Origin of the sequence: Rhizobium sp. BK591 (assembly GCF_014195045.1) — a bacterium.
Lineage (GTDB): Bacteria > Pseudomonadota > Alphaproteobacteria > Rhizobiales > Rhizobiaceae > Rhizobium > Rhizobium anhuiense.
In genome coordinates, this window is sequence record NZ_JACIAZ010000004.1 from 223,213 (window position 1) to 276,715 (window position 53,503).

Annotated in this window: 59 protein-coding genes (1 of these 59 cut by a window edge); 21 read left to right on the forward strand and 38 right to left on the reverse strand. The window is 62.5% G+C overall.

Translation table 11 applies throughout. The annotated features are described in order from the left end of the window. Nucleotides 1–219, reverse strand: the 5' portion of a protein-coding gene (locus tag FHX10_RS19225; RefSeq protein ID WP_063474828.1) for a 2'-5' RNA ligase family protein. It extends 399 nt beyond the left edge of the window; 219 of the gene's 618 nt are visible here — the first part of the coding sequence; its start codon is at nt 217–219; the stop codon falls past the left edge of the window. 249 nt (nt 220–468) lie between these two features. Here FHX10_RS19225 and FHX10_RS19230 point away from each other — a divergent pair, with 249 nt between their 5' ends. Beyond that, on the forward strand, nt 469–1,032 hold the full coding sequence (locus tag FHX10_RS19230) for a methylated-DNA--[protein]-cysteine S-methyltransferase (RefSeq protein ID WP_063474863.1): 564 nt from the start codon (nt 469–471) through the stop codon (nt 1,030–1,032). A gap of 87 nt (nt 1,033–1,119) precedes the next feature. Here FHX10_RS19230 and FHX10_RS19235 read toward each other — a convergent pair whose 3' ends face one another. The 3 genes from FHX10_RS19235 to FHX10_RS19245 are packed head-to-tail and all read right to left on the reverse strand — an operon-like array spanning nt 1,120 to nt 3,176. Beyond that, entirely contained in the window at nt 1,120–1,854 is a 735-nt protein-coding gene (locus tag FHX10_RS19235; protein ID WP_047617653.1) for an SDR family oxidoreductase, read from the reverse strand. A gap of 36 nt (nt 1,855–1,890) precedes the next feature. Continuing rightward, nucleotides 1,891–2,742 (reverse strand): oxidoreductase, encoded by an 852-nt coding sequence (locus FHX10_RS19240; protein ID WP_176707360.1) that lies wholly within the window; start codon nt 2,740–2,742, stop codon nt 1,891–1,893. 59 nt (nt 2,743–2,801) lie between these two features. Continuing rightward, the gene (locus FHX10_RS19245) at nt 2,802–3,176 is read right to left on the reverse strand and encodes an Atu4866 domain-containing protein (RefSeq protein WP_080759945.1); all 375 of its coding nucleotides are present in this window, start codon (nt 3,174–3,176) and stop codon (nt 2,802–2,804) included. Between the two features lie 106 nt (nt 3,177–3,282). Here FHX10_RS19245 and FHX10_RS19250 point away from each other — a divergent pair, with 106 nt between their 5' ends. After that, nucleotides 3,283–4,179 (forward strand): LysR family transcriptional regulator, encoded by an 897-nt coding sequence (locus FHX10_RS19250; protein WP_063474827.1) that lies wholly within the window; start codon nt 3,283–3,285, stop codon nt 4,177–4,179. 16 nt (nt 4,180–4,195) lie between these two features. On the opposite strand, the gene FHX10_RS19255 is transcribed toward FHX10_RS19250, so the two are convergent. Together FHX10_RS19255 and FHX10_RS19260 are read right to left on the reverse strand one after the other, a co-directional pair. Then, nucleotides 4,196–4,585 carry a type II toxin-antitoxin system VapC family toxin gene (locus FHX10_RS19255; protein ID WP_063474826.1) on the reverse strand — a complete coding sequence of 130 codons (390 nt, stop codon included), beginning with the start codon at nt 4,583–4,585 and terminating at the stop codon, nt 4,196–4,198. After that, nucleotides 4,572–4,847: an AbrB/MazE/SpoVT family DNA-binding domain-containing protein gene (locus FHX10_RS19260; protein ID WP_063474825.1), complete on the reverse strand. Its 276-nt coding sequence runs from the start codon at nt 4,845–4,847 to the stop codon at nt 4,572–4,574. The genes FHX10_RS19255 and FHX10_RS19260 overlap by 14 nt, the downstream gene beginning before the upstream one ends. Before the next feature lie 235 nt (nt 4,848–5,082). On the opposite strand from FHX10_RS19260, the gene FHX10_RS19265 reads away from it, so the two are divergent. Then, the gene (locus tag FHX10_RS19265) at nt 5,083–5,937 is read left to right on the forward strand and encodes a helix-turn-helix domain-containing protein (RefSeq protein ID WP_063474824.1); all 855 of its coding nucleotides are present in this window, start codon (nt 5,083–5,085) and stop codon (nt 5,935–5,937) included. Nucleotides 5,938–5,975: 38 nt separating this feature from the next. Next, complete coding sequence (locus tag FHX10_RS19270; protein ID WP_063474823.1) at nt 5,976–6,521, forward strand: YbhB/YbcL family Raf kinase inhibitor-like protein; 546 nt, start codon at nt 5,976–5,978, stop codon at nt 6,519–6,521. A 73-nt stretch (nt 6,522–6,594) separates the two neighbouring features. Here FHX10_RS19270 and FHX10_RS19275 read toward each other — a convergent pair whose 3' ends face one another. Then, the gene (locus tag FHX10_RS19275; protein WP_047617562.1) at nt 6,595–7,086 is read right to left on the reverse strand and encodes a GNAT family N-acetyltransferase; all 492 of its coding nucleotides are present in this window, start codon (nt 7,084–7,086) and stop codon (nt 6,595–6,597) included. 438 nt (nt 7,087–7,524) lie between these two features. On the opposite strand from FHX10_RS19275, the gene FHX10_RS19280 reads away from it, so the two are divergent. Next, nucleotides 7,525–8,406: a GyrI-like domain-containing protein gene (locus FHX10_RS19280; RefSeq protein ID WP_063474822.1), complete on the forward strand. Its 882-nt coding sequence runs from the start codon at nt 7,525–7,527 to the stop codon at nt 8,404–8,406. A gap of 58 nt (nt 8,407–8,464) precedes the next feature. Here the strand turns inward: FHX10_RS19280 and rpiB are convergent, their stop codons facing one another. The 4 genes from rpiB to FHX10_RS19300 form a co-directional block, all read right to left on the reverse strand. Further along, nucleotides 8,465–8,914 carry a ribose 5-phosphate isomerase B gene (gene rpiB, locus FHX10_RS19285; protein WP_063474821.1) on the reverse strand — a complete coding sequence of 150 codons (450 nt, stop codon included), beginning with the start codon at nt 8,912–8,914 and terminating at the stop codon, nt 8,465–8,467. A gap of 55 nt (nt 8,915–8,969) precedes the next feature. Continuing rightward, a complete protein-coding gene (gene guaA / locus FHX10_RS19290; protein ID WP_063474820.1) occupies nt 8,970–10,532 on the reverse strand; it encodes a glutamine-hydrolyzing GMP synthase in 1,563 nt (520 codons plus the stop codon). A gap of 113 nt (nt 10,533–10,645) precedes the next feature. Beyond that, a complete protein-coding gene (locus tag FHX10_RS19295; RefSeq protein ID WP_183844884.1) occupies nt 10,646–11,284 on the reverse strand; it encodes a 5'-methylthioadenosine/S-adenosylhomocysteine nucleosidase in 639 nt (212 codons plus the stop codon). Further along, nucleotides 11,281–11,730 carry a PaaI family thioesterase gene (locus FHX10_RS19300; protein WP_003544704.1) on the reverse strand — a complete coding sequence of 150 codons (450 nt, stop codon included), beginning with the start codon at nt 11,728–11,730 and terminating at the stop codon, nt 11,281–11,283. The genes FHX10_RS19295 and FHX10_RS19300 overlap by 4 nt, the downstream gene beginning before the upstream one ends. Nucleotides 11,731–11,997: 267 nt before the next feature. Between FHX10_RS19300 and FHX10_RS19305 the strand changes: the two genes are divergently transcribed. Then, nucleotides 11,998–13,074: a DUF2252 family protein gene (locus tag FHX10_RS19305; RefSeq protein WP_063474819.1), complete on the forward strand. Its 1,077-nt coding sequence runs from the start codon at nt 11,998–12,000 to the stop codon at nt 13,072–13,074. Nucleotides 13,075–13,130: 56 nt separating this feature from the next. Here FHX10_RS19305 and FHX10_RS19310 read toward each other — a convergent pair whose 3' ends face one another. The 6 genes from FHX10_RS19310 to FHX10_RS19335 form a co-directional block, all read right to left on the reverse strand. Then, complete coding sequence (locus FHX10_RS19310; protein WP_063474818.1) at nt 13,131–14,210, reverse strand: DUF1513 domain-containing protein; 1,080 nt, start codon at nt 14,208–14,210, stop codon at nt 13,131–13,133. A 4-nt stretch (nt 14,211–14,214) separates the two neighbouring features. Next, nucleotides 14,215–15,315: an imelysin family protein gene (locus FHX10_RS19315; RefSeq protein ID WP_063474817.1), complete on the reverse strand. Its 1,101-nt coding sequence runs from the start codon at nt 15,313–15,315 to the stop codon at nt 14,215–14,217. Beyond that, complete coding sequence (locus FHX10_RS19320) at nt 15,315–16,853, reverse strand: di-heme oxidoredictase family protein (protein ID WP_063474816.1); 1,539 nt, start codon at nt 16,851–16,853, stop codon at nt 15,315–15,317. The genes FHX10_RS19315 and FHX10_RS19320 overlap by 1 nt, the downstream gene beginning before the upstream one ends. A gap of 46 nt (nt 16,854–16,899) precedes the next feature. Continuing rightward, entirely contained in the window at nt 16,900–18,180 is a 1,281-nt protein-coding gene (locus tag FHX10_RS19325; RefSeq protein ID WP_184390044.1) for an imelysin family protein, read from the reverse strand. A gap of 238 nt (nt 18,181–18,418) precedes the next feature. Continuing rightward, complete coding sequence (locus tag FHX10_RS19330; protein ID WP_184390047.1) at nt 18,419–19,708, reverse strand: RsmB/NOP family class I SAM-dependent RNA methyltransferase; 1,290 nt, start codon at nt 19,706–19,708, stop codon at nt 18,419–18,421. Between the two features lie 122 nt (nt 19,709–19,830). Continuing rightward, the gene (locus tag FHX10_RS19335) at nt 19,831–20,136 is read right to left on the reverse strand and encodes a septal ring lytic transglycosylase RlpA family protein (protein WP_244604868.1); all 306 of its coding nucleotides are present in this window, start codon (nt 20,134–20,136) and stop codon (nt 19,831–19,833) included. Here FHX10_RS19335 and FHX10_RS35200 point away from each other — a divergent pair. Then, nucleotides 20,036–20,335 (forward strand): hypothetical protein, encoded by a 300-nt coding sequence (locus FHX10_RS35200; protein WP_244604869.1) that lies wholly within the window; start codon nt 20,036–20,038, stop codon nt 20,333–20,335. The two genes, FHX10_RS19335 and FHX10_RS35200, sit on opposite strands and share 101 nt — an antisense overlap. 536 nt (nt 20,336–20,871) lie before the next feature. Here the strand turns inward: FHX10_RS35200 and FHX10_RS19345 are convergent. From FHX10_RS19345 to FHX10_RS19355, 3 genes are read right to left on the reverse strand one after another with little or no spacing between them, the layout of a single operon-like run. Next, a complete protein-coding gene (locus FHX10_RS19345) occupies nt 20,872–21,741 on the reverse strand; it encodes an SDR family oxidoreductase (RefSeq protein ID WP_184390049.1) in 870 nt (289 codons plus the stop codon). After that, nucleotides 21,741–22,898, reverse strand: a complete 1,158-nt coding sequence (gene queG / locus FHX10_RS19350) for a tRNA epoxyqueuosine(34) reductase QueG (protein ID WP_184390052.1) — start codon at nt 22,896–22,898, stop codon at nt 21,741–21,743. Before queG ends, FHX10_RS19345 begins: the two co-directional genes overlap by 1 nt. 12 nt (nt 22,899–22,910) lie before the next feature. After that, complete coding sequence (locus tag FHX10_RS19355; protein ID WP_028758378.1) at nt 22,911–23,603, reverse strand: glutathione S-transferase family protein; 693 nt, start codon at nt 23,601–23,603, stop codon at nt 22,911–22,913. Nucleotides 23,604–23,833: 230 nt separating this feature from the next. Here FHX10_RS19355 and FHX10_RS19360 point away from each other — a divergent pair, with 230 nt between their 5' ends. After that, on the forward strand, nt 23,834–24,631 hold the full coding sequence (locus FHX10_RS19360) for an undecaprenyl-diphosphate phosphatase (RefSeq protein ID WP_028758379.1): 798 nt from the start codon (nt 23,834–23,836) through the stop codon (nt 24,629–24,631). Between the two features lie 675 nt (nt 24,632–25,306). On the opposite strand, the gene FHX10_RS19365 is transcribed toward FHX10_RS19360, so the two are convergent. From FHX10_RS19365 to dnaN, 7 genes are all read right to left on the reverse strand, one after another. Next, on the reverse strand, nt 25,307–26,287 hold the full coding sequence (locus FHX10_RS19365) for a complex I NDUFA9 subunit family protein (protein WP_028758381.1): 981 nt from the start codon (nt 26,285–26,287) through the stop codon (nt 25,307–25,309). Nucleotides 26,288–26,400: 113 nt separating this feature from the next. Then, the gene (locus tag FHX10_RS19370) at nt 26,401–26,688 is read right to left on the reverse strand and encodes a DUF1330 domain-containing protein (RefSeq protein ID WP_028758382.1); all 288 of its coding nucleotides are present in this window, start codon (nt 26,686–26,688) and stop codon (nt 26,401–26,403) included. A 28-nt stretch (nt 26,689–26,716) separates the two neighbouring features. Further along, a complete protein-coding gene (pyrF, locus tag FHX10_RS19375) occupies nt 26,717–27,424 on the reverse strand; it encodes an orotidine-5'-phosphate decarboxylase (RefSeq protein ID WP_028758383.1) in 708 nt (235 codons plus the stop codon). 6 nt (nt 27,425–27,430) lie between these two features. Further along, on the reverse strand, nt 27,431–28,012 hold the full coding sequence (locus FHX10_RS19380) for a histidine phosphatase family protein (protein WP_184390055.1): 582 nt from the start codon (nt 28,010–28,012) through the stop codon (nt 27,431–27,433). 1 nt (nt 28,013) lies between these two features. Continuing rightward, complete coding sequence (gene pmtA, locus FHX10_RS19385) at nt 28,014–28,613, reverse strand: phospholipid N-methyltransferase PmtA (RefSeq protein WP_028758385.1); 600 nt, start codon at nt 28,611–28,613, stop codon at nt 28,014–28,016. A gap of 96 nt (nt 28,614–28,709) precedes the next feature. After that, complete coding sequence (locus FHX10_RS19390) at nt 28,710–29,621, reverse strand: DUF72 domain-containing protein (protein ID WP_184390057.1); 912 nt, start codon at nt 29,619–29,621, stop codon at nt 28,710–28,712. A 54-nt stretch (nt 29,622–29,675) separates the two neighbouring features. Further along, the gene (gene dnaN / locus FHX10_RS19395; protein ID WP_184390060.1) at nt 29,676–30,794 is read right to left on the reverse strand and encodes a DNA polymerase III subunit beta; all 1,119 of its coding nucleotides are present in this window, start codon (nt 30,792–30,794) and stop codon (nt 29,676–29,678) included. 93 nt (nt 30,795–30,887) lie between these two features. Here dnaN and FHX10_RS19400 point away from each other — a divergent pair, with 93 nt between their 5' ends. The 4 genes from FHX10_RS19400 (at nt 30,888) to FHX10_RS19415 (ending at nt 32,939) form a co-directional block, all read left to right on the forward strand. Further along, nucleotides 30,888–31,046 (forward strand): hypothetical protein, encoded by a 159-nt coding sequence (locus FHX10_RS19400; RefSeq protein WP_184390063.1) that lies wholly within the window; start codon nt 30,888–30,890, stop codon nt 31,044–31,046. Then, the gene (gene rsmI / locus FHX10_RS19405) at nt 31,043–31,960 is read left to right on the forward strand and encodes a 16S rRNA (cytidine(1402)-2'-O)-methyltransferase (RefSeq protein WP_184390065.1); all 918 of its coding nucleotides are present in this window, start codon (nt 31,043–31,045) and stop codon (nt 31,958–31,960) included. Before FHX10_RS19400 ends, rsmI begins: the two co-directional genes overlap by 4 nt. After that, nucleotides 31,950–32,318 (forward strand): YraN family protein, encoded by a 369-nt coding sequence (locus FHX10_RS19410; RefSeq protein ID WP_028758388.1) that lies wholly within the window; start codon nt 31,950–31,952, stop codon nt 32,316–32,318. The genes rsmI and FHX10_RS19410 overlap by 11 nt, the downstream gene beginning before the upstream one ends. Before the next feature lie 117 nt (nt 32,319–32,435). Further along, nucleotides 32,436–32,939, forward strand: a complete 504-nt coding sequence (locus FHX10_RS19415; protein WP_028757730.1) for a cupin domain-containing protein — start codon at nt 32,436–32,438, stop codon at nt 32,937–32,939. A gap of 22 nt (nt 32,940–32,961) precedes the next feature. Here the strand turns inward: FHX10_RS19415 and FHX10_RS19420 are convergent, their stop codons facing one another. Further along, nucleotides 32,962–34,002 (reverse strand): LacI family DNA-binding transcriptional regulator, encoded by a 1,041-nt coding sequence (locus tag FHX10_RS19420; RefSeq protein WP_097543191.1) that lies wholly within the window; start codon nt 34,000–34,002, stop codon nt 32,962–32,964. A gap of 334 nt (nt 34,003–34,336) precedes the next feature. Between FHX10_RS19420 and FHX10_RS19425 the strand changes: the two genes are divergently transcribed. The 5 genes from FHX10_RS19425 to FHX10_RS19445 all read left to right on the forward strand — a co-directional run bounded on the left by FHX10_RS19425 (nt 34,337) and on the right by FHX10_RS19445 (nt 40,757). Further along, nucleotides 34,337–35,323: a sugar ABC transporter substrate-binding protein gene (locus FHX10_RS19425; RefSeq protein ID WP_028757440.1), complete on the forward strand. Its 987-nt coding sequence runs from the start codon at nt 34,337–34,339 to the stop codon at nt 35,321–35,323. A gap of 141 nt (nt 35,324–35,464) precedes the next feature. Further along, the gene (locus FHX10_RS19430; protein ID WP_183903652.1) at nt 35,465–37,000 is read left to right on the forward strand and encodes a sugar ABC transporter ATP-binding protein; all 1,536 of its coding nucleotides are present in this window, start codon (nt 35,465–35,467) and stop codon (nt 36,998–37,000) included. Beyond that, on the forward strand, nt 36,984–38,018 hold the full coding sequence (locus FHX10_RS19435) for an ABC transporter permease (protein ID WP_047617598.1): 1,035 nt from the start codon (nt 36,984–36,986) through the stop codon (nt 38,016–38,018). Before FHX10_RS19430 ends, FHX10_RS19435 begins: the two co-directional genes overlap by 17 nt. A gap of 86 nt (nt 38,019–38,104) precedes the next feature. Continuing rightward, a complete protein-coding gene (gene gshB / locus FHX10_RS19440) occupies nt 38,105–39,052 on the forward strand; it encodes a glutathione synthase (RefSeq protein WP_028758391.1) in 948 nt (315 codons plus the stop codon). 172 nt (nt 39,053–39,224) lie between these two features. Beyond that, nucleotides 39,225–40,757, forward strand: coding sequence for a YifB family Mg chelatase-like AAA ATPase (locus FHX10_RS19445; protein ID WP_184390068.1), 1,533 nt, complete (start codon nt 39,225–39,227; stop codon nt 40,755–40,757). 110 nt (nt 40,758–40,867) lie between these two features. Here the strand turns inward: FHX10_RS19445 and cysK are convergent, their stop codons facing one another. Together cysK and FHX10_RS19455 are read right to left on the reverse strand one after the other, a co-directional pair. Beyond that, complete coding sequence (gene cysK, locus FHX10_RS19450; protein WP_184390070.1) at nt 40,868–41,830, reverse strand: cysteine synthase A; 963 nt, start codon at nt 41,828–41,830, stop codon at nt 40,868–40,870. 144 nt (nt 41,831–41,974) lie between these two features. Then, nucleotides 41,975–42,592, reverse strand: a complete 618-nt coding sequence (locus tag FHX10_RS19455; RefSeq protein ID WP_063474804.1) for a LysE family translocator — start codon at nt 42,590–42,592, stop codon at nt 41,975–41,977. A 234-nt stretch (nt 42,593–42,826) separates the two neighbouring features. On the opposite strand from FHX10_RS19455, the gene FHX10_RS19460 reads away from it, so the two are divergent. Next, complete coding sequence (locus FHX10_RS19460; protein ID WP_028757396.1) at nt 42,827–43,345, forward strand: Dps family protein; 519 nt, start codon at nt 42,827–42,829, stop codon at nt 43,343–43,345. Nucleotides 43,346–43,392: 47 nt separating this feature from the next. Here the strand turns inward: FHX10_RS19460 and FHX10_RS19465 are convergent, their stop codons facing one another. After that, nucleotides 43,393–44,295 carry a DMT family transporter gene (locus FHX10_RS19465; protein ID WP_028757397.1) on the reverse strand — a complete coding sequence of 301 codons (903 nt, stop codon included), beginning with the start codon at nt 44,293–44,295 and terminating at the stop codon, nt 43,393–43,395. Between the two features lie 112 nt (nt 44,296–44,407). On the opposite strand from FHX10_RS19465, the gene FHX10_RS19470 reads away from it, so the two are divergent. Beyond that, nucleotides 44,408–44,872: an Lrp/AsnC family transcriptional regulator gene (locus FHX10_RS19470; protein WP_028757687.1), complete on the forward strand. Its 465-nt coding sequence runs from the start codon at nt 44,408–44,410 to the stop codon at nt 44,870–44,872. A gap of 35 nt (nt 44,873–44,907) precedes the next feature. Here the strand turns inward: FHX10_RS19470 and FHX10_RS19475 are convergent, their stop codons facing one another. Continuing rightward, nucleotides 44,908–45,807 carry a GNAT family N-acetyltransferase gene (locus tag FHX10_RS19475; protein WP_097594976.1) on the reverse strand — a complete coding sequence of 300 codons (900 nt, stop codon included), beginning with the start codon at nt 45,805–45,807 and terminating at the stop codon, nt 44,908–44,910. Then, entirely contained in the window at nt 45,807–46,277 is a 471-nt protein-coding gene (dut, locus tag FHX10_RS19480; protein WP_184390073.1) for a dUTP diphosphatase, read from the reverse strand. Before dut ends, FHX10_RS19475 begins: the two co-directional genes overlap by 1 nt. Nucleotides 46,278–46,368: 91 nt before the next feature. On the opposite strand from dut, the gene FHX10_RS19485 reads away from it, so the two are divergent. Continuing rightward, entirely contained in the window at nt 46,369–47,952 is a 1,584-nt protein-coding gene (locus tag FHX10_RS19485) for a peptide chain release factor 3 (protein ID WP_132573759.1), read from the forward strand. A gap of 87 nt (nt 47,953–48,039) precedes the next feature. Here FHX10_RS19485 and FHX10_RS19490 read toward each other — a convergent pair whose 3' ends face one another. Further along, on the reverse strand, nt 48,040–48,426 hold the full coding sequence (locus FHX10_RS19490; protein ID WP_184390077.1) for a RidA family protein: 387 nt from the start codon (nt 48,424–48,426) through the stop codon (nt 48,040–48,042). 25 nt (nt 48,427–48,451) lie between these two features. Between FHX10_RS19490 and FHX10_RS19495 the strand changes: the two genes are divergently transcribed. Beyond that, nucleotides 48,452–49,033 carry an Lrp/AsnC family transcriptional regulator gene (locus FHX10_RS19495; RefSeq protein WP_184390080.1) on the forward strand — a complete coding sequence of 194 codons (582 nt, stop codon included), beginning with the start codon at nt 48,452–48,454 and terminating at the stop codon, nt 49,031–49,033. 38 nt (nt 49,034–49,071) lie between these two features. Here FHX10_RS19495 and FHX10_RS19500 read toward each other — a convergent pair whose 3' ends face one another. The 4 genes from FHX10_RS19500 to FHX10_RS19515 all read right to left on the reverse strand — a co-directional run bounded on the left by FHX10_RS19500 (nt 49,072) and on the right by FHX10_RS19515 (nt 53,212). Continuing rightward, nucleotides 49,072–49,473 (reverse strand): GFA family protein, encoded by a 402-nt coding sequence (locus FHX10_RS19500; RefSeq protein WP_028757635.1) that lies wholly within the window; start codon nt 49,471–49,473, stop codon nt 49,072–49,074. 114 nt (nt 49,474–49,587) lie between these two features. Beyond that, on the reverse strand, nt 49,588–51,120 hold the full coding sequence (locus FHX10_RS19505; protein WP_184390083.1) for a S10 family peptidase: 1,533 nt from the start codon (nt 51,118–51,120) through the stop codon (nt 49,588–49,590). Between the two features lie 125 nt (nt 51,121–51,245). Further along, the gene (locus FHX10_RS19510) at nt 51,246–52,538 is read right to left on the reverse strand and encodes an MFS transporter (RefSeq protein ID WP_184390087.1); all 1,293 of its coding nucleotides are present in this window, start codon (nt 52,536–52,538) and stop codon (nt 51,246–51,248) included. Then, nucleotides 52,535–53,212 (reverse strand): FadR/GntR family transcriptional regulator, encoded by a 678-nt coding sequence (locus FHX10_RS19515; protein WP_184390226.1) that lies wholly within the window; start codon nt 53,210–53,212, stop codon nt 52,535–52,537. Before FHX10_RS19515 ends, FHX10_RS19510 begins: the two co-directional genes overlap by 4 nt. Nucleotides 53,213–53,503 lie beyond the last annotated feature (291 nt).

The following is a 53,503-nucleotide window of genomic DNA, read 5'->3' on the forward strand; positions in this document are numbered from 1 at the left end:
GTCATCGATGCCGATGATCGTCACGTGCAGCGTCGTCAGGCGTGGTCTTGCGGAAAGAGAGAAAGCTTTGCCATGGTCATCGGCGATCGCGGCCGCCTGCCGTTCGACGGCATCGGGAGGGCAGAGAGCGAAGAAAAGCCGGTGTCTGCCGGTGTAACTTTCGTTCGGCCGCTCGCGACGATTCTTGTCACACTCGAAATCGAGGGAAATCTGGTTCATAGGCCCTCACGGTCGTCATGACCTGACGCGTCGTTTCCAAAACGCGACGGAGGATATTCTCAACAGGACCGCACCTCAAGAACAAAAAGAGAACACAATGTCCCGATATGCTTGGCGTTAAATTCATCCGAACCCTTGCCCGGCGCCGGATGAAGTGGACTTTCGAAAAGCCCGGTACGCGCAAGAAACGGGTTGAAACAGCGGCCGTCTCATACGATTTTGAAGGCAATCGAACATGCGGAGGCTGTCATGGCTGAGACAACGCACCACTATCTCATCTTCGAAACCGCGGGCGGTTTCTGCGGCATCGCCTGGAGCGATGCCGGCATCACCCGTTTCCAACTGCCGACCAAATCAGCGGAAGCGACCGAACGGCTGCTGCTGCGCCGCCTACCGGATGCCGAACCCGGCGCGCCGACGCCAGCTGTGCTAGAGACGGTTGCCGCCGTGAAGCGCTATTTCCAGGGCGAGGAGACGGATTTTTCCGGAGTCGAACTCGATCTTGCCGGCCAGGATGCCTTCTTCCGGGATATTTATGCGGCGGCACGGCGTGTCGGCTGGGGCCGCACGACCACTTACGGCGCGCTGGCGAAGGAGCTTGGCGCCGGGCCCGAGGCCGCCCGCGACGTCGGCCAGGCGATGGCGAAAAACCCGGTCGCTCTGATCATCCCCTGTCACCGGGTGCTTGCGGCCGGCGGCAAGATCGGCGGCTTCTCCGCGCCCGGCGGTTCGACATCGAAGGCCCGCATGCTGGAACTCGAAGGCGTCAATCTCGCACCGCCGCCGCCCGCCCAGCAGTCCCTGGGTTTTTAGGCGGCGGAGGCTTTTCGTTTCCGCAATTCCGGACGCGAAACCGCGCTACACTTTTGCGGGAATTGCTTTGGCAGCAATCTCAGCCGCTCAATGCGGGCTGGCTGTCGGCCGGATGATGATCTCGCTGACATCGACGTCATCAGGCTGGCTGACGGCGTAGAGGATCGAATTGGCGATCGCCTCGGGGCTGATCGTGATCGCCCTGAAAGCCTTCATCGCATCCCGCGCGGTCGGATCGGTGATCGTCTCGGCCAGTTCCGATGTCGTTGTGCCGGGAGAGATGACGGTCACCCGGATGCGGTCGGTCTCCTGTCGCAATCCGTCCGAGATCGCCCGCACCGCGAATTTCGTCGCGCAATAGACGGCAGCCGTCGGAGAGACGCTGTGGCCGCCGATCGAAGACAGGTTGATGATCTGCCCCGACCCCTGCGCTTTCATGATCGGAAGCGCTGCGGCAATGCCGTAGAGAACGCCCTTGATGTTGACGTCGACCATCCGGTCCCATTCGTCGACCTTGAGGGCATCGAGCGGCGAGAGCGGCATGACGCCGGCATTGTTGACGATCACGTCCAGCCGTCCGAATTCGGATCTGGCAAAGCCTGCGAAGGCTTCCACCTGCGAGCGGTCGGTGACGTCAAGCTGTCGCAGGCGCACCGTCCCGCCCTTTGCGGCGATGTCGTCGGCAAGTTCCTTCAGCCGATCGGTGCGACGTGCGCCGATCACGATATGCGCGCCGGCCGCAGCCAGCACCCTGGCCGTAGCCTCTCCGATGCCGCTGCTGGCCCCGGTGATGGCAATGACTTTTCCTTTGATATCAGACATTTCAAGCTCCATTGCAGGTTGAGGTTTTCGTGGCGGTCAGCTTGGGAAATCGGCGCTGAGCGTCGTCTCCGCCCAGGTGTCGAAATTTGCGCGCAGCGCATCGAGCCGTTCGCGGGCGATTTTCAGGGCGGGTGCACCGAGCAGGAGGCGAAGCGGCGGCTCGTCCGCCTCGAATGCCGATAGGATTGCCGTTGCGGCTCGGGTGGGATCACCCGGCTGCTTGCCGGAGACCGAACGGGTGGCCTGGCGCCGCTTGCCTGCGGTCTCGGCGTAATCGTCGATGATCGTGGCGGATTCGACCATCGACCGGCCGGCCCAATCCGTTCGGAAGGCGCCGGGTTCGAGGATCGTCACATCGATGCCAAGCGGGTTGACCTCATGCGAAAGCGATTCCGACAGGGCTTCGACCGCAAACTTGGTGGCGTGGTAGTAGCCGGTCGCCGCAAACGCGACGAGCCCGCCAAGCGAGGAGACATTGAAGATATGCCCTTGCCGGCGTGCACGCATGCCCGGCAGAACCTGCTTGGTGACATCGATCAATCCGAAGACATTGGTTTCGAACTGGGCGCGTATTTCGGCATCCTCGCCCTCTTCGATCGCCGAGAGGTAGCCGTAGCCGGCATTGTTGACCAGGACGTCGATCGCCCCGAAATGCGTTTCGGCGTTACGAACCGCGCCGGCGACGGAGTTGCTGTCCGTCACATCGAGGGCAAGGGCAAGCGCACGGTCCCCGTATTCTGTCGTGAGATCTGCCAGGGTCTCGGGTCTGCGCGCCGTCATGGCGGCGCGCCAGCCTCGGGCGAGGACGGCTTCGGCGAGTGCCCGGCCGAGGCCGGACGATGCGCCTGTTATGAACCAGATGGGTGTTGGGGAAGACATGATCGTCATCCTTTCCGGCCTGTAAATGCGGCCTTACTCCTTGTGATGTTTCCTTGTCAGACGGCGCGTCATTTGCGGCGAAGCACCATGCCGGCGTGATGGAGGGTATTGCCGTCCACGAAATCGCCGTCGGCCGTAAAGCCCGTGTCATCCCAGTATTCGATGTGCCTTCCGGTGACTTCGTAACGTCCTCGGTAGGCGCTTTCACGGTTTCCGCGGGCTTCGTCGTAACGGCCATTGGGCAGAAGTTCGTGGCGGATACGGCCGTCATCCGTCACCCACATGCCGACATAGGGATGCTGCTGCATTCTGTTCTCGCTTGTTTGTTGCTGCTGAGGGGCTCGGTCATTCACGGCATCGGCGGCAGACGAACCGATCGCCGTGCCGGCTAAGGTGGTTGCGGCGAAAAAATGCAGAACAGGACTGTTGGAAATGTTGCGCATCGATTTTCCTCTCGAAACCTCCGTTGACCTCGACTTGAAAGATAGCGTGGCCATCCGCGGTGATTAAGTTGCCAATCCAGGATGCCTTGGTTAGATATGCTAACCAATGGCCGATGATCTCGAAGGCATTTCAGTCTTTCTTGCGGTGGCGGAGGCGCGGAACTTCCGGCTCGCCGGCGAGCGGCTTGGCGTCACCCGCTCCGCCGTCAGCCAGGCCCTGCAGCGCCTGGAGGATCGGGTCGGCGTTGCCCTGGTCCAGCGCACGACGCGCAGCGTCAGCCTGACGGAGGCCGGCGAGGTGTTTTTCGACGCGGTTCGTCCATCGGTCCGCCAGGTCAGGGATGCGATGCAAACGGTCAGGGAAATGCAGGCGCGCCCGAGCGGCTTGCTGAGGATCACCGTTTCCTCGATCGCCGAGAACTTCCTGTCCGGCACGTTGCTGGCCGGCTTCATGGAAGCCTGCCCCGACATCAAACTCGATATCACCATCACCGATGACGAATTCGATATCGTCGAGGCCGGCTTCGACGCCGGCGTCCGGCTCGGCGAAGTGATCGAACAGGATATGATTGTAATCTCCGTCTCCGAAGAGCAGCGGCAATGTGCGGCCGCATCCCCCAGCTATCTCGAGCGCCGTGGCCATCCCCGCCATCCCCGCGAACTGCAGGATCACGCCTGCATCGGTTGGCGGCCGCGCCCGGATACCGCACCCTATCGCTGGGAGTTCACCGAAAATGACCGTGACTTCGACGTCGCGGTCGACCCCGCCGTCACGACCAACGACATGGGAATGATGATCCGCATGGCCTGCGCCGGAGCCGGCATCACCTTCGGCATGGTGGAAACCTTCCAGCCCTATGTGGAACGCGGCGAACTCGTGCCGCTGCTGGAGGGTTTCTGTCCGCCCTTTCCGGGCTTCTATCTCTACTATCCCAGGCGCCAGAGGCAGCCACTGAAGCTGCGCGCATTGGTCGATTATATCGGCAGGTCCCGTAGGCGGTAATGCGGTCTGCGCCCCCTCAGGCTTCCCGCACCGTCTCGAAGCCTGCGGCTTGGGCTGCTTTCATAAATTTGCGGTCAAAGGTAACGAACTCTTCGCAATGGGCCGCTTTGGTCAGGTGCAACGCATCGGCAAAATCCATTCCGTTCTCAGTGAGATCGAAGGCAAGAGCAACGATCGCAGAATCCTCGATCGTCACCGTGGACAGCCCGCCGAAGGCGCGAAGGGCACGAGCGACCTCTGCACTGCTGTAGCCATAGACGCTGCGCAACACCCATTCGGCCTCCAGCACCACCGTCACGGCGACAAAAACGGCCTGTCCGTCAATGATGTCACGGGCGCGGACAGATTGATCCGGATGATCGCCCGTGAGATATCGGACGACGAGATTGGTATCAATCGCGATCATGACGGCGGCGGGCTTCGGCCAATAGGCCGGCTTCCATATCGTCCAGAGTTTTGGGCTCGCCGCTGAAGGGAAGCATGCTGAAGACATCGGCTGGGTCTGTCGGCGCAAAGGCAGGGGCCTGCTTCAGCAGCACCCCTTCCGCGGTTTCCTCAACAATCAGACGCGTTCCAGCGGCCCACGCCCGCCGTTGGCGCACGGCTTTGGGAAGAATGACCTGTCCCTTCGTGGAGACGGTGGTAATGAGGCTTTCAGCCCGTGTCATCTTTTGCCTTTCTTGGTAAGACGAAAGTAAGATAGGTGTATCGCTTTCGTTATTCAAGAACTATCGCGGATGCCAGCAGCAGCCGTCCGACAGGCGATTTACATAGTCTGTAGCCTGTGGCTGAAGATTGCCCACGGCACTGGGTTTTGGTATTCCCGAGCCTCGCGGATCAGCGGTCGTCTTCATGCCGGCTCTCCCGGTTGCCGCTCTGATCCACCCCATTGTCGGAGAACATATGCTGGACGACGTCTTTCCCGTTCCGACCAGAGCCTTGATCCGCCAGGGCGGGCGCGCCTGTTTCTTTCGGCTCGTCAACACCAGCCCCCTGTTGATACAGGTGCAATCGGGAACGAAGATCGTCATGGCCGATGATAAGGCTCTGCGCCTCGAGGCGGACGCTTATGGCTTGCTGCCCGACTATCGTCCCCTGACGATGGAGAACATTCCCAAGGCGCCGCAGAAGTATCAGACCCTGGCGCTGCCCGTTCCGCGCCAGCTTTTCGAGGAAGCCTATAGCAGGATGGGATCGATCGCCGTTCCATCGAGGCCTGTACCGGCAGGCACCTCGAAGCTGCCGGAGGAAGCCGCGGCATTGTTTGACTATTGCTGTCAGCCCGGCAATCTGACGAGGCTTCCCGGCGCGATTGCCAAGGCTCGTTTGATGGAGCTGATCACCTGGTTTGCGCTCTGTGGAGCGGTGCTCGGCCAGAACCAAAGTCCTCGGATCGAGGATCGGCTGCGGCAGATGATCGAAAGCGATACCGCCTTTGCTTGGACGCTGGGGCAGGCGGCGCGCTCGTTCAACATGAGCGAAGCGACGCTGAGGCGCAAACTGGCCGCCGAGAACACCGGCTTCAGTGAGATCCTGAGCGATACAAGGATGAACCGCGCCTTGGGCCTCATTCAAACCACAACCCTGCCGATGGCGCAGATTGCCTTTGAGGTCGGTTACGATTCGCCGTCTCAATTCGCGGCGCGGTTCAAGGAGCGGTTTGGCGTCAATCCACGCCATGTGCGCGGCGGCTCCGAGCGTTTTGAGCGGATCGGGGCAGAAGTTGAGCATACCGGGGCAGATATGGTCGCACGCTGACGGTAATTCTCCTGCATCATCAACCGCAGGAAAACAGCATGCGTTTCATCACAGCAGCACTTCTCGCCGCGTCCATCTTCGGCGCGACGGCCGCACAGGCCGAAATGAAGCTCACCTCGAAGGACTTGACCCCCGGCAAGGCGATGGCCGATGCGCAGGTCTTCAACAGCTTCGGCTGCTCGGGCAAAAACGTCTCGCCGGAACTGACCTGGTCGGGCGCTCCTCAGGGAACCAAGAGCTTCGCCATCATGGCTTACGATCCGGATGCGCCGACCGGCTCGGGCTGGTGGCATTGGTCGGTGTTCAACATTCCCGCAAATGCCTCGGAGATCGCCACCGGCGCCAGCGGTGACAAAAAGCTTCCCGTCGGCACTATCGAAGGTCACACCGACTTTGGGACATCAGGCTATGGCGGCGCATGCCCGCCGGCCGGCGACAAGCCGCACCACTACCAGTTCACCGTCTACGCGCTCTCGGTCGACAAGCTCCCGCTTCCCGATACTGCGCCGGCCGCCATGGTTGGCTTCTATGTCCGGGCAAACACGCTCGACAAGGCTTCCGTCGAGGTCACCTACGGCCGCTGAGGCCGGCTCAGGACCGCCGGCCGAGGTAACTGAACCTCGGCCGGTCGTTCCTATGCGGGCTTATTCTGCAAACCTAGGCCGTCACTGCTTCCCAACAAATCAACGGACCGTCTTCGGCATCGATACGCTCGCCGGTGCGGATGAATCCATTGCGTTGGAGGACACGCTGTGAGGCGATATTCTCCCACCCGGTCTCTGCAGAGATCAGCGCCACGCGAGGGTCGTTCCACGCCCACTCCAGCAATTGCGCAATGGCCCGCGTGGTGGATCCAAGACCCTGGCGGGACGGCGCAACCCCATAGCCGATATGGATGTTTCCATCTTGCGGAACCCGAACAATGGAGCAGAGGCCGACGATCTCGCCATCCTCGACGATCATCCAGGCCGACGGCGAAAATTCAGCGTTTATCTCAGTCGCGAGACGGTTCAACATCCCCAGTATCTCCGGAGGCGCAATCGCACTGTCCGGGACAAGGCGCAGATGACGCGGCGCAATGCCCTTCAGCAGCGCTTCGAAGTCATGAGTGGTTAGTTCGATGATCATGGTCTTCTCGACATTAGACATGCGCCAGCTTTGGGCGCGCTAAGGCCGAGCGGTAGAGTGAGGATCAGCTCTCGGTCACGATGCCGAGCGCCTTCATCCCTGCCGCCACAGCCGGTGAGTTCTGGATCGTTGCGACGGCAAACAAAGGCATTCTCCTCTAAGACTTAGATGCGAATAGCAGTCCGATGCGAGGACCGCAAGATATTCGGCGACCTCTCAAGCCGGCCGATAGATCTGTGCCACCGCGCCACCTGGAAAGGCCTTCGTGGCCGCGCTCGCCCTAGGAAGCGCCAGATCGACAAGGTCCGACAGCTCATGATCATTATTGCCGTCTGCCCTAGATAAGACTTGCGTGTAAGCGGTCGTTGGAAGTTTTCGCTAGTCCATGCCAAACCGCAAGATCGGTCGAGCACCTCATGGCCATCAGCGGCTAGATGGAGCCGCCACGGAGGAGGGACGATGAAGGCGACGCTTCAAAACTATCAGGCCCGGATGCGGCGGGTGCTGGACTATATCGACCGGCATCTCGACTGTGATCTGGACCTGGAAACGGTGAGCCGTGTTGCGGCCTTTTCGAAGTTTCATTTCCACCGGCAGTTTGCGGCGACCTTCGGATTGTCAGTGCATCGCTATGTCAAGCTTGCCCGGCTGAAGCGCGCTTCGCACCGGCTGGCCTACAGGGACGCCCAAAGCGTCACCGAGATAGCGATGGATGCCGGTTACAACGCACCGGATGCCTTCGCCCGCGCCTTTCGGCAACGGTTCGGGCAATCGCCTTCGTCGTTCCGGAAGTCTCCCGACTGGGAGCCGTGGCTTGCGGCCTTCGGGCCTCTCGACAACGCAAGGAGCAAGCTCATGCAGAAGACTTTTACCACGGACGATGTGAAAATTCGCGATGTGCCTCCCACGCCGGTGGCGATCATGGAGCACCGGGGCGACCCGGCGACGCTCGGCGCCACCATCCAGCGGTTCATCGCCTGGCGCACGGCCGCTGGCCTGCATCCCAGAACAAGTCCAACGTTCAATGTCTGGCGTTCCGAGCGGCGCCCTGCGTCGCCTGCCGATTACAGCGTGGATCTTTGTGTCGGGACCGGCCAACCGATCGAGGCGGACGGCGGAGAGGTCAAAGCCGGCGTGATTCCTGGCGGACGCTGCGCGGTGCTGCGTGTCGTCGGCAACACCGACAATCTGGAGCCTGCCGCACTCTATCTTTATCGCAACTGGCTTCCGGCCAGCGGCGAAGAAGCACGCGACTTCCCGATCTATTGCCAGCGGCTGAGCTTCTTCCCCGAAGTGTCGGAGCATGAGGCGGTGGCGGACCTGTTTCTGCCGCTGAAATAGTGCCCGGGGGCTTGGCTTTTGAAAGCATCTTCTTCCAAGGAAGAAGTAAGAAACGGCGCTACCCTTCCAGTGCCCCGATCATCTCCACCCGCGTCGCATGCCGGCCGCCCTCGAACTGGGCGGTCAGGAACGCATCCACTATATCGAGCGCCAGCCCTTCGCCCACTACGCGCACGCCGATCGACAGCATGTTGGCATCGTTGTGCTGGCGGATCATGCGGGCTGAGAATGTGTCGGCGCAGACGCCGCAACGGATGCCCTTTACCTTGTTCGCCGCCATCATGATGCCCTGGCCGGTGCCGCATAGGATGACGCCAAACCGGCAATCGCCGGAGGCGACGAGCCGCGCCGCCGCCTCGCCGTGCTCAGGATAGTGTGTGCTCTCCGGTGTCGTCGGTCCGATGTCGACCACCACCCAGCCCTGCGCTGCGATATGAGCGGCAATGACCTGCCGGAGCTGAATGGCGGCGTGATCGCTGGAAAGCACGATGCGATTGCCGGCTGTCATGGAGAAGTCGTTCCGTTTCCTGAGGCAATTGGGCGGCGGTCGGATCGGCTCGGCATCACTCCCACTCGATCGTACCGGGCGGCTTCGACGTGACGTCGTAGACCACGCGGTTGATGCCGCGCACCTCGTTGATGATGCGCGTTGCGGCGCGGCCGAGGAATTCCATGTCGTAGTGGTAGAAATCCGCCGTCATGCCGTCGACCGAGGTGACGGCGCGCAGCGCGCAGACGAACTCATAGGTGCGCCCGTCGCCCATGACGCCGACCGTCTGCACCGGAAGCAGCACGGCGAAAGCTTGCCAGATGGCGTCGTAGAGGCCGGCCTTGCGGATTTCGTCGAGGTAGATCGCATCAGCCTCGCGCAGGATCTCCAGCTTTTCGCGGGTGATGCCGCCGGGGCAGCGGATCGCCAGGCCGGGGCCCGGGAAGGGGTGGCGGCCGATGAAGCTGTCGGGCAGGCCGAGCTCGCGGCCGAGCGCGCGCACCTCGTCCTTGAAGAGCTCGCGCAACGGTTCCACGAGCTGCATCTTCATGCGCTCCGGCAGGCCGCCGACATTGTGGTGCGATTTGATCGTCACCGACGGGCCGCCGGTGAAGGAGACGCTCTCGATCACGTCGGGATAAAGTGTGCCCTGGCCGAGGAAATCGGCGCCGCCGAGCTTCTTGGCCTCTTCTTCGAAGGTCTCGATGAACAGCCTGCCGATGATCTTGCGCTTGGTTTCCGGGTCGCTGACGCCTTCGAGCTCGCCGATGAAGCGGTCGGAAGCATCGACGTGCAGCAGATGCAGATTGTAGTGCTCGCGGAACATGGCGACGACATTGGCCGCCTCGTCCTTGCGCATCAGCCCGTGGTCGACGAGGATGCAGGTCAGCTGGTCGCCGACGGCCTCGTGGATCAGCAGGGCTGCGACGGAACTGTCGACGCCGCCCGAAAGCGCACAGATGACGCGCTTGTCGCCCACCTGCTCGCGGATCTGCTCGACCGCCTTCTGGCGATAGGCCGACATCGACCAGTCACCCCTAATGCCGGCAATGTTGTGAATGAAGTTGCCGATCAGCTTGGCGCCATCGGGCGTATGCACGACCTCGGGATGGAACTGAACGCCGTAATATTTGCGCTTCTCGTCGGCGATGAAGGCGTAGGGCGCGTTGGAGGAGGTGGCGACCACCTCGAAACCATCCGGCAGCGCCGTGACGCGGTCGCCATGGCTCATCCAGACCTGATGACGCGAACCGGAGGACCAGAGGCCCTCGAACAGCTGGCAATCCTTGTCGACATCGAGGAAGGCGCGGCCGAATTCGCGGTGATGGCCGCTCTCGACCTTGCCGCCGAGCTGCATGCACATCGTCTGCTGGCCGTAGCAGATGCCGAAGACCGGCAGGCCGCTGTCGAAGATGATGTCAGGCGCTCGCGGCGATCCCTCGTCCACCGTCGAAGCGGGGCTGCCGGACAGGATCACGGCCTTCGGCTGCAGGCGCTTGAAGCCCTCTTCGGCCGATTGAAAGGGAACGATCTCGCAATAGACGCCAGCCTCGCGCACGCGTCGTGCGATGAGCTGGGTCACCTGGCTGCCGAAATCGACGATGAGAACGGAGTCGGGATGTGCTGTCTGGGTCATGGCGAGGCTTTAATGAAAAGCGCTTCGCCTTGCAATGCGGGAAATCGGCGGCATCGGGTTTTTATTGTTCCGATTGTCCCCGCGCGTCTGAAAGACGCGCGGCGCTTTGGGGCCTAGAACCAGAAAACCCCGTCCTCCAGCGCCGTGAACAGGCTGTCGACGCCGTAGGAAAGCTTGCGGTCGACGATGTGCAGATATTCGGTCCAGCCCGAAATATGCTGCAGCTCGACCGCGCCGTCGGAAATGCCGCGAAGGCCGATCAGCGGCAGCTTGTAGCCCTGGCAGGCGCGCAGCACCGCAAACGTCTCCATGTCGACCATGTCGGCGTCGATATTGGTATAGGCGGCGCCCGAGATGACGTTGCCGCCGGTGGAAAGGCTTGCTTCCGGAATGCCGGGAATGCGCAACGGCAAATCGAGCACCGCGGGCAGGTCGAGAAAGGGTGTCTTGCCCTTTTCGAAGCCGAGCGGCGAGGCGTCCATATCGCGGTAGGAAACCGAGGTCACCTGATAGATTTCGGTCTGCTCCAGTTTCGCCGAGCCGGCTGAGCCGAGCGAAACGACGAGATCGGGCAGGTCGTCGGCGGCATCCAGCCGCCCTAGCGCCTTGGTCAGCGCCACCGCCGCCTCGACCGGGCCGACGCCGGTCATCAAAGGTTCGATGCGCGAACGCAGGAAGGGACCGTATTCGGCCTCGGCCGCCATGACGAACAGGATGGATTTCCCCGCGACCGATTTCAGTTCGAACTTCATCCCGTTATTCCTTCCCTACCGCGGATCACCATCATCGTTCCGGTCATGGAGGCGATGAGTTTGGCCGGCCCGTCGCTGATCGCGTAGCCTCGCCCGTCGGCGACGATGATGGTGGAGCCGGGTTTGGTGATTTCCCCGCGAAACAGGAAACGATCGCCACGCCCCGGCGACATGAGATTGACCTTGAACTCGATCGTCAGGATCGAGGCTTCGGGGTCGATGACGCTATAGGCCGCAAAGCCGCAGGCCGAATCGAGCGCCGCGGAAATGATGCCCGCATGCAGGATGCCGTGCTGCTGTGTCAGTTTAACGTCGAAGGGAAGCTCGATCTCGACGACACCGTGCTCGACGCGCGTCAACTCCGCGCCGATCGTCTCCATCGCCGCCTGCCGCGCAAAATTACGGCGGATTCGTGCGCGGAAATCGCCCCTGTCAGTCTCGCTCATGTCTGCCCCTCTTGCAGCCGCGAAAGTGGCATGGTGCGCCGGATTCGACAAGCTGGACATTGCCGAAATCGGTCCGGGCGGCGATGGAAAGCTGCGTCCGTGTCGCCGAGGCAACCTTTCACCTTTCCCTTGCCGTGCAAGCCGGTACGGCTGGCCAGTACCGCTGGCCAGTACCGCTGGATTGTGGCGATCCGATGCGAAGACGATTGCAGCTTCGCGCGGTGCGCGTATTCTCCGCATCGGATCGCGAAATGATGGAGCGCCGGCATGACGACGATATCGCAATCGGTCCGGAATTTCGAGACCTGGCTGGCCGGCGAACTCGGCGACGATCTCGTCAAGGACGATCTGCGCGAGAAGCACGAGAAGATGCGAAGCGGGGATTTCGTCTTCCTGCGCGCCACCTATTGGCGCTGGTGCGAGATCATCCTCGATATCTGCCCGGAACTGTCAGGCGCGCCTGAGGTGCTGGCGATCGGCGATACGCATCTGGAGAATTTCGGCACCTGGCGAGATGTCGAAGGCCGGCTCGTCTGGGGCGTCAATGATTTCGACGACGCGGCGGTGATGCCCTATGCATTTGATCTCGTTCGTCTTGCGGCAAGCGCCATCCTGGCCCGCGGCGACGACGGTCCCTCGGCTCGCATGATCGGCGAATTGATCTTGAGCGGCTATCGCAGGGGCCTTGAAAATCCATTGCCCGTCATCCTCGAGCGCGACCACAAATGGCTGCGCAAGGCGCTGATGCTGCCAAATTCCGAACGCCGGGAATTCTGGGAGAAATACGAAATGTTGCGTCCCGGCAGCAAGCTGCCACCATCAGCCTATGTCATGGCGCTCACCGGCGCGCTGCCGTCCGGGACAGGGCCCTTCGTGCCGAAGCCGCGCAGCGGCGGCACCGGCAGTCTCGGCCGGCCGCGTTTCGTCGCCTATGCCGAGTGGCAGGGTGGGCCGGTGCTGCGCGAGGCAAAGGCGCTGCTGCCGTCCGTCTGGTCGCTTCGCCAGAGGAAGCAGGACGTGGCGATCCATGCGGACGAGATCGCCAATGGACGGGCGCGCTCAGCCGATCCTCACTACCGGGTCTCCGGCCGCATCCTCGTGCGCAGGCTCTCGCCGAACAGCTGCAAAATCGAAATCGCCCGGCATCCCGAGATCCTGCTTTCGCCGACGATGCTGGAACTGATGGGCTTCGAGATCGCCAATTGCCATTCCAACGATGCGGCGGCGGTTGCGGCGATCCTGAAGGACTTGGCGGTGCGGGGAAACGAATGGCTGCACGAGGCGGCCAGGGCCGCGGCATCGAGCGTCAGCGCCGAGCAGAAAGCCTATTCGCGCGCCGGCTAAAGCAATGCCAGCAAAAGTGTGCAGCGGTTTCGCGTCCGGAATTGCGCTTCTCTGATTTAGATCCGCACGATGTGCTGATCCCAGGCGACGTCGCTGCGGGTCGACAGGAAATCGCCATCATAGGAAGAAACGGCAAAGCCGCTTCTTGCCGGGGCGATGCCCGCCGCATCGGGAACGACGGTCTCGGCCAGCACCTTGCCCGACTTTGCGTCAAGGGTCACCGAGGCGCCGCCCTTTGGCGAGGTGATGCCGACGAGGCCCTCGCTGCGATTGACGGCGATCGCCCCGACGTAGTTGGCAAGCCGGCGCGTCGTCTCCTCCGGCAGATCGATGAAGGAGAGATCTTCGCCTTTGGCGAAATGGCCGACAAGCGGCGGCAAATCCTTGCGGTGGCCTTCATACTGGCAGGCGAACCAGATGCGGCCGTCGCCGTCGAGATCGACGTGGCGGGTGGAGAGTTCGGCCCATTCCGCCGGCAGCACATGTTTTTCGACCAAGGCCCCGGTCGCCGCATCGATCAGTGTCAGCGACGGCTGCATCTCGCCGAGATTGAGCTTGGTGCGGCCGAAATCCGGATGTGTCTCGATGCCGCCATTGGCGACGATCAGAAGGCGTCCGTCGTCGGACACGGTCATGTCGTGCGGACCGATGCCGTAGCTCTCGAATTCGCCGATGCGGGTGAAGCGGTCGGTGGCGTCGTAGAGGCCGATCATGCCGCGATTGCCGTCGAAGTCGTTCTCGCTGGCATAGAGCAGGCGGCCATCGGGGGAAAAGGCGCCGTGGCCGTAGAAATGCCGGTCCTCCCTGGAGTTGATGACAACAGGCTCGCTTTTATTCCAGGGATCGAAGACCATCGCAAAGGTGCCGGGCCGGCGCGCGAAGGCGACGGTCTTGCCGGTGGCAGCGCTGAAGGCCATGCCGTGGGCGCGGGCGGGAAGCGCCAGCTGATCGACGATCTCGCCGCGCTCGGTCACGGTCGCAATGGCAAAGGAGCCGTCGGCTGTACGAATGCCCGAGGCATAGACCGCGTCAGTCCGCTCCAGGGCCATCAGTGCCCGTGGCGTCAAGGCCGCAAGGAAGCCGAGGCCGGCTGCCTTGACGAAACTGCGTCGGTTGATCGCGGCACTTCGTATCATTGTCTCAATCTCCGTCCGAGAAGGAAAAGCCAGCCGAAAGACCGATCGCTGCGCCATATTCGTCGCTGATCCGGGTGATCAGGTCACGGCTCTCGGCAAGCAGCGTATCGAGCTTGGCCTTCTCCGCATCGCTTGTCGCCACGTCGATGTCGGGATTGAGCTTCGGCACGCTGTCGAGCAGCGATTTGAAGTCTTCGTCGATTGCGGCGGCGATCGGCTGCTTGTCCGGCGGCAGAAGCTCGGCCATGCCGGCCTTCTGCCAGAGCGTGCGCAGGCCCTCCAGATTGGCGGCCATGGATTTCCAGGTATTTTTGGAGCGCCAGTAGATCGCCATGCGCGGCCGCGGCGCGCTGTCCTTGCCCTTGTAGAACTGCTCCAGCCGCTGGTCGCGGACATTCTCCGCACCATGGACGAGAATGCCGAGCAGCGCCGTCACCGCTTCCTTGTTGTCCATGAAATCGTCGCTCTGCGGTCCGGGATGTTTCCAGCTCGCCTGCACGCCGTCGGGCTTTTCCCAGGCGGCGACGACTTCGCCGGCCTCACGCTGGATATTGCCGGCAACCGCCTGGCCGTAAAGGCAGCGGAATCCATTTTTCTGGCCGACGAGATCGTTGGAGCCGTTGCCGTAGAGCACATATTCCAGCGCCGTCAGGCCCTGCAAAGCGACGCTCTTGCCGGCGATCGCATCGACTGTCGCATCCTTCGGATCGGCCTTGGCGATCAGCGCCTGCACCTGCTTGAGGCCGACACCCTTGCGGTCGGGATAAAACAGGATGTGCTCGAAGAGATTGTCCTGGATGACGGGTCCGGTCTGGACGATCTCGACGATCGACCAGTAGCGGATCGTATCGTCGAAGGCGGATTTCGCCTTGTCGAGCGTCTGTTGCGTGCCGTCGGCGCAAAGATCCTTCATCGCCGTCGTCAGCCGGGCGGCAGATTGCTGCATGTTGCGATAGCCCGGGCGGATCACCTCGTCGACGGCGCGCTGCATGACGGCGGGAACGGCATCCTCGTTCAGCCCCGCCGGGGGAGCCGCGGTCTGGGCGGCCGCCGATGTGGCGAGGCCGATCAGAGTGAGGCAGAGCAGGGGGTGCCAAAGGCGCATCAAAGTGACTCCAGGAATGTAATCAGGGCCACCCTGTCGTCTTTAGACAGGGAGGAGAAAGCGTTGCGGGCCTTTTCAGCTTCGCCGCCATGCCAGAGGATCGCTTCGGTGAGGCTCCGCGCACGGCCGTCATGCAGGAAAAAGCTGTGTCCGCTGACAGTCCGGGTCAGTCCTATACCCCATAGCGGCGGCGTGCGCCATTCACGTCCGCTTGCAAGACCGACCTGCTGTCCGTCGGCAAGGCCGTCGCCCATATCGTGCAGAAGGAAGTCGGAATAGGGCCAGATCAGCTGGAAGGATTGGGCCTTTTCGGGCGTATCGCGGCGGGTGACGAACTTCGGCACATGGCAGGAAATGCAGCCGCTTTCGTAGAAGATCCGCTTGCCATGCAGCGTCTCGGGAAAGCTCGCCTTGCGGCGCGCCGGGACGGCGAGATTTTCGGAATAGAAGGTCACGAGGTCGAGAATGGAACCCGGCGCCTCTTCTTTGCCCAGACGTTTCTGCACACCGGTCGGCATAGCAAGGCACTTTTCTTCCGCCTTGGTGCAGTCGCCCTGCGCATTCGGCTGATCGGGTGTCGAGATGCCGATATCGTTGGCGAAGGCATCGGCACTCTGGTCGCGCACCGTGGCGTTCTGCGCCTTCCAGCCGAACCGGCCGAGGGCAATCTTGCCGCTGCGATGATCGCGCACGATCGCCGCCTTTCCCGAAATGCCGTCGCCGTCGGCATCGTCGGGATCGGCATGGGTCAGGATGTCAGCCTCGGGAATGGCCTCGATCAGCCCGAGGCCGATCATCGCCGAGGCGACACGCGGCGAAATCGTCGTCGCCGGATCAAGCGGCCCGTAGGCGGGATTGACGGCCGCATAGCTCGGCCGGCGCAGCGACACGATCTCGCCGTCGCTCAGCGTCACTGGTTCTTCCTGGTAGCTGATCGCCATCCTTCCTTCGGCGGCAAGGCCGGGAACAGCGAGGTCCTGCAGCTGGTGGCCGTAAACCGGATCGGGGAAATTGACGACATCAGATTGCACAATCGCCTTTTCTTCCGCCGGCGTCCTGGCCGCGCGGGAAAGCCGCAGCAGCATCGAAGTGGCGCTCGGGCCTCCTTCCGGCGGTTTGCCGCGGCCATCATTGACATGGCAGCTCATGCAGGAGCGGGCATTGAACAGCGGCCCGAGACCATCGGAGGCTTGCGTCGAGGAGGGAGCGGAAACCCAGAGCTTGCGGAAGAGCGCGTTGCCGAGCTTGAAATTCTGCTCTTCCTCGAAGGGGATGTTGGCCGAAATATGCGAGAAGCTATCCTCGGTGACAGGGTCGATCGAGGTGGTCGCACCCGCCTGCATCGCTTCGTATTGTTCTGCCTTGGAAAAATCCGCCGTCGGTCGGGTCACGTCGGCGACACGTTTCAGATCGGTTTCGGAAAGATCGGTGCGTTTCGCCGGCAGATCGAAACCGGCGGCGATGGCTGCGGAAAAACCGGCAAGCGTGGCGCAGAGGGCTGCGCTGGCGATCAATCGGCGGGCCGGGGCATGCGACATTTCAGGGTCCGGGCCGCTCCGGCTTCGAAGCGGCCCGCCTTTTTGCTTATTTGAAGACGGCGTTAGGATTATCCAAGCTGTCGGAACCTTCAAGCTGAACCGTACCGAGATCGAGTGCGGCAATAACGCGCTGCACCGATTTCGTCTGGTCGATCAGCCCGTCGATGGCAGCCTGGACGACGGCGTTGCCTTCCTTGTTGCCTTCACCGATCATCTGGTCGTACTTCTCGACCGTCTCGCCGCGCTTAGCCATGGCGTTCATCGCGTCGAGCGTCTTGTTGAGCTTGCCTTCCACTTCGGCATCGAGCGCCTTGTCCTTGGCGGCCACCAGATCGTGCAGCGACGGGCCGCTGAGCTTGGTGCCGTCGACGCGGGTATAGTTGCCGGTATAGGCGGCGGCGATGCCGATCGCGTCATTGAGATGCGAGTTGTAGGTATTGTCGGAGAAGCAGTCATGTTCTTCTTCCGGATCGTGCAGCAGCAGGCCGAGCTTCATGCGCTCGCCGGCAAGCTCGCCGTAGGACAGTGAACCCATGCCCGTCAGGATCGCCACCAGGCCGGCCTTCGGATCGGCTTCGACGTTCTTCGTCGCAGCGCCATCCGGCGTCCAGTTGTCGGTCATTTCCTGGAGATCGGAGACGAGCAGGGTGGAGGCGGACTTCAGATATTCGGCGCGGCGGTCGCAATTGCCGTGCGTGCAGTTCTTGAGGTCGTAATCCGTTGCCGGGCGGTCGCCGGCGCCGGGGCCCGTGCCGTTCAGATCCTGGCCCCAGAGCAGGAATTCGATGGCGTGATAGCCGGTCGCGACATTGGCTTCGATGCCGCCGGCCTCGGCCAGCGTGCCGGAGAGGAATTCCGGCGTCAGCTTGGAAGCGTCGACATCCTTGCCGTCGATCTTGATCGTCTTGTTGGCGATGACATTGGCCACATAGAGAGAATTTTCGTCGCTCTCGCTGCCGTAGGAGGCATCGACATAGTCGATCAGGCCTTCATCGAGGGGCCATGCGTTGACCTTGCCTTCCCAGTCGTCGACGATCGGATTGCCGAAGCGATAGACTTCCGTCTGCTGGTAGGGAACGCGCGCCTTGATCCAGGCGTCCCTGGCGGCTTTCAGCGTCGCGTCATCAGGCGCCTTCAGGAAGGCGTCGATGGCGGCGTCGAGCGCCTTTGCCGTCGTCAGCGAATCCTCGTATTTCGCATGCGCCACGTCGGCATAGTGTTTCACCACGGCGGCAGCATCGGTCTCGGCATGCGCGGGAAGGGCGAGCAGGGCGGCGGCGGGGGCAATCGCCAGCACGGCTGCGCGGAATTTGCGGTTGAGCTTCATGATCCTCTCCTGTGACGGGATCTTCCGTCTAATCGGGCTCCGTCTCTTCGCGCAAAAGTAAACTGGTGTCAAACGCTCTAGTTTGGAATGGTTTTAAGGATGGACGGGTGTTGGCAAAGCCGCGCCTTTTGAACGGCATCTGTTTGAAAAGTCGGCAGCATCTGCACCGTCTCGCCGTCCTGCGCAGCGTCATTCCGCCGCGGGCGTCACGATCCGCTATTGGCCCTGGCTGACCGTCTCAGCCCTTGCGCTGCATGCGGCAGAAGAAGAAGCCGTCCGTATCGGTGGAGGCCGGCGTCAGCGTCACCGTCAGGCCGTCGGAAGAATGCGGACGCGGGGCATCCTTTCCAAAGAGCTTATCCCAGGCGGGCAGGGCGCTGACGATCTGAAAATCGGGATTGTCGGCGGTGAAGCGGCGCACCTGTTCCTCGTTCTCCTGGGGCAGAACCGAGCAGGTGACGTAGATCAGTTCGCCGCCTGATTTGACGAAGCCGCTCGCCTGCGTCAGCGCATCCTGCTGCTGGGCGGTGCGTTCGTCGAGGTTCTTTGCCGTCAGCCGCCATTTCGTATCGGGACGGCGGCGCCACGTGCCGGTGCCGGTGCAAGGCGCATCGACCAGCACCTTGTCGCAGCGCCCGGCAAGGCCGGAAAGCGCCCTGGCTTCGTCATGCACCTGGACATTGCGCGTGCCCGCCCGCTTCAGCCGTTCGATGATCGGCGCCAGCCGTTTGCGGTCGGCGTCGTAGGCGTGAACCTGCCCCTTGTTCTGCATGGCCGCCGCCATGGCGAGCGTCTTGCCACCGCCGCCGGCGCAATAGTCGAGAACCTGCTCGCCGTCGCTCGCCAGCACCAGATCGGCGACGATCTGCGATCCCTCGTCCTGAACTTCGAACCAGCCTTTCTGGAACGAAAGCTCGGCTGTGACGTTGGGAAGACGCGAGGCGCCTTCGCCGGCGGCAATCCGGATGCCGTAGCGGGCGATCCTGGCTGCATGCGCGCCGACCCTGTCGAGCGCCTTGACGACCTTGTCGCGGGACGCCTTGAGGCTGTTGGCGCGCAGATCGAGCGTCGGGCGGGCGGCAAGCGCCTGTGCCTCGGCGAGCCAGTCGGCGCCGAAGGCCTGTTCGAAGGAGGATTGGACCCATTCGGGAATATCACCGCGGATATGCGGCGGCGCATCGTCAAGCGAGCGGCTTTCAAAGGCGGAGACGGCTTCGGCCGAAAGCGGCGCCGGCGCAAATTTGTCACCCGCCAGTTCGGTGGCAAGACTGTCTGGAGTAAAACCCCATTGGCGGAACATGACGGCGTGGGCAATGGCCTGAGCACTGTCGTCGTCCATCAGCCAGGCATGGGAAAGCCGCATGCGCAGGGCGTCATAGACGATGTTGCCGATCGCAGCACGATCGCCGGAGCCGGCGAAGCGGTGCGCAAGGCCCCAGTCCTTCAGCGCGTCGGCGACAGGGCGCTTGCGGGCATCGATGTCCGCGAGCACAGAAATCGCCCCTTCGAGGCGGCCGCCCAAACGCATTCACATGTCTCCTGTTGCCGTGGCGTGCGATGATCCGCAACAGGCGCGACAGTCGCGGGCGGATTGTTCACAAGTCTCAACCGCGTGGTAGCCGCGATTGACGGCAAGAGCAAGGGTTGGGCTCAGCTGATGACCTGGTAGCAGACTTTCGCAGTGCCGGAGCTCACCATACCGATATTCTGGGCGGCGGCGCGCGACAGATCGAGCACGCGGCCGCGGATGAACGGACCGCGATCGTTGATGCGAACGACGACGGTGCGGCCATTGTTGCGGTTGGTGACTTTCACCTTGGTGCCGAAGGCAAGCGAACGATGTGCGGCAGTCAAGATGGCAGGGTTCATACGTTCCCCGGAAGCAGTTTTGGAGCGAAGTGCGTACCATGAAGCACCGCCGCAACCATTGCCAGCAAAACCTTCCGCCGGAAGCATGGAAGAACAGGCTGCAATAGTTGCCGCGGCGATAATAGAACGACGTATTTTCTTCAAAACAGAGTATCCCTCAACTATTGAACTCACGCCCTTGCAGGCGGCGGGGCTTAAATCTGTTAAAAAGTGGCGAAAAAGTGCCGCCATCGTTCACGGAATATTACAATCTGTAACATTCGTGAGTGTGTCGGCGAAATTTTAGAAATCGACGGCAATCGTCAATGTGGAAAAAACATAATGAAATCAGTTAAAATACGAACGAATTTTCCGAAGAAGTAGTTAACGCCCTGGCGTTCACGAAAATCGCAAAAATATTTTTCCGATTTCGCCATATTTGTTGCCACATTTGGGCAAATTCAAAGGCCGTTAACCATAGTATGCGGCGAAAATTGTCCCACCAAAGCGCGAAAGTAGGAATTTCCTACTCATTTTGGGTGAGTAATCCCCGTTTGCAAACAGCAGCCTGATCTAGAGCCTTTCCGGGTTAGATTGCAGCATTCTGCCGGAGCAGGTTTTCGTCAGGACAGAGGCGATTGGCGAAGGGCATACCTCTTGGTACGGTCGAGCCGATCGCCTTTGTCCTGGCGCAAAGATGCCCGGCCCTTCGGGTTGGCTGAAACGGGCCGGCTGATCGACCGGCCGGCTTGGCCGTAGAGCTGGGCTACGACGCGCGCCGGCCGGTCGACCATCCGACTCCGTTTGAGCCAACAGAATGCTGCAATCTAACCCGGAAAGGCTCTAGCCGCGCCAGCGTCCGTCCTGCCACAATTGCGCAAGCGACATGGGATAGTTCGGGAAGGAGAATTGGAAGCCGGTGGCCTTGAGTTTCGCATTCGAGATGCGTTTGTTCTCGCCGTAGAAGGAGCGCGCCATCGGTGATAGTTCGGCGGTCTCAAAAGCCTGCTCCGGTGGCGGTTCGACACCCATCAGGCGGGCTGCCTCGACGATCACGTCTTGCGGCGGGGCGGGGCGGTCGTCGGTGACATTATAGATACCGCCGAGCCCGCGCTCCGACAGGAAGCGGGTCGCCGCGCCAATATCTTCGACGCGGATGCGGTTGAACACCTGGTCCTTCTTGATCAGCCGGCGCGCCGTGCCCTTTTCCAGATTGCAGAAGGCGTTGCGGCCCGGCCCGTAAATACCGGAAAGGCGCAGCACGGCCGCCGGCACACCGCGCTCCCGGCCCATCGCCAGCCAGCCCTCTTCCGCCTCGAGCCGCTCCTTCGAGCGCCCGGAAACGGGCAGGCAGGGCGTTTCCTCGTTCACCCAGGCGCCCTTATGATCGCCATAGACGCCGACGGTGGAGAGATAACCGATCCATTTGAGACGAGGCAGCAGGCTGGCGCCATCTTTGCCAAGCAGCCGCAGCAGCGGGTCGGCCTGCCCGGGCGAGATCGACTGCACGAGGTGCGTGACATCGGCCAAAGCCCGGCGCAGCCCTTTTTCCATGGTCTCGCCGTCGAAAAGGAATGCGGCGATGCCGTTCTGGCGGAGCACGTCCATCTTGTCTGGCGAACGCGTCGTGCCGGAAATACGCACGCCGTCGCCTGATAAGGCCTTGGCGATCGCCGTGCCGGAATAACCGCAGCCAAAAATCATCACATGCATCAGCCCACTCCCGCCAATCGCCATTCGTTCAAGACGTCGTCATCGCTCTCGTGAGCCCTTTGTGCGGCAAAGGCTGAGAATTCGCCAGCCTCCATCAGCCGTGAAAGCGCCCAGACCGCCATGCCGCGCACGACAGGCGAGGGATCGCTCGCGAGCATGCGACATTGCCCGATTAGCGCCGTATCGCCGGAATTGCCGGCGGCGATCAGCACGTTGCGGACGAAGCGGTCGCGGCCGATCCGCTTCACCGGCGAGCCGCTGAAGAAGGTGCGGAAGACGGCATCGTCAAGCGTCAGCAGAAAGGCGATCGACGGTTCCTTCAACTCTTCCCGCGCCTGCAGCTTCATCTCGGAGGCGGAGCTTGCGAACTTGTTCCAGGGACAGGCGGCAAGACAGTCGTCGCAGCCATAGATGCGATTGCCGATCAGCACGCGCAGATCGGCGTCGATCGGTCCCTTGTGCTCGATGGTGAGATAGGAGATGCAGCGCCGCGCGTCGATCTGGTAAGGCGCCGGGAAGGCAGCCGTCGGACAGATGTCGAGGCAGGCGCGGCAGGAGCCGCAATGATCGTTCTCCGCCGCGTCGACGGCAAGATCGGCAGTGGTGAACATCGTGCCGAGGAACAGCCAGGAACCGTGCGTGCGGCTGACGAGATTGGTATGTTTGCCCTGCCAGCCGAGCCCGGCGGCCGCCGCCAGCGGTTTCTCCATGACAGGCGCCGTATCGACGAAGACTTTCACATCGGCGCCGGCCCGCGCCGCAAAGCGCGTGGCGATCTCCTTCAGCCGGCCCTTGATGACGTCGTGATAATCGCGGTTGCGGGCATAGACCGAGATCGCGGCCTTATCCGGCTTGTCGAGGATACCGCGCGGATCCTCCTCCGGAGCGTAATTCAGGCCGAAGACGACGACGGAGCGCACCTCGCTCCACAGTGTCCGCGGATCGCCGCGCCGGTCGCGCGTCTCCGCCATCCACTCCATCGTCCCGTGGCGCCCGGCATCGATGAACTGGCCGAGCCGTTCCTTGGCTTCGGGGATCGCGTCCGGGCGCGTGATGCGGCAGAGATCGAAGCCCTTGGCGGCAGATTCCGCCCGAACGAACTCGGTCAAATTGTCGCGGCGGCGGCGCTCTTTGTCGTCATTCTTCGGTTCGGGCATGAAGAGCCCTCGTCAGAAATCCAGATCGGCATAGTGTGAAACCGGTGTCAGGCCGCGCACGCGCTCGGTCAGCATCGGCCGGAAAGAGGGACGCGACTTCAGCCGCTGGTACCAGTCCTTGACGACGGGCGCGTCCGCCCACTCGATTTCGCCGAGATAGTCGAGGATCGAGATCGAGGCCGCAGCGGCAAGATCGGCATAACTCATCCGCTCGCCCGCCAGCCACTGACGCGAACCGGCAAGCCAGGTGAGATAACGCATATGCTGGCGGATATTCGCGCGGGCCGTGCGCAGAATCTTCGAATCCGGGGCTCCGCCGCCTTGATCGGCGGTCATCTGCAACTTGTAGACACGCTCGCGGGCGAGCGGCTTGGTCACGTCGTTTTCCATCTTCTGCATGAACCACTCGGTCAGCCGGCGGATCTCCGCCCGCTGAAAGGGGTCTTCGGCGAGCAGCCGCCGGTCGCGTTTCAACACGCCGTGGGTCTCGTCCAGATATTCGGAAATAACGCTCGCGCCGCAGAGCGCGCGCATGCTGTCGTCGACATAGACCGGCAGCGTGCCGGCCGGATTGAGCGCCAGGAAATCCCGGCGCTTCTCCCATGTCTGCTCCTCGATCAGATCCGCCTGATAGCCGTATTCCGCCAGGATCAGCCGGACGAAGCGAGATGCGGATGACATGGGATGATGATAAAGCGTGGGCATCGATACTCGGGCTTTGTGATTGCTGTTACAGGACTGTGTGGCAGCTCAATTATAGCGCCCTAGTCATGACTCATTGGTTGAAGCTATAGGAGCTTGGCCCCGCCAATACAAGCGAATCGGATTTTACCCCATCTGACGATGGCGAAACACGGTCTAACGAACGAATGGAAGCGGCAGCCTGATCGACCCAAGCGCTCAGGCCCGGCCGAACTTTAAACCGGAGACGATGTATGGATTATATAAATGCTGCAATTCTCGGTATCATAGAGGGGATCACCGAATTTCTGCCGATCTCGAGCACCGGCCACCTGATCATCGCCGAGCAATGGCTCGGACACCGGTCGGACATGTTCAATATCGTCATTCAGGCGGGCGCCATCCTCGCCGTCACCATCATCTATTGGCGTCGTCTGCTGGATCTGGTGCTCGGCTGGCGCGAGCCGCAGAATCGCGATTATGCCGCCAAGCTGATCGTCGCATTTCTCATCACCGCAATTCTGGGCCTTGTGGTCAAGAAGCTCGGCTTCGAACTTCCCGAGACTGCAACGCCGATCGCCTGGGCGCTGATCATCGGCGGCATCTGGATGATCTTTGCCGAATGGGCGGCCGCACGCAGGCCACCGCACAAGGAGATCACCTGGCTTGTCGCCATCCTGGTCGGCATCGCCCAGATCGTTGCGGGCGTCTTCCCGGGAACGTCGCGCTCCGGCGCCACCATCTTCGTCGCCATGCTGGCCGGCACGGGCAATCGTGCTGCGGCAACCGAATTCGCCTTTCTCGTCGGCATCCCCACAATGTATGCCGCAAGCGGCTATGAATTGCTGAAGACGTTCAAGGATGGCGGCGCGGCTGGCGAAGACTGGACGGCGCTCGGCATCGCCTTCGTCGTTTCCACCATCGTCGCCTTCGTCGCGGTCAAATGGCTGCTTGCCTATATCAGAAGCAACCGGTTCACGCTGTTTGCCGTCTACCGCATCATTCTCGGTGTCTTGCTGCTCGGCATGGCTGCGACCGGCTTGATCGGTTGAGGCTTCCTTACGAGTCTGCATTCGCGCAAGTCCCGGCGCGAATGCAGTGCCTGTCGGAAGGTGGCGAACGAATACCCGCGCCCCGCCAAGCGTCGATTTTTCAGATAGCTATATTGAGAATAGGCGTCTGCCGCTGCTTTTGAAGCAGGCAATACCGAGCGTTCATTGTGGAGCGCCCTTGTTCGGCGTTCCCGACGGCTTGTCTTTATGAGATGCCGGCGCAGAGGGCCGGCCTTTTCGTCAATGGCTGATCGAAGCCGTCGAGCAAGGATCGACGCCATAGGCCGGCGAGCAGTCACCCTTTACCGCCGCGACCGAACCGGGCGCAACGAAGGAGCCTGCCAGGATAATTAGCGCCGCACACGCAAAAAGGAGCGCGATTGACTTGCCCATCGAGAAATGCCTTTCACAGTGATTGCCGCACGCTATCGCAGGCGTTGAAACCGTCCGAAGACGCGCGGGTTTGGTAGTCAGTGGAATGACAAATAGCAATAAACGTTCCTGCTAAATTTGGCGTTAATTCCACAAAATTTCCGATGCGTCTTTTATGCAACGCCGCGTAATATGACCGGCAAACAATCATTTCAAACTTGCGCCAGCTTTGCGTGAAGCCACGACGGCAAAACGCCGTCCGCATTGTCTGCGAACGGCGTTGTCAGAAGGCTGTAAAATTGGTCAGGCGGCCTTGCCGGTGCCGGTGTACTGGCCGTGCGGGCGATAGTGGACGAGGTAGGAGCCGAGCACCGATGCCACCATGGTGGGCGTAATACCGAGGCCCTTCAGAGTGCGGCCTTGCGCCTCGGCTTCCCCGGAGACGACATTGTCGCGCTTCAGCATGCGCACCTGATCCGGCGTGATCGGTGGCGTCACAAAGGGGACCAGCGAGGCGATGCTGCCGATCATTGAAGCGATGCCGAAAGGCAGGGATACCAGTGGGTTCTTGCGGCACGTCACCTTCAGCATCGTCTCGAGACATTCGCGGAAGCTCAGCACCTCGGGCCCGCCAAGCTCATAGATCTTGCCGCCGGCGACCTTGCCGTCGACGGCGCGGGCGACGGCCTCGGCGACATCCTCGACATAGACAGGCTGGAATTTCGTCTTGCCGCCGCCGACCAGCGGCAGGATCGGCGACATGCGCGCCATCTCGGCGAATTTGTTGAAGAAGCTGTCCTCCGGTCCGAAGACGATCGACGGACGGAAGATCACTGCATCGGGCTTGACCGAGAGGATGGCCGTTTCGGCGCGACCCTTGGTGCGGCCATAGTCCGAATCGGATTTCGCGTCGGCGCCGATCGCCGAAATATGGGTCAGCGTCGCGCCTGCCCCGCGCGCAGCTTCGGCGACCGCACGGCCGCCGAATTCCTGCACGGCGTCGAAAGTGTTGCGGCCGGCCTCGTGCAGAATGCCGACGCAGTTGACGACATGGCTCGCACCGTCGACGGCGCGGTCGATCGAGTTGCGATAGCGCAGGTTCGCCTGCACGAAGGAGATCTGGCCGACATTGCCGAGCGGCTGCAGGAAGCCGGCGAGATCGGGACGGCGCACGGCGACGCGGATGTTGTAGCCGCGCTTGGCCAGCGCCCGGACCACGTGCCTGCCCACAAAGCCGGACCCTCCGAACACGGTGACGAGCGGCGGCAGGTTGGCAAGGGTCATGGCAGGCTCCTCGAAAGGCTTGGCGGGATGCTTAATTGGCTCTCGTCTTAGCCCAATCCCGGCGCGACGGGAAGGCCCATCGTACCGTCAGTTTTGCGGGATGCGAGGCTGCTCTAGACGCCTTCGACGACGACCATTTCCGCATCGGCCACTTCCTGGCGGATTTTCGCGGCGATCTGGTATTCCGGCGAATTATAGCAGTCGACCGCATGCTGCAGCGAGGGAAATTCGATCACCACGTTGCGCACGCGCGCCTTTCCCTCGAGTTCGGTGAAGGCGCCGCCGCGTGCCAGGAAATTCGCCCCATATTTTTCGAAGGCCGGCTTGGCGGCCGCCACATAATCCTTGTAGCGCTCGGCATCGCGAACGTCGACGCGGGCGATCCAGTATCCCTTGGCCATGGTCTTCTCCCTTTTGTCGTTGAAACGATTAGCGGTTTGCGGGCCAGAGCGCACTCACCATCTCGCTGAGGATGGCGCGGGCGGCCTCTTTCGGATCGGGCGCCTTGACGATCGGCCGGCTGACGACGAGATGCGTCGCCCCCGCCTTCAGTGCGTCGAAAGGCGTCATCACCCGCTTCTGGTCGCCCTTGTCGCTGCCGGCTGGGCGAATGCCGGGGGTGACGATCGCCATGTCGGGGCCGACGATCTCGCGCACCTCGGCCGCTTCCGCCGCCGAACAGACGATACCGCCCATGCCGGCGGCGCGCGCCTGTTCGGCGCGGCGCAGCACGAGGCTGTGCGGATCTTGGCTGTAGCCGGCCTCGGCAAGGTCGTCGGCGTCCATCGAGGTCAGCACGGTGACGCCAAGCAGGCAGAGACCGGAGCCGGCGGCCGCCTCGACCGCCGCCCTCATCGCTTTCGGATAGGCATGCAGCGTCAGCATCGACATGCCCATCTTGGCGATGTTCTCGACGCCGGAGGCAACCGTGTTGTCGATGTCGAGCAGCTTCATGTCGAGGAAGATCTTCTTGCCGCTTGCGGCAAGATCGCGGGCGAATTCCAGGCCGCCGGCAAAGACCAGCTGATAGCCGATCTTGTAGAAGAGAATGTCGTCGCCGAGCGTCGAAACCAGTCTTTCCGCCTCGCCGATCGTTGGAACATCCAGGCCGACGATCAATCGCTCGCGTGCGTCCATGTGAAGTCACCCCCGCCAGTCTTCGATGGGCGTCCAGTCGCATGTTAGGCCGAGATCCGCAAGGCCGAAAGCATAGAGATTGCCGCCGCCGCCCGGCTGGTCGCGGTCGCGCGAAATCGGTCGGCCGGCCAGATGGCATTTGAGCAGCGTGCCGACGCCGCCATGGCCGACAAAGGCGATGGGTGCAGCCGCATCATGCATGGCAAGAACGGCGTTGACTGCCTCGACGATGCGGGCCTGCGCATCGACGGCGCGCTCCCAGCCCTTGAAGCTCTGTTCCGGATGGGCGAAGAACCAGTCGGCCGCCTCTTCGAATTGCGGCGGCGGCAGGAAGCCGGTGGCCGAGCGGTCGTTCTCGTGCATGGCGGGCACGACCTCGATGCTTAGACCGGAGGCGACTGCCAGGATCTCAGCCGTCTCGATCGCCTTCGTCTCGTTGCTGGAAATGATGCGGGTCAGCCGCTTGGCCCAATCGCTCGACGCAGCCTTACGAGTGCGTTCGGCGCCGACATCGGAAAGCCCCCATTTCGGCACAGGCACGTTCGCGTCGATCTTGACCTGCGGATGGGTGACATAGATCCCGAACATCTCAGCCTCGCTTGTAGATCCACAGCTGCGCCGGCGGAATGTTGCGGACGACGAAGTCGAAATGTTGAATGTGATAGCGGTCGGGATTGGCGGCGATCGGCGAGATCGCGCCGTAGGAGATCTGCACCACCGGCCGTCCGGCCGGTAGGCGGTCGAGCAGGCTTTCGAGCAGCGACACCCGCATCGCCATCGGGAAGTTCAGCAGCGGAATGCAGGAGATGACGCAATCGAAGGTCCGGTCGCCATAGTCGCCGAGCGTGGCCTGAAGATCGAAGGCATCGCCATTGATGAAGTGCACGCCGGGATAGGTCCGCAGCAGATGTTTGTGGAAATCCGTCGAATATTCGATTGCGACGAGATTTTCCGGTCGGACGCCGCGGCCGAGAATGGCCTTGGTGATGGCGCCTGTGCCCGGTCCGAGTTCGAGCACCGGCAGCCCGGAATGGATGTCGACGACGCTTGCCATGCGCTTGGCGGTGATCGAGGAGGTCGGCACGATCGAGCCCACCGTTTTCGGCCCCTGCATCATGCCCCTGAAGAAGCGGATTTCGTCATCGAACTTCTTGCCCAGCCGTTCCTTCACCTTGACCCGTAAGCTCATTCTCCACCCATCCGCATGTTGATCGAATGCCCTTAATATGCCGCTTGTCGCTGAAGGGACAAGGATTTTCGCAACAAGGACATCGGCATCAACAACTCATGCCGCTTTTGGGTGGGAGCGAGGCATGAGATCGGCGAGCCTCTGGCTTAAGTGATCGGCGTCGATCGGCGCGCGCAGCTTCTTATCGGTATTGTCGAAATAGAGATAGACGTCGCGGCCCTTGCTGCGTGCCGCAAGCGGCGCCAGCACCCGCGTCGCATTCTCCGGTTCTCCGCCGGTTGCCCAGGCGCGGATGCGTTGCGCCCAGATGTCGAGGGCTTCGTCCTCATAGCCGCTGACATAGAGCTGTTCGGAACCATGCAGGCGGCAATAGATGAAATCGGCGGTGATATCCATCAGCAGCGGCCATTTCACCGTATCGGCGCAGACGAGGGCGATCTGTTGGCGCCTCAGCATGTCGATGAAGGCGGGGGATCGGAAGCTCTCGTGGCGAATCTCCAGGGCATGGCGGATCGGCTGTCGTCCGTCGATTTCAAGCCAGGCTCGCCCCTTGACGTGTCCGTCGTGCCGCCGCGCCAGGTTTGCCGCCGCTTCGCCGTTATGCGGCAGCAACGCCAGGAAATTTTCGAAAAGATCGGGATCGAAAGCCATGTTCGGCGGGAATTGCCAGAGGATCGGCCCGAGCTTGGGGCCAAGCCGCAGCAGACCCGAGGCGAGGAAATTGGCGAGCGCCGTCTCGATATTCTGCAGCCGCAGCATATGGGTGATGAAGCGCGGTCCCTTGACCGCAAAGACGAAATCATCCGGCGTTTCGTCGCGCCAGCGGCCGAAGCTTTCAGGCCGCTGCAAGCTGTAGAATGTGCCGTTGATCTCGATCGAACGGAAATGCCGGGCGGCGTAGGAAAGCTCCTGCTTCTGCGGCAGGTCTTCCGGGTAGAATTGGCCGCGCCAGGGCGCATAGGTCCAGCCGGATATGCCGATACGCACCGTTCCCGTCTTTTTCGTCATCGGATCCTCCGCTTTGACAGGAGGAAAAACGGAGGCGGGCGGCCTTCGTTCCGGTCAGACGCGCATCGGCATCAGCACGTAGAGCGCATCGTCGCCTGCCGTGTCGCGGATCAGCGTCGGCGAGCCGGCATCGGCCAGCAGGAAGATCGCTTCTTCGCCGGAAAGCTGCGCGGTGATGTCGAGCAGGTATTTGGCGTTGAAACCGATTTCCATCGCATCGGTGTCGTAACCGACGGCGACTTCCTCGGTCGCACTGCCGGAATCGGGATTGTTGACGGTCAGCATCAGCTGGCCCTCGGAAAGCGCCAGCTTCACGGCGCGGCCGCGTTCGGAGGAGATGGTGGAGACGCGGTCGACGGCCTGGGCGAAGCTCGTGCAGTCGACGCGCATTTCCTTGTCGTTGCCTGTGGGGATGACGCGCTGGTAATCCGGGAAAGTGCCGTCGATCAGTTTCGAGGTCATGACGATCGAGCCGATCGTCAGCCGGATCTTGGCGTCGGAGACCTCGACCGTCACGACAGCCTCGGGATTATCGACCAGCTTCTGCAACTCGCCGACCGTCTTGCGCGGAATGATGATGCCGGGCATGCCTTCGGAGCCCGAGGGCGCATCGACATCGGCGCGCGCCAGTCGGTGGCCGTCGGTGGCGACTGCCCTGAGCTTCAGGTCGCCCTTGCTCTCGATCGTGTGGAAGAAGATGCCGTTGAGATAGTAGCGCGTCTCTTCCGTCGAGATCGCGAACTGGGTGCGGTCGATCAGCATCTTCAGGTCGGCCGCCTTCAGCTTGAAGCTATGCGTGAAGGTGCCGGCGGTGAGATCAGGGAAGTCCGATTCCGGCAGGCACTGCAGCGAGAATTTCGAGCGGCCGGACTGCACGGTCATCGCGCCGCCATCGGTGCTGGTGGCAAGCAGCACTTCCGAACCGTCGGGAAGCTTGCGGACGATGTCGTAGAGCAGGTGGGCCGGAACGGTGGTGGCGCCGGGCTGCTCGACGCTTGCCGGCGTCGCCTCGGTGATTTCGAGGTCGAGGTCGGTCGCCTTCATGTCGAGGTTCTGGCCATCGGCCTTGAGCAATACGTTGGACAGGATCGGGATCGTGTTGCGACGTTCGACCACCCGGTGGACGTGGTTCAGCGATTTCAACAGGTTTGACCGCTCAATAGTAATACGCATGGGATGCTACCGCTTTCGACCGTGACTGTCCGGGCGCATCGAGCACCCGAAGAATGCTGTCCCGACTTGAGGCCGGGGGAGTGGACGGGCAAAATGGCAGACTTCAGCATGGCTTTGCAAGAGGCATGCACGGCCGGACGCCTGCATTTGCGGTTTTCCAGAGCAATGCTCACAGAAATCCGAACCCTTGCCGAAGTGGTGCCGCTCGCCCATAAGGGTTCGATGACGGCGGGACGAAAGCAAATGGCATGAATGAGGAAACCACAGCGGATGCCGCCACCCGGCGAAGCTTCCGCCTGCACAATGCGACGGTGCCGGCGCGGCCGCTGGAGCCGGCGCTCTATCTCGTCGCCACCCCGATCGGCAACCTCGGCGACATCACGCTGCGTGCGCTGGAAACGCTGGCCGGCGCCGATGTGCTCGCCTGCGAGGATACGCGCGTCACCCGCGTGCTGCTCGACCGCTACGGCATCCAGAACCGCCCTTTCGCCTATCATGAGCACAATGCCGACGAGGCCGGCCCGCGGCTGCTGCAGGCGCTCGAAGCCGGCCGGTCGGTGGCGCTGGTGTCCGATGCCGGCACGCCGCTGGTGTCCGATCCCGGTTACCGACTGGCGCAGCAGGCGATAGCGGCAGGTTACCGCGTCATTCCCATTCCCGGCGCCTCCGCGCCGCTCGCAGCCCTTGTCGGCTCCGGCCTGCCGAACGATGCATTTCTTTTCGCCGGCTTCCTGCCGGCAAAGGACAAGGCCCGCCGCGATCGTCTGGGTGAGCTTGCAACAGCCCCCGCGACGCTGATCTTCTTTGAATCGCCGCATCGCATCGGCGCTACGCTTGTCGCCGCTGCAGACGTGCTCGGAGCCACGCGATCCGCCTCCGTCTGCCGCGAACTGACCAAGACCTATGAGGAGTTCCGCCGCGGCACGCTTGCCGACCTTGCCGCCCATTATCAGCAGGTGGAAAACGTCAAGGGCGAGATCGTTCTCGTCATCGGTCCGCCGGAGCCGGTCGAGACGGATGAGGCCGACGTCGACGCCGTGCTCGCCGACCTGTCGAAATCAATGCCGACGGCAGGCGCCGCGACCGAGGCGGCCCGCCTCACCGGCCTGCCGCGCAAGGTGCTCTATCAGCGCCTGCTGGAGATCAAGAACGCCGATGGCCGATAGCGACCTCACTGCCATCAGGAGGAAGGCGCTGCGCCGGGGCCGCATGTCGGAATATGTCGCGGCCGTCTTCCTGATGCTGAAGGGTTACCGCATCCTGGCGCTGCGCCACCGCACCCGGCTCGGCGAGATCGACATCATTGCCCGCAAGGGCGATCTCGCCGTCTTCGTCGAGGTCAAGGCCCGGCGGGGCGAAGCTGCGGCGGTCGACGCCGTCTCCATCGCCGCGCAGAAGCGGATAAGGGCGGCAAGCGATCTCTGGCTCGCCCGCCAGGCGGATCAGGCCCGCCTTTCCCTGCGCTACGATATCGTGGCGATCATGCCGGGCCGGCTGCCGCGGCACTTCATTGACGCCTTCTGACCTCTTTCGACCCATCGGATTTCCGGATCGTTAAACTTTTAGTTCCCGCGTGAACCAGCTTCTTACGACTCTCTGCTACCCCAAATCTCGGTAGGGATAACAATTGGGGATTGTTTCATGGCCTGGAAGCTGATGCTTGCGAGTGCGGTCGCCATGGCCGCGCGCTCGGTGCCTTATGCCGTGGCGAAGCCGGCCGGGAAATCCTTCGTTGCCCATGCGAGCGGCCTGCTGCCGCTGAAGTCCACGCCGATCAACCCGGACTGGATCGTCAGCGGCAACCCGCAGGCCCGCACCGCCGAACATTCCCGCGGTCATGACGAGGCGTCGCTGACGGCGATCTGGGATTGCACGGCGGGCGAATTCCGTTGGTATTTCGGCTGGGACGAGACGGTAATGATCCTCGAGGGCGAGGTCCATATCACCGCCGAGGACGGCACCGAACGAACCCTCAGCACCGGCGACGTCGCCTTTTTCGCCGGTGGAACCTGGGCGAGCTGGCGGGTCGACAACTACGTCCGCAAAGTCGCCTTCCTGCGCAAGCCTTTCCCAAAGCCCTTGGCGATCGCCTACCGCCTCCGCAACATGCTGCGCAATGGCGGCAACCAGGGCATCGCCGCCTGAAGATCGATTTCGATTTTCGAGGTTAGTGCTTATCGGGCTGGGGCGGGGCGGTCGTCTCCCCCTTGAGAATCTCGCACGCAAACAGGATCGGATTGTCGAGATCAGGCGCAGTCTGCTTGTTCAACAGAACGGCGACCGCCGCTGCAGCCATGTCTTGAATCGGCTGCTTCACGGTCGTCAGGCGCGGCGTGGTCATGCTGGCGAGCGGGATGCCGTCGAAGCCCATGACGGAAAGGGCTGCCGGTATCGGGATTCCCAGATCATGCGCCGCCCGCATGCAGCCGATCGCCTGCTGGTCGGAACTTGCAAAGATCGCCGTCGGCCGCTCGTTGCGCGCCCGCGCCAGAAGATAATTTCCTGCCGAACGGCCGCTCTCATAGTCGAAAGCCGCCTCGGCAATCAGCGGTGATCCCGCCATTGCCGCGCGGCCGTCCGCCTGCTCGCCAGCCTGCTCGCCAGTCCGCTCGATCGCATCGAGGTAGCCTCTGAGGCGATCATTGGCGGGGACGGAGTGGCTGGGCCCGGAAATGAAGCCGATGCGGCGATGGCCGAGCTGCAGAAGGTGCTCGACGCCAAGGCGAACGCCATTGCGGTGATCGGCGGCAATACCGGAATATCCTGGCATGAGACGGTCGATGACGACGATCGGCAATCCTTTCGGCAGCTTGATCGTATGGAAATCGATGCTCGGAACCAGAATGATCCCGTCGACCTTTCGGCTTGTCAGCTGCTTGATGCGATCAGCCTCTTTGGCCGCATGATCGAGCGACGTCATGACGATGATATTATAGCCGTGATTGGCCGCTGCCTGTTCCACGGACTGGACAAGTTCCGAGAAGAACGGATTGGTCAGATCCGGAATGATGATGCCGATGAGGCGGCTGACCTTGCTGCGCATGCTTCGCGCCGACGGGTCCGGCATATAGCCGAGCTCTTTGATGATCCCGGTAACGCGCGCCCGCAATTCCTTCGTCACCGAGGGATGATCGTTCAAAACCCTGGAAACGGTCCCGGTGGAAACGCCCGCAAGCTTGGCAACGTCTCTAATTCCGACCTTTGACATAACGGAAACAGTGGCCCTTCATCTTCGCCTTCACAACACGCCCGGGGCGTCTGATCGAGGCTTCCAGCTAATGGTCTTTGCGGCTCTCGTCAAAGGGCCGAATTTCATTTGGGACGGCCCATCATCCATAGCATGAGCACCGCCACGCGCAATGGAAACGGTTCATCGTTCACGCTTTTAGATGTTTTCGGCGGGGTCATCCTTGAGGTCATTCGGCCCGAATTCGGCAGCTTGACAATTTTTTGGAGCGTGTTACCCAGATGGCGTTGGAAACGGTTCATTGCCGCGGGCAACTCAGATGGAGCTGAGCCCAGAACCGTTCGGGAGGAGAAAAATGTCCCATTCTATGAAGCGTGAATCCGTCTTGATCAGTGCGCCGCGCCGTACGGCATTGAAGGTCGGACTTGCCGGCGCCCTGGCGCTGGCGCTGTCCTGCGGCGTGTCGCCCGCCTTTGCCGCCGGCAAGCCGAAGGTCGGCCTGATCATGAAGTCCTTGTCCAATGAGTTCTTCAAGCAGATGAAGGCCGGCGCCGACAAATATGCGGCCGAGAACAAGGACAAGTTCGACTTCAAGGCCGTCGGCATGAAGGACGAGCGCGATTTCGCCTCGCAGGTCGATGCCGTCGAAAACTTCGTCACGCAGAAATACGATATCATCGTCGTGGCGCCCGCCGATTCCAAGGCGATGGCGACCCCGCTGGCAAAGGCTGTGAAGGCCGGCGTCAAGGTCATCAACATCGACGTGCCGCTCGATGCCGATGCCAAGAAGAAGGCGGGGATCGATCTCGCTTTCTTCGGCCCTGACAATCAGGAAGGGGCAAAGCTTGCCGGCGATGCACTGGCCAAGGATCTGGGGCCGGGCGCCAAGGTCGTCATCCTCGAGGGCAATCCCGAGGCCGACAATGCCAAGGAGCGCAAGGAAGGCTTCATGGATTCCGTCAAGTCGGGCAAGCTTGAGCTTCTCGACAGCAAGACGGCTCATTGGGAGACCGAGGAAGCCAATACCGTCATGACGAACTTCCTGACGAAATATAAGGATATTCAGGGCGTGATGGCCGCCAACGACTCCATGGCCCTCGGCGTCGTCAAGGCGCTCGATGCGGCCGGCCAGGCCGGCAAGATCAAGGTTGTCGGCTTCGACAACATCCCGCCGGTTCAGCCGCTGATCAAGGACGGTAAGATGCTTGCCACCGTCGAGCAGTATGGTGCGCAGATGGCGGTCATGGGCATCGACTATGGCATGCGGGAACTGGCCGGCGAAAAATTCACCGGCTGGGTCAAGACCGACGTCAAGCTGGTCACTGCAGCCGATCTGAAATAGTCGGATTGCCGGCCCCAAAAGCAAATGTGGCGCCGGCTGCGGCCGACGCCATTTCCACCAACCGATTGACGCGTTGATCGCTCCGGGTGAGGCTCGTTTCGAGCCTCTCCGATGCGCGTTGCGCCGAGGTTTGAACAGACCATGCATGAGGTCGACGTGTCAGACGCACCAGATGACGACATCCTGAGGCTGGAGGGGATCGGCAAGCGCTTCCCCGGCGTCGTGGCGCTCAAGGATGTCTCCATGCGGATCGGCCGCGGCAAGGGGCACGTTCTCCTGGGCGAGAATGGCGCCGGAAAGTCGACCCTGATCAATCTGCTCGGCGGCGTCTTCAGGCCGGATGATGGCCATATCCTGTTTGACGGCAAGCCTTATCATCCGTCCTCGCCCCTGGAGGCGTTCAAGGCGGGCATCCGGGTCATTCACCAGGAGCTGCATCCGCTTTCCAACCTGACGGTTGCCGAAAACCTGCTCTTCGAGCATCTGCCGCGCCGCTACGGCCTGGTGAACTACAAGGAAATGAATAAGAGGGCAGCCGAACTCCTGGAAGAGGTCGGCCTCGATGTGGCCCCGACCACGCTGGCGAGCCGCCTCAGCGTCGCGCAGCTTCAGCTGGTCGAGATCGCCAAGGCGCTTTGTTACGAAAGCAAGCTTCTCGTTCTCGATGAACCGACGGCAACCCTGACCTCCAAGGAGGTCGATCGCCTCTTTGAAATTCTGAAACGCCTGAAGCAGCGAGGCGTCACCACGCTCTATATCTCGCACCGGCTGGAGGAGATCTTCGAAGTCGGTGACGATGTGACGGTGCTGCGCGACGGCCAGCACGTGATCACCCGTCCACTGGCAGGGCTGGCTATTCCCGACATCGTCGAGCTCATGGTCGGGCGCAAGCTTTCGGATCACGGCATTTTCCGCGGCGACAGCGTGGTCTCAGGCGAGGCGCTCGGCGTCTCCGGCCTGAAGGTGACGCGCCATAGCCCGGAACTGTCATTTTCCGTGGCAAAGGGCGAGATTGTCGGTATTGCCGGTCTCGTCGGCAGCGGCCGGACGGAGGCGGTTCGCGCCATATTCGGCGCCGACGCCAAGGCGGCCGGCGAAATTCGCCTGAATGGCGAGCCGGTCGAGATCCACTCGCCGCAGGATGCCGTTGCGGCGGGGCTCTGCCTGGCGACCGAAGACCGCAAGATGCAGGGCCTGATGCTCGATATGAGCTGCGCTGAAAATACCACTATCACCGATCTCGCCAAGATCTCCCGCAACGGCCTGATCAGGCGAAGGGCCGAGGAGGATCACGCGCAGCGCCTCGTGCGTGAGCTGCGGATCAAGACTCCGTCCATCCGTCAGGCCGTCAGGACCTTTTCCGGCGGCAATCAGCAAAAGGTCGTCATTGCCAAATGGCTGTTCCGCGGTCCCAAGGTGCTGATTTTCGATGAGCCGACCCGCGGGATCGACGTCGGTGCCAAGGCCGAGATTTATGAGCTCCTGTGGAAGTTTGCGGCCGAGCAAAAAGGTGTCCTGGTCGTGTCTTCCGATCTGCCGGAACTGATGGGCATCTGCCATCGTATCATCGTCTTTTCCGACGGCAAGATTGCAGGGGAAATAGCCCGGGACCAATTCGACGAGAGCAGGATCCTTTCGCTCGCCTACAAGGAGTACAGCCGTGTCCGCCAACATTGAAGAACAGACCGAGGCGAAAACTGGGGCGAAAGAGACGAGCGTCTGGGACAAGCTGATCCGGATCTCGATGAAGGAAGCGGGCGTCGCCATCGCCCTCATCCTGATCCTGGCGTTTTTCTCGGCGACGGCGCCCTATTTCGCGACGCCGGAGAATTTTCTGAAGATCTTCGTGCAGATCGCCATCAACACCGTGCTGGCCGCGGGCATGACCTTCGTCATCCTCGTCGGCGGCATCGATCTCTCCGTCGGCTCGCTGCTTGCCCTTTGCACGGTCATCGGTGCGACGATCATGATCAATCCGGCGTTTTCGCCATGGCAGGCGATCGTTCTCGCCTGTCTGGCGTCGATGGGCACCGGCGCCATCCTTGGCGCGGTCAATGGCTGGATCTGCGAGAAGTGGAAGCTTCCGTCCTTCATCGTCACCCTCGGCATGCTGAACGTCGCCAGCGGCCTGGCCCGCGTGGTCAGCGACAACTCCACGATAACAGGCCTGCCGCAGCCTTTCGTCGATTTCGGCAACCTGATCTTCTGGGGCATCTTTCCGTCGATCTTCCTGATTGCGATCGTCGTCGTCCTGATCGGCTGGTTCGTGCTGCGCTACACCGTCTTCGGGCGCTTCGTCTTTGCGATCGGCACCAATGAAGAGGCTGTGCGGCTGTCGGGGCATCAGCCGAAAAGATACAAGATCGCGGTCTTCACGATCTCCGGGCTGACCGCCGGCATTGCCGCCATGGTCTATCTGCTCCGCCTCAATGTCGGCAGCCCGGTTGCCGGCATCGGCTATGAGTTGAATGCCATCGCCGCCGTCATCATCGGCGGCACCAGCCTCTCCGGCGGCAAAGGCTCGATCATCGGCACGCTGGTCGGCGCCTGCATTCTGCAGGTGCTGTCGACGGGATTGCAGCTGCTCGGCGCCGACGACAATATCAAGCCGATCGTCATCGGCGCCGTCATCGTGCTCGCCGTTATTCTCGACAGCTATCGCGGCCGGCTGATGCGCATCCTTGAGACGCGATGATCAGGGTGCGCCGGAAGGCCTTGATTGGCCGTTGCGTTTGAAATCTGGCCGACCTACATCTGTCCGGCAGTCAGGAAGGGACGGAAATGGCCAAGATCACCAATGTAGCGGTCCAGATGGATCATGTCGCCGGCATCAATATCGCAGGTGATTCCACCTTCGCCATGAGCCTGGAAGCCCAGGCGCGCGGCTACCGGCTCTTCCATTACACCCCCGACCGCCTGAGCTTCCGCGACGGCAAGCTCTTTGCCAGCGTCGAGCCGATGCTGCTGCGCGACGTCAAGGGCGATCACTTCGAGCTTGGCGCGCCGGAGCGCGTCGATCTCGCGACCATGGATGTCGTGCTGCTGCGCCAGGACCCGCCCTTCGACATGGCCTATATCACCTCGACGCATCTGCTCGAGCGCATTCACCCGAAGACGCTCGTCGTCAACGATCCGGCCTGGGTGCGCAACTCGCCGGAGAAGATCTTCGTCACCGAATTTTCCGACCTGATGCCGAAGACGCTGATCACCAAGGACCCGGCCGAGATCCGCCGTTTCCGTGACGAGATGGGCGACATCATCCTGAAGCCGCTCTACGGCAATGGCGGCGCCGGCGTCTTCCATTCGACCCGCGACGACCGCAATCTCTCCTCGCTGCTGGAAATGTTCGGCCAGCTGTTCCGCGAACCCTTCATCGCCCAGCAATATCTGCCCGATGTGCGCAAGGGTGACAAGCGCATCATCCTGGTCGACGGTGAATTTGCCGGCGCCATCAACCGCGTCCCGGCCGAACACGACAGCCGCTCCAACATGCATGTCGGCGGCCGCGCCGAGGCGACCGAACTGACGCCGCGCGAGCAGGAAATCTGCGCCCGCATCGGCCCGGCGCTGAGAGAACGCGGCTTCCTGCTCGTCGGCATCGATGTGATCGGCGATTACATGACCGAGATCAACGTCACCTCGCCCACGGGCATCCGCGAGGTCAAGAAGTTCGGCGGCGCCGATATATCAAGCCTCCTCTGGGATGCGATCGAACGCAAGCGCGGCTGACCGGCAAATTATGCCCGTTTTGATCCCGCGGCCGGGTACAACCCGGTCGCCGCGGATATCCAGATACGTTCCTTGATTGTTCTTGTTTTATTCCCGCTTCCATGCCAGATTGCAACCGCTGGCTCTCAAGGGCCGGGGGCGGTATAAGAGTTTGCGGCAAGGGGATGGGTTTATGGTCGCGCGTGTCAGCACGGTGGCATTCCAGGGCATCGAAGGTGTGCCGGTCGAGGTTCAGGTCATGGTCGCGCCCGGCAAGGTCGGCATGCAGATCGTCGGCTTGCCCGACAAGGCGGTTGCCGAAAGCCGCGAGCGGGTGCAGGCCGCCCTCCATGCCTCCGGCCTGGCGCTGCCGGCCAAACGGGTAACCGTCAATCTGGCGCCCGCCGATTTGCCGAAGGAAGGCTCGCATTTCGATCTGCCGATCGCCTTGGCGCTGATGGCCGCCCTCGGCGCCATTCCCGCCGATGCGCTGTCGGATTTTGTCGTCGTCGGCGAGCTCAACCTCGATGGCACGATCGCCGCCATCGCAGGTGCGCTGCCGGCCGCGATCGGCGCCAATGCGCTCGGCAAGGGGCTGATCTGCCCGGCCGAAAGCGGCGCCGAAGCTGCCTGGGCGGGCGCGGATGTCGATATTCTCGCACCCCGCAGCCTGATCGCTCTTGCCAATCATTTCCGCGGCACGCAGGTCCTATCGAGGCCGGAGGCATCGATCCGCGCCAATGCAGCCAACCTGCCGGACCTTGCCGAGATCAAGGGCCAGGAAAGCGCCAAGCGGGCGCTGGAGGTCGCAGCCGCCGGCGGCCATAATCTCCTGATGGTCGGGCCTCCCGGCTCCGGCAAGTCGATGCTGGCGGCCAGGCTGCCGTCGATCCTCCCGCCGCTTTCGGCCGCCGAACTGCTGGAGGTGTCGATGGTCCACTCGATCGCCGGCCAGCTCTCCGGCGGCAAGCTTTCCGACCGCCGGCCCTTCCGCACCCCGCATCATTCCGCCACCATGGCCGCCCTCGTCGGCGGCGGCCTGCGCGCCCGTCCGGGCGAAGCCTCGCTTGCCCATCACGGCGTGCTGTTTCTCGACGAATTTCCAGAGTTCACGCCGCAGGCGCTCGATGCGCTGCGCCAGCCGCTCGAAGGCGGCGAGTGCGTCATCGCGCGTGCCAATCACCGCGTTTCCTATCCGGCGAAATTCCAGCTGATCGCGGCAATGAACCCCTGCCGCTGCGGCATGGCCGGCGAGCCCGGTCATAGCTGCGCCCGCGGCCCGCGCTGCATGAGCGACTACCAGGCCCGCATCTCCGGCCCGCTGATGGACCGCATCGATATCCGCATCGACGTGCCGGCCGTCTCCGCCGCCGATCTCATCCGGCCGATGGCGGCCGAAAGCAGCGCCGACGTCGCCCGCCGCGTCGCCCGCGCCCGCGAGATCCAGCAGGAGCGCTTCGAAAGTGCCGGCGCAAAAGGCATCGGCACCAATGCCCGCTGCTCCACCGCAATGATCGAGAAAATGGCCGAACCCGACGCCAGCGGCCTGCAGCTGCTGCGCGACGCCGCCGAAAAGATGAAATTCTCTGCCCGCGGCTACCACCGCGTCCTCAAGGTCGCCCGCACCCTGGCCGATCTCGACGGCAAACCGACCGTCGGCCGCATCCATCTCGCCGAAGCGATCTCCTACCGCATCGCCGGTGAGAGGCTGACGGCGGCGGCGTGAGGATGGAAGCGAATAGGGAGTAGCGAAGAGTTTGCTAATTGGCTTGCCTGAATGCCAAACCAGTTCGCATCCTATTCGCTATTCGCTATTCGCTATTCGCTATTCGCTATTCAGCTCCCCAGCCCTTCAAACAGCGCCGTCGAGAGATAGCGCTCGGCGAAGGAGGGGATGATGATGACGATGTTCTTGCCGGCGTTTTCGGGACGGTTGCCGACCTTGATGGCGGCGGTCAGCGCCGCCCCCGAGGAGATGCCGACCGGCACGCCTTCGAGCCGGGCGATGAGGCGGGCCTGCTCGAAAGCCTCGTCGTTGGTGACGGTGACGACCTCGTCGTAGATGCCGGTGTCGAGGATTTTTGGAGCGAAGCCGGCGCCGATGCCCTGGATCTTGTGCGGGCCTGGGTTGCCGCCCGACAGGATCGGCGAATCGGCCGGCTCGACGGCGATGATCTGGATCTCGGGCTTGCGGCTCTTCAGCACCTGGCCGACACCGGTGATCGTGCCGCCGGTGCCGATGCCGGAGACGACGATGTCGACCGTGCCGTCGGTATCGTTCCAGATTTCCTCGGCCGTCGTCTTGCGGTGGATCTCCGGATTGGCCGGGTTTTCGAACTGCTGTGGAATGACGGCATCGGGCAGCGACGACGCCAGTTCCTCGGCCTTGGCGATGGCGCCCTTCATGCCCTTCGGGCCCTCGGTCAGCACCAGCTCGGCGCCGAGCAGCGCCAGCATCTTGCGGCGCTCGACCGACATCGTTTCCGGCATGGTGAGGATCAGCCGATAGCCCTTGGCGGCGGCGGCAAAGGCAAGCGCGATGCCTGTGTTGCCGGAGGTCGGCTCGATCAGCACCGTCTTGCCGGGAGTAATCTTGCCCTGCGCTTCGAGGCTTTCGATCATCGCGACGCCGATGCGGTCCTTGACCGAGGCGATCGGGTTGAAGAATTCGAGCTTGCCGATCAGGTTCGCCACGACGCCCTTTTCCCGCGCCAGCTTGTCGAAGCGCACGAGCGGCGTATCGCCGATGGTTTCGGTGATCGAGGAATAGATGCGGCCGCGGCCGGGTTTGTGCGACATGGGTGCTCTCCCTTTGAAATCCTGCCCCTGGAATCGAGGGGAGAATAGGGTCAAAGGCCGGTCTAGGCCAGAGCGCGTTCGGCCCGGAGATGCGGTCCGCGGAGAAAAAAACCTTTGAAAACCGTTTCTTGCCGAATGTTTATTTCAGGCAGCCCGCGTGGCGATGAAGGCCGCCGTGCCCGCCAGGATACCGGCCGCAACCCGGTTCAGCGCCTGCAAGGCCCGCGGCTCTCTCAGCATCGTCCGGGCTCGCGAGGCAAGCAGCATATAGGGCACCAGCACGACGATCAGCACCACGAAGGTAACAGTGAGCAGGAGCGCATAGTCTGACAAGCCGATATGGCCGATATCGATCAGCGTCGGCACCAGGGCGACATAGAACAGCATCGTCTTCGGATTGCCGAGCGTCACCAGCAGGCCGGAGAGGAAGGACAGGCCGATATTGCTCGATTTGCGCGCCGCGATATCCTGCGGCAGCAATCCCGCCGTCCAGAGCTTCCAGGCGATGTAGCCGAGATAGAGGGCGCCGGCGATCTTGATGGCGATGAACACCTCGGTGAAGCTCTGCGCCACGAAGGCGAGGCCGAGAATGACCGCGGTGAGATAGGTCATGTCGCCGAGCACCAGGCCGAGGCCCATGAAGAAGGTCTCGCGGAAATTCGAGCCGAGCGCCCGTGCGACGATCGCGGTGATCCCAGGTCCGGGAATGGCCGCGGCGATGAACAGCGCTCCGGCATAGGTGATCAGGACGGTGAGGCTCATCTTCTTAACCCACAGGGCTTCTGCCGCCCTCTATAGGCAAGCCTTGCTGCCGCATCAATGCTTTGGCGCTGATCTGTCCATAACCATAAAGAATAGGTCTGCTGAACCATGATCTACTTGGAAAGCGACCCCGCCTTGCTATCTCTCCCTCTGCAAATGCGCGATCAGCGTCCTCCGCGCCTCCCGAAAGGGAGCGCAACGCCGCGGAGATTTTCATCACCAAGGAGAAAATGAATGTCCCCCAGCTCAGCCGAAACCCGCAGGCTTTCGCCGCTCAAGACGCCGTCCAGCCTGTCGACCAACGCCATTACCGATATCTCGGCGGCGCTGACCGCCCTGCTTGCCGATGTCTTCACGCTTTATCTGAAGACCAAGAATTTCCACTGGCACATGTCCGGCCCGCATTTTCGCGACTATCATCTGCTGCTCGACGAACAGGCCGAGCAGATCTTCGCCATGACCGACGACATTGCCGAACGTGCCCGCAAGATCGGCGGCACGACGCTGCGCTCCATTGGCCAGATCGCCCGCCAGCAGCGCCTTTCGGACAATGACGCCGATTTCGTTACGCCCGAAGACATGTTGTCGGAATTGCGCGAGGACAATGCGCAGCTCGTTTCGCTGCTGCGCGAGGTGCATGGCCTTTGCGACGAGCATAATGACGTCGCGACCGCCAGCCTGATCGAGAACTGGATCGACGAGGGCGAGCGCCGCACCTGGTTCCTGTTCGAAACGACACGCCCGCAGAGGTAACATCGGCAACCGGACGTCTCAGCCGTCGCTGTCGGGACGCCCGGCTCTCAGCCCTCGAGCGCCCGCGGCCGCAGCCAGCGCGGCGTCCAGCCGAGATTCATGCCGGCGGCGGCAAGCAGGATGATCGCCGCACCGGCGATCTGCATCGGCTGCAGCGCGTGGCCGAAAGCCAGCCGGTCGACGAGGATTGCGGCGATCGGATAGATGAAGGACAGCGCGCCGGTGAGATGCGTCGGCAGCCTCTGGATCGCGCCGTAGAGCAGCACATACATCAGCCCGGTATGGACGACGCCGACGGTGACGAGGATCGCCCAGCCGCCGACATCCTGCGGCGGATTTGAAAAGTCGGTCATCGGCGCCAGCATCAGCATGCCGGTGGCGACCTGGATAAGCGCGATCAGATGCGGCGGCGTGCCTTTGAGCCATTTCGCGGCCAGCGCTGCCAGCGCGTAGAAGAAGGCGGCGCCGAGCGCCATCAGGATGCCGAGGCCGTAGCCCTCCGATATCGCTCCGCCCGCCTCCGGTTTTGCCTCGACGATGGCAATCATGCCGGCGAAGGCGAGCGTCAGCCAGAACAGCTTGGTGGCGGTGATCTTCTCGCCGAGGAAGAGCGCACCGAGCACCAGCAGCATGAAAGGCTGGGTGTTATAAACAGTCGTCGCGATCGAGATCGTCGCATGCGAATAGGAGGCAAACAGCAACAGCCAATTCAAAACGATGGCGACGCCGCCGAAAATGGCGATGCCGAAGGCGCGCAGCGTGATGATACCGGGCCGCAGCAGCCCGAGAGCGCCGCAGATGACAAGCAAGGTGAGCGCGCCGAACAGGCAGCGCCAGAAGACCACGCCGCTGACGGGCTGTCCCGACATGACGACGAACCAGCCGATCGTCCCCGAGATCAGCATCGCTGCCGTCATTTCCACCGTGCCCCGTCTGATGTCGCTACCCATGATAACCTCCGCCTTTGATGGCATGATAATATTGCGGCCGGAGGCGATTTTATATAAGGATAAAAAGGAAGATGATCGATATCGCCTAATCATCATAGGAAAGTGGATCGCCATGGCTAATGATGTGCAATCGCTCGACGAGGTCGATCAGGCCATCCTCGAAGCGCTGGCCGGCAATGCTCGAATCTCGCTGAAGGAGCTGGCGCAGCAGGTCGGCCTGTCCTCGCCGAGTGCCGCCGAGCGCCTGCGCCGGCTGGAGGAGCGCGGCGTCATCAAGGCTTTCACCATCGATCTCGATCCCGCCGCCGTCGGTTATCCCCTGCAGGCGATCGTGCGCGTGCGTCCGTTGCCGGGGCAGCTGCACATCGTCGAGCGCATCATCCAGGACATTCCCGAAATCGTCGAATGCGACAAGGTGACCGGTGAGGATTGCTTCATCGCCCGCCTGGTCATCCGCTCGATGGCGGAGCTCGACGGCCTGCTCGACCGGGTTGCCGAAAGGGCAGAAACCAACACCTCGATGATCAAGGCCTCACCGGTCAAACGCCGCCTGCCGCCGCTTTCCCGGAAAAAGTAAACGTCGACAGAACCGGTCCCTTTGCTGGAGCTGCTCTAAAAATCCGCCATCGGCGACAGCATCGCCGGGAAATTCGGGATAGTATCGCCAAGCCCGCGCAGCATCAGCCTCGTGCCGCTTTCCAACGGTTGCGGGACGCCTGCCCAGCCGAGCCTGTCGGGACGGAAAAGCACCTCGACCGTGGCGGGCACGATCTCCAACCCGTCGAGGATTGCTGCAAGCGAGGGCATCTCCGCCGCCACCACGTCGAGAAGACTGAAGCGGCCCGTCTCGTCGATCTTCCAGGCGATGGCCGCCTGCCGGTCTTCCAGGAAGCTGAGGCGGATATCGGGATCGAGCTGGGTATTGATCAGAAACATCGCCGCATTGACGGTGACACCAAGCGACGTCGAAACCGGGCTTCGTCTTTTCAGCAGCGATTGCAGCAGGGCAAGATCATCCGCATGCGTCGGCGCAAGCAGCCGGGCGGGTGCGGCTGATGCCGAAGGGGCGGGTGCCGCTCCCTCGTATCGGTGCAGCGGTATCGCACGGAAACCATAGGGTTCGTAGAGAGACGGCTTGTCGGTATAGAGGATGACGGCTTCAAAGCCCTGCCGCTCGCACCAGTCGAGCGCCTTTACCGTCACGTCGCGATAGAGCCCGCGGCCACGCCATGGTGGCCGCACGGCGCCTGATTGAAGCCCGGCGGCATGGACGATCCTGCCATTGATGACGAAGGGCAGCGCAAAGGCTGAGATATTCGCCGCAAGCTCGCCATTGCCGTCAAACCAGCCGAAAGGCATGCTGGAGGGATCGGGTCCGCCGAGCTGTTGCAGCGGCCCGATATCGATGCCGAAAATATCCTGAAGCAGGTTGACCAGCGCCGCCCAGCCGGCGGGATCGCCGAAATAATCCTGCCGGAAGGTCAGGCCAGCGCTGTCGAAGCGCCTGGTCATCACACCCCGGTGGAGCCGAAGCCGCCTGCGCCGCGCAACGTTTCGCTGGCCTCGGTGATCTCCACCACCCGCGCCTGCGTCACCGGCGCGATCACCATCTGGGCGATGCGCATACCGCGCTCGATAACGAAGGGCTCTTCGCCGAGATTGGCGAGCAGCACTTTCACCTCGCCGCGATAGTCGCTGTCGACGGTACCCGGCGAATTCAGGCAGGTGATGCCGTTCTTGAAGGCCAGGCCGGAGCGCGGCCGCACCTGTCCCTCGAAATGCTCGGGGATTTCGAAGATGAAGCCGGTCGGCACCAGCGCCCGTTTGCCCGGCAGAAGCGTCAGTGGTGTCGCCTCGTCGATGGCGGCGCGCAGGTCCATGCCGGCCGCCCCCTTGCTTTCATAGGCGGGCAGGTCGAGGCCTTCGCCATTCGGCAGGCGGATGAGGTTCAGCGTCGGGCTGAGATCGTGATGAATGGTCATGGGCCATTACTTTGCGCGTGGAAGGGCAAGGTCAATTGCATTGCCGGGCTTTAATCGCTAGATACGCGGCAATTCCACAGGATTCACAAGTATGGCCGAAAGTCTCGCCGAGGCGGTCTCCCGCCGCCGCACATTCGCTATTATCGCCCACCCGGACGCGGGTAAGACGACGCTCACCGAAAAGCTGCTGCTGTTCGGCGGCGCCATTCAGCTTGCCGGTGAAGTCAAGGCGAAGAAGGATCGAATGCAGACGCGCTCCGACTGGATGAAGATCGAGCGCGAACGCGGCATCTCGGTCGTCACCTCGGTGATGACCTTCGAATATAACGATAATGTCTTCAACATCCTCGACACGCCGGGTCACGAGGATTTCGCCGACGACACCTATCGCACGCTGACGGCCGTCGATGCCGCCGTCATGGTCATCGACGCCGCCAAGGGTATCGAGCCGCGCACGCTGAAGCTCTTCGAAGTCTGCCGCATGCGTGATATTCCGATCATCACCTTCATCAACAAAATGGACCGCGAAAGCCGCGATCCCTTCGAGATCCTCGACGAGGTGGAAGAGAAGCTGGCGCTGGATACGGCGCCGATCACCTGGCCGGTCGGCCGCTCGAAGACCTTCTGCGGTTCCTACAATATTGCCGCCAACACGGTGCGCGGGTCGGATACCGAAATCGAGGGAACGCCGGTCAACGGCCCGCAGAGCGTTGCCGGCCGGTTGCCGGAAAACGAGCGCCAGGCATTCGTCGAGGAGACGGAGCTCGCGATCGAGGCCTGCCGTCCCTTCGACCGCCAGGCCTTCCTGGAAGGCCATATGACGCCGGTCTTCTTCGGTTCGGCGTTGCGCAATTACGGCGTTCGTGACCTCATCAATGCGCTCGGCGATTTCGCGCCGCCGCCGCGTGACCAGGTCGCTGATACCAGGACCGTGCATGCGACCGACGACAAGATGACGGCGTTCGTCTTCAAGATCCAGGCCAACATGGACCCCAACCATCGCGACCGCATCGCCTTTGCCCGCATCTGCTCCGGCAAGCTCGAGCGCGGCATGAAGGCAAGGCTCGCCCGCACCGGCAAGCAGCTCGGCCTGACGGCGCCGCAATTCTTCTTCGCCTCGCAGCGCCAGCTCGCCGACACCGCCTATGCCGGCGATGTCGTCGGCATTCCCAACCACGGCACGCTCCGGATCGGCGATACGCTGACCGAAGGCGAATCCCTGGTCTTCCAGGGCGTGCCGAACTTCTCGCCGGAAATCCTGCGCCGCGTGCGCCTGGAAGACGCGATGAAGGCAAAAAAGCTCAAGGAAGCCCTGCAGCAGATGGCCGAGGAAGGCGTCGTCCAGCTGTTTTCGCCGGAAGACGGCTCGCCGGCGATCGTCGGCGTCGTCGGCGCCCTGCAGCTCGACGTGCTGAAGGAGCGGCTGATGGCCGAATACGGCCTGCCGGTCTCCTTCGAAATGTCGCGTTTCTCCGTCTGCCGCTGGATCTCGGCCGAGCAGCCGGCCGATCTCGACAAGTTCCTCACTGTCAAGCGCGGCGACATCGCCCGCGATCTCGACGGCGATCCGGTCTTCCTCGCCCAGGACGGTTTTTCGCTGCGTTATGAGTCCGAGCGTTATCCCGCGATCAAGATGGTCGCCATCAAGGAATATCACGCCGCCAAGGCGGCGTGAGACCGGGCAATCGTCCGCCAAGCGATTGGGCAAAAACGGCTTGAACGCATGGCTGTCGCACCCCCGTGCTGCGATGGCCATTTGCCGTCAGCCGGCGGCGACGATCTCGATTTCGACCAGCCAGTCTTCGCTGAGCGTTTCGACGATGATGGCTGTGGTCGGTACGGCGCGGCCGCCAAGTGCCCGAAGGCGGGCATTCTGGTTCGCCTCCACAAAGGCACCGTCGCGCAGATAGCTCGTCAGCCGCACGATATTGTCGACGGTCATATCAGCCGAGGCGAGGATGGTGCGCAGATTGGACCAGATGAGCTCCAATTGCCCGTCCAGGTCGACGGCCGCCATTCCCTCTTGATCGAGACCCATCGTGCCGCTGACGAAGAGCAGCCGCTTGGGATGCCTGACCTCCAGCGCATGGATATAGTCGGGGCTCGCCGGATAGATCCCGCTTGCCGGATTGCGTTCGATCATCTCCATGCGATTTGCCTCCCCGAATATTCTGTTGAATAATGCCAGTATCGGCGATTATTTTTCGGCAAGAAGGGGATTTTACCGAATGACGAAAAATACAGAGGATCTTCGGCAAAGACGTGCGCAGCAGCCGGCCATCGATGTCGTCGACCGAAAAATATTAGCCGCACTCGCCGCCGACAGCAGCCAGAGTTATGCCAGGCTTGGCGAAGCGGTCGGCCTGTCGGCGCCGGCCGTGCACGAGCGCGTGCGCCGTCTCCGGCAATCCGGCGCGATCAAAGGCGTGCATGCCGCGCTGGATGGCGCAGCGCTTGGCAAACCGTTGCTTGCTTTCGTGCATGTGGAGGCGGCCGGCTGGGGCAAGAGCGAGCGGCTGATGCAGGTCCTGCGGTTTCCCGAGGTCGAGGAGATGCATTCGGTCGCCGGCGATGCCAGCGTTCTCTTCAAGGTCCGCACGGCGAGCCCGCAGGACTTGGAGGCTTTTCTGGCGCAGATCCATGCCGTTCCCGGTGTCACCGGCACCCGCAGCTATATCGCCCTTTCCACCTATCTGGAGCGTCCGGTCCAGGCCGGCGTCACCGACAGCTGGCCTGATATGCCGCGGCCGGAATAGACAGGCGCTCTGGCTTCCCGGCTAAGCGTCCCGCCGCTCTAATCCTCGCCCTCGAAGCGCGGCAGGTGCTCGATATTCTCCACCCCTGCCAGGGCCGAGCGGCACCATATCTGTTTCTTGGGCGTCAGTTCCCGCCGCTGGTCGATGCTGCCGACGCGGATGCCGATCGCGCCGCCTTCGCCGTCGGTGCGGTAAAGCGGCGATCCGCAATTCGGGCAGAAGAATTGCCGGCTGAGACCGCCGCTGTCGCCATATTTTGCGTAGCCTCTCGGTTCGCCCGACAGGAGCGTTAAACTGTCCGGCCGCGCCGGTGCGGTGACGCGATAGGCCGAGCCGGTCAGCCGCTGGCAATCGGTGCAATGGCAGATCGAAATCCGCTCTGGATCGATCTCCGCCTGATAGCGGATTGCGCCGCAATGGCATCCCCCGGTGATATGCATCGGTTACTTCCTCAAAGCATGTCGCGCAAAAATGTACTGCGGTTTTGCGATCATGAGATGCGATAAACAAAGAACCAAAGCGTGGCAGGCGAACCTGAAAGATCGCTCCACGCCTCAGTCCGCCGGCTGCGCGCCTGGCCGTGTGGCATAGAAGGCCTTGGCATCGGCCGTGAAGGCGGCCCGCTGATCGGCTTTGGTATAGAACATATGGCCGCCGCGATAAAGTTTCAGCCCGACGCGGCCGCCGGCGAGCGACGGCGGCAGATGATCGACGACATAGCGGCTGACGCTGTAGGGCGTCACCAGATCGCTGTAGCCATGCGCGATCAGCAGATGGAATGCCGGGTTCGAGGCGAGCAGCTGCCGGATGTCGTCGGTGGCGCTGGCCTGGAGGCGCGATCCGCCGCCGCGTCCTCCGCCCCATTCCCAGCGCCGGCTGATATCGCCTTCGAGCAGCGTATAGGTCATCTCCGTCCTGAAGCCGAGTTGGTTGCGGGCATAGTCGGCAAAGGCGCCGCCATAGGCGCGGGTGAATCCGTCGAGGATGGCGTCGTTGCCGCGATCGTAGTCCAATTCCGGATAGGGATCGGGGGCTGCAAAGGAGGCATCGTAGGCGCTCATCACCTCGCCGCTGCCCGCGTCGGAATGTTTGACGAAGGAATTGCCGAGGAAGCCGCGGTTGCGGGTGACGATATCCTCGGGAATGCCTGTCAGCTTGGCGATCCTGCCATAGAAGGCGGCGGCCTCGGCGCCCGTGGGCGGCGGTCCGGCCAGCGTCGTCAGATAGTCGCCGAGCGCGAAGGTCTCGGCCTCTTTCTGCGTCTCTTCGTCGAAAGCCTTATGCCGGTCGAGTTCGGCGGCCGCCAAAGACGGTAGTTCGAGGGCTGCGCCGAGCGCGAACTGGTCGGCATTGAACATCAGCTGGCCTTCGAGCAAGGGAGAAAGCATCACCGCGCCGGCGACGATGATGCCCTGGCTTTCCTGCAGCGCCGAGGCGACCTTGGCGGCGCGGAAGCCGCCATAGCTTTCACCGAGAAGATATTTCGGCGAGTTGGAGCGGTTGTTGTGCGCGACATAGAGCGCGATCGCCTTGGCGATGCTCTCAGCATCGGCATTGACGTTGTAATAGTTGGAGGCGTCGTCCGCCTTGACCGTCCGGCTCCAGCCCGTGCCGATCGGATCGATCAGCACGAGATCGGTGAAATCGAGCCAGCTCTGCTTGTTGTCGACGAGTTTCGCATTGGCGCCGTCGCGTCCATCCGGCCCGAAATCGAGCACCTCAGGCCCGACCAACCCAAGATGCAGGAAGGCGGAAGCCGCACCCGGGCCACCGTTGAAGGCAAAGGTCAGAGGCCGGTTCGCCCCGCCATCCCCAGCGACATAGGCAGTGTAGAAGATCGCGCCGGTCTGCGCGCCGTCCTGGCCGAAGAGTTCAAGCGTGCCGGCGGTGGCGGTGTAGGCGAGTTTCCGGCCGCCGATCGTCAGCTCGTGCTCGGTGACGGAATCGGCCGGCAGCAGCTTCAGCACGCCCTCGCGCGCGCCGCTCTGAATATTGGCCCTCGGCTGACCGCTTTCCTGCGCATGAGACAGGGCAGGGGCCAGCATTGCCGCAAGCGCGGCAAGCAGAAACAGGGTTCGGATGCGCAAGATGTCTCCTCCGGCGATGGGAATGAGAGGCTGAGATAGCGTAGCATCCGCGGCCGGCGACGGGCATCAAGAGATGGTGATGGGCCAGTGAATGAACCAGTGAACGAGTGAGCTGAGCGTGCGGCTCAGCCTGTCTTCTCGACCGCATGGACGTTCACTTCAATTGCCCGGCCGGCCTTCCAGCCGTTGATCGCCGCGCCGAGCCCAAGCGCGACGAAGAGGGCGGCGCACCAGGAAAAACTTCCGGTCCAGCCGCGGATGAGACCGACGATGAGTGGGCCGATGGCGGCAAGCAGGTAACCGACGCATTGCGCCATGCCGGAAAGATGGGCGGCGACATCGGGATCGCGCGAGCGCAGCACGATCGTCGTCATGGCCGCGGCGATCAGCCCGCCCTGACCGATGCCCTGCAGCACCGCCCACAGCCAGACTGTCGACAGCGGCGCAAAGAGCAGGCCGAGCAGGGCGGTGACGGCGACGCCGCAGAGGCTCGCATTGATCAGCCGCTGATCGCGGCCGCGCACCGCGATATGCGGCACGATCAGGCAGGAGGCGGCCTGCACCATCACCGACAGGGAAACGATCGCCCCTGATGTGACGCCGTCGAGCCCACGTTCGCGCAAGATAGGAACCAGCCAGCCGAAGACGCAATAGGCAAGTGCCGATTGCAGCCCCATGAACAGCGTGACCTGCCAGGCGAGCCGGTCGCGCCAGAGGCCTTTGACGTGGAAGCCATTTCGTCTTGCCTGCCGGCCGCTGCGAAGAACCTCAGGCAGCCAGAGCAGGCTGACGATCAGGGCGGGCAGCGCCCAGATGGCGAGCGCGCCCGCGAGAGACCCGCCCAATCCATGCTCGATCGGCAGCGTCAGCCCGGCCGCACTTGCCGCACCGGCGCAAAGCGCCATCGTGTAGAAACCGGTCATCAGCGCGGCGCGCCCGGCGAAATCCCGCTTCACCAGCCCCGGCAGCAGCACGTTGCCGACAGCGATACAGGCGCCCGCAAGGGCCGTGCCGATGAAGAGCAGCGGCACCGAGGAAAGCCCGCGCAATGCAGTGCCGAGCGCGAGAAGCAGCAGAACGCCGAGCAGCGTGCGCTCAGTCCCGAGGCGCTGGGCAAGACGAGGCGCAAGCGGCGAAAAGGCGCCGAGGCAGACGACCGGAAGCGTCGTCAGCAGGCTGGCGCCCAGCGCGCCGAGGCCGAGCTCCGAGCGGATTTCCGGCAGCAGCGCCGAGGCGCTCGAAAAGACCGGGCGCAGGTTGAAGGCGATCAGCACCAGGCATGCGCCGAGCAGGAAACGACCCGCAGCTCCCCGCTTCGACGTTGCCTGCGGCGGCGGAAGGCTGCCGGTCTCGGCGTCGATCAGCAGTTCGTCGGCCGCCTCGAGCGTGCTGGCAGCATGGTTGAAAGGCGTGTTCATGACAGGATCATCCGGTCGAGTGCGGCAAGAACCGGCGCCATGAAACGACGCACCGCCACGTCCGCTTTGTCGGGATCGCCGGTCTCGATGGCGTCGACGATATTGGCATGCGCCTGCATATCGGGTTCCGGAATATCCTTGCCGAGCGTTGCGGCGATGGTGTCGGCAATCGAGGCCGAGAAGAAATCACAGATCTCGATCATCGCCCGGTTGCCGGAAGCGGCGATGACGGCCTTGTGGAAGGCGAGGTCGCGTTCGATGAAGCCGGCCTGATTGCCGCCATCGTAATTGCCGCGTTCGGCAAGCAGCCTGCGCAGCTCGGCCACCGTTTCCGGGGTCTTGCGGATCGCCGTCAGACGGGCTGCCTCGACGTCGAGTGCGCATCGCGCCTCGAACTGGTCGCGCAGGCTGGCGCGCCGTGCCATCGTCAGCGGCCGGCCGGCATCGCGGGTCGAACGGACATAAGTTCCCGAGCCCTGGCGGGTTTCGAGATAACCCTGCGAGACGAGAACGCGCACTGCCTCGCGCACCGTGCCGCGGCTGACGGACAGCATGGCTGACAGCGAGGCTTCATTCGGCAGTTTCTCGCCGACCGCCCAGCGTTTGCCGAGAATGTCGCCGCGAATCGCCTCGATCGCCTCATCGGCGAGATTGGTCTTGCTGAGTGCCCGCATTCCATTACTCATAAAGTCATCCGATGACTTTATGAGTAATGGAATTTCGAAATTCCGTCAATTTGAAATCCGGGCATTAAAAAAGGGTCGCCTCAGCGACCCTTTCCATGAGTTTGGCCTCGAACTGGCCTGGACTGTCTATGCAGCCCCAGGAAGGCGGGGATTAGAGCGAGGGCTGCCTCGCCTTCTTCACCTCTTCCATGCCCGTTACGAGGTCCGAAATCTCATTAGACATTGGATCACCTTCCTTTCGTTCTGTTGCTGATGACTTAAAGTTAGGCTGATTCTTCA

What these genes read in the sequence shown, in the direction of transcription:
- FHX10_RS19230 (WP_063474863.1), top strand. Translation starts at nt 469, where the DNA reads ATGGCTGAGACAACGCACCACTATCTCATCTTCGAAACCGCGGGCGGT.
- FHX10_RS19235 (WP_047617653.1), bottom strand. Translation starts at nt 1,854, where the DNA reads ATGTCTGATATCAAAGGAAAAGTCATTGCCATCACCGGGGCCAGCAGC.
- FHX10_RS19240 (WP_176707360.1), bottom strand. Translation starts at nt 2,742, where the DNA reads ATGACGATCATGTCTTCCCCAACACCCATCTGGTTCATAACAGGCGCA.
- FHX10_RS19245 (WP_080759945.1), bottom strand. Translation starts at nt 3,176, where the DNA reads ATGCGCAACATTTCCAACAGTCCTGTTCTGCATTTTTTCGCCGCAACC.
- FHX10_RS19250 (WP_063474827.1), top strand. Translation starts at nt 3,283, where the DNA reads ATGGCCGATGATCTCGAAGGCATTTCAGTCTTTCTTGCGGTGGCGGAG.
- FHX10_RS19255 (WP_063474826.1), bottom strand. Translation starts at nt 4,585, where the DNA reads ATGATCGCGATTGATACCAATCTCGTCGTCCGATATCTCACGGGCGAT.
- FHX10_RS19260 (WP_063474825.1), bottom strand. Translation starts at nt 4,847, where the DNA reads ATGACACGGGCTGAAAGCCTCATTACCACCGTCTCCACGAAGGGACAG.
- FHX10_RS19265 (WP_063474824.1), top strand. Translation starts at nt 5,083, where the DNA reads ATGCTGGACGACGTCTTTCCCGTTCCGACCAGAGCCTTGATCCGCCAG.
- FHX10_RS19270 (WP_063474823.1), top strand. Translation starts at nt 5,976, where the DNA reads ATGCGTTTCATCACAGCAGCACTTCTCGCCGCGTCCATCTTCGGCGCG.
- FHX10_RS19275 (WP_047617562.1), bottom strand. Translation starts at nt 7,086, where the DNA reads ATGTCTAATGTCGAGAAGACCATGATCATCGAACTAACCACTCATGAC.
- FHX10_RS19280 (WP_063474822.1), top strand. Translation starts at nt 7,525, where the DNA reads ATGAAGGCGACGCTTCAAAACTATCAGGCCCGGATGCGGCGGGTGCTG.
- rpiB (WP_063474821.1), bottom strand. Translation starts at nt 8,914, where the DNA reads ATGACAGCCGGCAATCGCATCGTGCTTTCCAGCGATCACGCCGCCATT.
- guaA (WP_063474820.1), bottom strand. Translation starts at nt 10,532, where the DNA reads ATGACCCAGACAGCACATCCCGACTCCGTTCTCATCGTCGATTTCGGC.
- FHX10_RS19295 (WP_183844884.1), bottom strand. Translation starts at nt 11,284, where the DNA reads ATGAAGTTCGAACTGAAATCGGTCGCGGGGAAATCCATCCTGTTCGTC.
- FHX10_RS19300 (WP_003544704.1), bottom strand. Translation starts at nt 11,730, where the DNA reads ATGAGCGAGACTGACAGGGGCGATTTCCGCGCACGAATCCGCCGTAAT.
- FHX10_RS19305 (WP_063474819.1), top strand. Translation starts at nt 11,998, where the DNA reads ATGACGACGATATCGCAATCGGTCCGGAATTTCGAGACCTGGCTGGCC.
- FHX10_RS19310 (WP_063474818.1), bottom strand. Translation starts at nt 14,210, where the DNA reads ATGATACGAAGTGCCGCGATCAACCGACGCAGTTTCGTCAAGGCAGCC.
- FHX10_RS19315 (WP_063474817.1), bottom strand. Translation starts at nt 15,315, where the DNA reads ATGCGCCTTTGGCACCCCCTGCTCTGCCTCACTCTGATCGGCCTCGCC.
- FHX10_RS19320 (WP_063474816.1), bottom strand. Translation starts at nt 16,853, where the DNA reads ATGTCGCATGCCCCGGCCCGCCGATTGATCGCCAGCGCAGCCCTCTGC.
- FHX10_RS19325 (WP_184390044.1), bottom strand. Translation starts at nt 18,180, where the DNA reads ATGAAGCTCAACCGCAAATTCCGCGCAGCCGTGCTGGCGATTGCCCCC.
- FHX10_RS19330 (WP_184390047.1), bottom strand. Translation starts at nt 19,708, where the DNA reads ATGCGTTTGGGCGGCCGCCTCGAAGGGGCGATTTCTGTGCTCGCGGAC.
- FHX10_RS35200 (WP_244604869.1), top strand. Translation starts at nt 20,036, where the DNA reads ATGGCAGGGTTCATACGTTCCCCGGAAGCAGTTTTGGAGCGAAGTGCG.
- FHX10_RS19335 (WP_244604868.1), bottom strand. Translation starts at nt 20,136, where the DNA reads ATGCTTCCGGCGGAAGGTTTTGCTGGCAATGGTTGCGGCGGTGCTTCA.
- FHX10_RS19345 (WP_184390049.1), bottom strand. Translation starts at nt 21,741, where the DNA reads ATGCATGTGATGATTTTTGGCTGCGGTTATTCCGGCACGGCGATCGCC.
- queG (WP_184390052.1), bottom strand. Translation starts at nt 22,898, where the DNA reads ATGCCCGAACCGAAGAATGACGACAAAGAGCGCCGCCGCCGCGACAAT.
- FHX10_RS19355 (WP_028758378.1), bottom strand. Translation starts at nt 23,603, where the DNA reads ATGCCCACGCTTTATCATCATCCCATGTCATCCGCATCTCGCTTCGTC.
- FHX10_RS19360 (WP_028758379.1), top strand. Translation starts at nt 23,834, where the DNA reads ATGGATTATATAAATGCTGCAATTCTCGGTATCATAGAGGGGATCACC.
- FHX10_RS19365 (WP_028758381.1), bottom strand. Translation starts at nt 26,287, where the DNA reads ATGACCCTTGCCAACCTGCCGCCGCTCGTCACCGTGTTCGGAGGGTCC.
- FHX10_RS19370 (WP_028758382.1), bottom strand. Translation starts at nt 26,688, where the DNA reads ATGGCCAAGGGATACTGGATCGCCCGCGTCGACGTTCGCGATGCCGAG.
- pyrF (WP_028758383.1), bottom strand. Translation starts at nt 27,424, where the DNA reads ATGGACGCACGCGAGCGATTGATCGTCGGCCTGGATGTTCCAACGATC.
- FHX10_RS19380 (WP_184390055.1), bottom strand. Translation starts at nt 28,012, where the DNA reads ATGTTCGGGATCTATGTCACCCATCCGCAGGTCAAGATCGACGCGAAC.
- pmtA (WP_028758385.1), bottom strand. Translation starts at nt 28,613, where the DNA reads ATGAGCTTACGGGTCAAGGTGAAGGAACGGCTGGGCAAGAAGTTCGAT.
- FHX10_RS19390 (WP_184390057.1), bottom strand. Translation starts at nt 29,621, where the DNA reads ATGACGAAAAAGACGGGAACGGTGCGTATCGGCATATCCGGCTGGACC.
- dnaN (WP_184390060.1), bottom strand. Translation starts at nt 30,794, where the DNA reads ATGCGTATTACTATTGAGCGGTCAAACCTGTTGAAATCGCTGAACCAC.
- FHX10_RS19400 (WP_184390063.1), top strand. Translation starts at nt 30,888, where the DNA reads ATGGCAGACTTCAGCATGGCTTTGCAAGAGGCATGCACGGCCGGACGC.
- rsmI (WP_184390065.1), top strand. Translation starts at nt 31,043, where the DNA reads ATGAATGAGGAAACCACAGCGGATGCCGCCACCCGGCGAAGCTTCCGC.
- FHX10_RS19410 (WP_028758388.1), top strand. Translation starts at nt 31,950, where the DNA reads ATGGCCGATAGCGACCTCACTGCCATCAGGAGGAAGGCGCTGCGCCGG.
- FHX10_RS19415 (WP_028757730.1), top strand. Translation starts at nt 32,436, where the DNA reads ATGGCCTGGAAGCTGATGCTTGCGAGTGCGGTCGCCATGGCCGCGCGC.
- FHX10_RS19420 (WP_097543191.1), bottom strand. Translation starts at nt 34,002, where the DNA reads ATGTCAAAGGTCGGAATTAGAGACGTTGCCAAGCTTGCGGGCGTTTCC.
- FHX10_RS19425 (WP_028757440.1), top strand. Translation starts at nt 34,337, where the DNA reads ATGTCCCATTCTATGAAGCGTGAATCCGTCTTGATCAGTGCGCCGCGC.
- FHX10_RS19430 (WP_183903652.1), top strand. Translation starts at nt 35,465, where the DNA reads ATGCATGAGGTCGACGTGTCAGACGCACCAGATGACGACATCCTGAGG.
- gshB (WP_028758391.1), top strand. Translation starts at nt 38,105, where the DNA reads ATGGCCAAGATCACCAATGTAGCGGTCCAGATGGATCATGTCGCCGGC.
- FHX10_RS19445 (WP_184390068.1), top strand. Translation starts at nt 39,225, where the DNA reads ATGGTCGCGCGTGTCAGCACGGTGGCATTCCAGGGCATCGAAGGTGTG.
- cysK (WP_184390070.1), bottom strand. Translation starts at nt 41,830, where the DNA reads ATGTCGCACAAACCCGGCCGCGGCCGCATCTATTCCTCGATCACCGAA.
- FHX10_RS19455 (WP_063474804.1), bottom strand. Translation starts at nt 42,592, where the DNA reads ATGAGCCTCACCGTCCTGATCACCTATGCCGGAGCGCTGTTCATCGCC.
- FHX10_RS19460 (WP_028757396.1), top strand. Translation starts at nt 42,827, where the DNA reads ATGTCCCCCAGCTCAGCCGAAACCCGCAGGCTTTCGCCGCTCAAGACG.
- FHX10_RS19465 (WP_028757397.1), bottom strand. Translation starts at nt 44,295, where the DNA reads ATGGGTAGCGACATCAGACGGGGCACGGTGGAAATGACGGCAGCGATG.
- FHX10_RS19470 (WP_028757687.1), top strand. Translation starts at nt 44,408, where the DNA reads ATGGCTAATGATGTGCAATCGCTCGACGAGGTCGATCAGGCCATCCTC.
- FHX10_RS19475 (WP_097594976.1), bottom strand. Translation starts at nt 45,807, where the DNA reads ATGACCAGGCGCTTCGACAGCGCTGGCCTGACCTTCCGGCAGGATTAT.
- dut (WP_184390073.1), bottom strand. Translation starts at nt 46,277, where the DNA reads ATGACCATTCATCACGATCTCAGCCCGACGCTGAACCTCATCCGCCTG.
- FHX10_RS19485 (WP_132573759.1), top strand. Translation starts at nt 46,369, where the DNA reads ATGGCCGAAAGTCTCGCCGAGGCGGTCTCCCGCCGCCGCACATTCGCT.
- FHX10_RS19490 (WP_184390077.1), bottom strand. Translation starts at nt 48,426, where the DNA reads ATGGAGATGATCGAACGCAATCCGGCAAGCGGGATCTATCCGGCGAGC.
- FHX10_RS19500 (WP_028757635.1), bottom strand. Translation starts at nt 49,473, where the DNA reads ATGCATATCACCGGGGGATGCCATTGCGGCGCAATCCGCTATCAGGCG.
- FHX10_RS19510 (WP_184390087.1), bottom strand. Translation starts at nt 52,538, where the DNA reads ATGAACACGCCTTTCAACCATGCTGCCAGCACGCTCGAGGCGGCCGAC.
- FHX10_RS19515 (WP_184390226.1), bottom strand. Translation starts at nt 53,212, where the DNA reads ATGCGGGCACTCAGCAAGACCAATCTCGCCGATGAGGCGATCGAGGCG.